Origin of the sequence: Duganella sp. OV510 (assembly GCF_900100205.1) — a bacterium.
GTDB lineage: Bacteria > Pseudomonadota > Gammaproteobacteria > Burkholderiales > Burkholderiaceae_D > Rugamonas.
Genome location: NZ_FNEQ01000002.1, coordinates 1 through 55403, shown reverse-complemented (window position 1 = coordinate 55403; position 55403 = coordinate 1). Strand labels below are relative to the sequence as shown.

Annotated in this window: 60 protein-coding genes (1 of these 60 running past the window's edge); 36 read left to right on the top strand and 24 right to left on the bottom strand. The window is 59.3% G+C overall.

From position 1 onward, the window contains the following. Positions 1-223: the end of an error-prone DNA polymerase gene (locus BLS51_RS07370; RefSeq protein ID WP_090182095.1), read on the top strand. 2945 nt of this gene lie to the left of the window's left edge; only the last 223 of its 3168 coding nucleotides appear in the window; its start codon lies off the left edge, out of view; its stop codon occupies positions 221-223. Positions 224-233: 10 nt separating this feature from the next. Here the strand turns inward: BLS51_RS07370 and BLS51_RS29670 are convergent, their stop codons facing one another. Next, positions 234-410, bottom strand: coding sequence for a hypothetical protein (locus BLS51_RS29670; RefSeq protein ID WP_175472533.1), 177 nt, complete (start codon positions 408-410; stop codon positions 234-236). Next, positions 410-829 (bottom strand): PRC-barrel domain-containing protein, encoded by a 420-nt coding sequence (locus BLS51_RS07365; protein ID WP_090182098.1) that lies wholly within the window; start codon positions 827-829, stop codon positions 410-412. The genes BLS51_RS29670 and BLS51_RS07365 overlap by 1 nt, the downstream gene beginning before the upstream one ends. A gap of 145 nt (positions 830-974) precedes the next feature. On the opposite strand from BLS51_RS07365, the gene BLS51_RS07360 reads away from it, so the two are divergent. From BLS51_RS07360 to BLS51_RS07310, 11 genes are all read left to right on the top strand, one after another. Continuing rightward, positions 975-2645 carry a CTP synthase gene (locus BLS51_RS07360; RefSeq protein WP_090182101.1) on the top strand — a complete coding sequence of 557 codons (1671 nt, stop codon included), beginning with the start codon at positions 975-977 and terminating at the stop codon, positions 2643-2645. Further along, a complete protein-coding gene (gene kdsA, locus BLS51_RS07355) occupies positions 2642-3496 on the top strand; it encodes a 3-deoxy-8-phosphooctulonate synthase (RefSeq protein ID WP_090182104.1) in 855 nt (284 codons plus the stop codon). Before BLS51_RS07360 ends, kdsA begins: the two co-directional genes overlap by 4 nt. 122 nt (positions 3497-3618) lie before the next feature. Beyond that, positions 3619-4902, top strand: a complete 1284-nt coding sequence (gene eno / locus BLS51_RS07350) for a phosphopyruvate hydratase (protein WP_090182105.1) — start codon at positions 3619-3621, stop codon at positions 4900-4902. 41 nt (positions 4903-4943) lie between these two features. After that, positions 4944-5273, top strand: a complete 330-nt coding sequence (gene ftsB, locus BLS51_RS07345) for a cell division protein FtsB (RefSeq protein ID WP_090182108.1) — start codon at positions 4944-4946, stop codon at positions 5271-5273. 8 nt (positions 5274-5281) lie between these two features. Then, positions 5282-6088: a substrate-binding periplasmic protein gene (locus tag BLS51_RS07340; protein WP_090182110.1), complete on the top strand. Its 807-nt coding sequence runs from the start codon at positions 5282-5284 to the stop codon at positions 6086-6088. Then, a complete protein-coding gene (locus BLS51_RS07335; RefSeq protein WP_090182112.1) occupies positions 6088-6468 on the top strand; it encodes a VOC family protein in 381 nt (126 codons plus the stop codon). The genes BLS51_RS07340 and BLS51_RS07335 overlap by 1 nt, the downstream gene beginning before the upstream one ends. Before the next feature lie 31 nt (positions 6469-6499). Then, positions 6500-7465 carry a L,D-transpeptidase family protein gene (locus BLS51_RS07330; RefSeq protein WP_229207520.1) on the top strand — a complete coding sequence of 322 codons (966 nt, stop codon included), beginning with the start codon at positions 6500-6502 and terminating at the stop codon, positions 7463-7465. Positions 7466-7501: 36 nt separating this feature from the next. Further along, positions 7502-8200, top strand: a complete 699-nt coding sequence (locus BLS51_RS07325; protein ID WP_090182117.1) for an aspartate/glutamate racemase family protein — start codon at positions 7502-7504, stop codon at positions 8198-8200. A 43-nt stretch (positions 8201-8243) separates the two neighbouring features. Then, entirely contained in the window at positions 8244-8876 is a 633-nt protein-coding gene (locus BLS51_RS07320; RefSeq protein WP_090182119.1) for a glutathione S-transferase, read from the top strand. Between the two features lie 54 nt (positions 8877-8930). Then, the gene (locus BLS51_RS07315; RefSeq protein WP_090182121.1) at positions 8931-9716 is read left to right on the top strand and encodes a type 2 periplasmic-binding domain-containing protein; all 786 of its coding nucleotides are present in this window, start codon (positions 8931-8933) and stop codon (positions 9714-9716) included. Positions 9717-9726: 10 nt separating this feature from the next. Beyond that, the gene (locus tag BLS51_RS07310; RefSeq protein WP_090182124.1) at positions 9727-10257 is read left to right on the top strand and encodes a gamma carbonic anhydrase family protein; all 531 of its coding nucleotides are present in this window, start codon (positions 9727-9729) and stop codon (positions 10255-10257) included. Here the strand turns inward: BLS51_RS07310 and BLS51_RS07305 are convergent, their stop codons facing one another. Beyond that, positions 10258-10707, bottom strand: coding sequence for a hypothetical protein (locus BLS51_RS07305; RefSeq protein WP_090182126.1), 450 nt, complete (start codon positions 10705-10707; stop codon positions 10258-10260). It lies immediately after the preceding gene. Between the two features lie 138 nt (positions 10708-10845). Here BLS51_RS07305 and BLS51_RS07300 point away from each other — a divergent pair, with 138 nt between their 5' ends. The 4 genes from BLS51_RS07300 to BLS51_RS30615 all read left to right on the top strand — a co-directional run bounded on the left by BLS51_RS07300 (position 10846) and on the right by BLS51_RS30615 (position 14930). Next, positions 10846-13155, top strand: a complete 2310-nt coding sequence (locus BLS51_RS07300) for a TonB-dependent receptor domain-containing protein (RefSeq protein WP_090182128.1) — start codon at positions 10846-10848, stop codon at positions 13153-13155. An 11-nt stretch (positions 13156-13166) separates the two neighbouring features. Continuing rightward, positions 13167-14348, top strand: a complete 1182-nt coding sequence (locus BLS51_RS07295; protein WP_090182131.1) for a hemin-degrading factor — start codon at positions 13167-13169, stop codon at positions 14346-14348. A 61-nt stretch (positions 14349-14409) separates the two neighbouring features. After that, positions 14410-14628, top strand: coding sequence for a hypothetical protein (locus BLS51_RS07290; RefSeq protein WP_090182134.1), 219 nt, complete (start codon positions 14410-14412; stop codon positions 14626-14628). Next, positions 14628-14930 carry a type II toxin-antitoxin system RelE/ParE family toxin gene (locus BLS51_RS30615; RefSeq protein ID WP_090182136.1) on the top strand — a complete coding sequence of 101 codons (303 nt, stop codon included), beginning with the start codon at positions 14628-14630 and terminating at the stop codon, positions 14928-14930. Before BLS51_RS07290 ends, BLS51_RS30615 begins: the two co-directional genes overlap by 1 nt. A gap of 6 nt (positions 14931-14936) precedes the next feature. Here BLS51_RS30615 and BLS51_RS07280 read toward each other — a convergent pair whose 3' ends face one another. Together BLS51_RS07280 and BLS51_RS07275 are read right to left on the bottom strand one after the other, a co-directional pair. Continuing rightward, entirely contained in the window at positions 14937-16124 is a 1188-nt protein-coding gene (locus BLS51_RS07280) for a glycerophosphodiester phosphodiesterase (protein WP_139168670.1), read from the bottom strand. Further along, positions 16124-18505 carry a TonB-dependent receptor gene (locus BLS51_RS07275; RefSeq protein WP_090182141.1) on the bottom strand — a complete coding sequence of 794 codons (2382 nt, stop codon included), beginning with the start codon at positions 18503-18505 and terminating at the stop codon, positions 16124-16126. The genes BLS51_RS07280 and BLS51_RS07275 overlap by 1 nt, the downstream gene beginning before the upstream one ends. A 126-nt stretch (positions 18506-18631) precedes the next feature. Here BLS51_RS07275 and BLS51_RS07270 point away from each other — a divergent pair, with 126 nt between their 5' ends. Next, entirely contained in the window at positions 18632-18928 is a 297-nt protein-coding gene (locus BLS51_RS07270; RefSeq protein ID WP_229208057.1) for a hypothetical protein, read from the top strand. Further along, complete coding sequence (locus BLS51_RS07265; RefSeq protein WP_090182255.1) at positions 18928-19893, top strand: bile acid:sodium symporter family protein; 966 nt, start codon at positions 18928-18930, stop codon at positions 19891-19893. Before BLS51_RS07270 ends, BLS51_RS07265 begins: the two co-directional genes overlap by 1 nt. Here BLS51_RS07265 and hslO read toward each other — a convergent pair. After that, positions 19890-20852, bottom strand: coding sequence for an Hsp33 family molecular chaperone HslO (gene hslO / locus BLS51_RS07260; protein ID WP_090182146.1), 963 nt, complete (start codon positions 20850-20852; stop codon positions 19890-19892). The genes BLS51_RS07265 and hslO overlap by 4 nt on opposite strands. A gap of 4 nt (positions 20853-20856) precedes the next feature. Continuing rightward, positions 20857-21381, bottom strand: a complete 525-nt coding sequence (locus BLS51_RS07255) for a gamma carbonic anhydrase family protein (RefSeq protein WP_090182148.1) — start codon at positions 21379-21381, stop codon at positions 20857-20859. 135 nt (positions 21382-21516) lie between these two features. Between BLS51_RS07255 and BLS51_RS07250 the strand changes: the two genes are divergently transcribed. The 10 genes from BLS51_RS07250 to BLS51_RS29665 all read left to right on the top strand — a co-directional run bounded on the left by BLS51_RS07250 (position 21517) and on the right by BLS51_RS29665 (position 30065). Beyond that, a complete protein-coding gene (locus BLS51_RS07250) occupies positions 21517-22404 on the top strand; it encodes an alpha/beta fold hydrolase (RefSeq protein ID WP_090182151.1) in 888 nt (295 codons plus the stop codon). A 9-nt stretch (positions 22405-22413) separates the two neighbouring features. Continuing rightward, positions 22414-23253 (top strand): 3',5'-nucleoside bisphosphate phosphatase, encoded by an 840-nt coding sequence (locus BLS51_RS07245; protein ID WP_090182153.1) that lies wholly within the window; start codon positions 22414-22416, stop codon positions 23251-23253. Between the two features lie 119 nt (positions 23254-23372). After that, complete coding sequence (htpX, locus tag BLS51_RS07240; protein ID WP_090182156.1) at positions 23373-24257, top strand: protease HtpX; 885 nt, start codon at positions 23373-23375, stop codon at positions 24255-24257. A 3-nt stretch (positions 24258-24260) separates the two neighbouring features. Next, complete coding sequence (locus tag BLS51_RS07235) at positions 24261-24884, top strand: L-threonylcarbamoyladenylate synthase (RefSeq protein ID WP_090182158.1); 624 nt, start codon at positions 24261-24263, stop codon at positions 24882-24884. A gap of 80 nt (positions 24885-24964) precedes the next feature. Then, complete coding sequence (locus BLS51_RS07230; protein ID WP_090182160.1) at positions 24965-25639, top strand: site-2 protease family protein; 675 nt, start codon at positions 24965-24967, stop codon at positions 25637-25639. A gap of 7 nt (positions 25640-25646) precedes the next feature. Beyond that, complete coding sequence (locus tag BLS51_RS07225) at positions 25647-26849, top strand: tryptophan--tRNA ligase (protein ID WP_090182163.1); 1203 nt, start codon at positions 25647-25649, stop codon at positions 26847-26849. Positions 26850-26865: 16 nt separating this feature from the next. Continuing rightward, the gene (locus BLS51_RS07220; protein ID WP_090182165.1) at positions 26866-27414 is read left to right on the top strand and encodes a class I SAM-dependent methyltransferase; all 549 of its coding nucleotides are present in this window, start codon (positions 26866-26868) and stop codon (positions 27412-27414) included. Positions 27415-27498: 84 nt separating this feature from the next. Beyond that, complete coding sequence (dapA, locus tag BLS51_RS07215; protein WP_090182168.1) at positions 27499-28374, top strand: 4-hydroxy-tetrahydrodipicolinate synthase; 876 nt, start codon at positions 27499-27501, stop codon at positions 28372-28374. A gap of 80 nt (positions 28375-28454) precedes the next feature. After that, on the top strand, positions 28455-29648 hold the full coding sequence (gene bamC / locus BLS51_RS07210) for an outer membrane protein assembly factor BamC (protein ID WP_175472532.1): 1194 nt from the start codon (positions 28455-28457) through the stop codon (positions 29646-29648). 60 nt (positions 29649-29708) lie between these two features. Next, positions 29709-30065: a hypothetical protein gene (locus BLS51_RS29665; RefSeq protein ID WP_175472531.1), complete on the top strand. Its 357-nt coding sequence runs from the start codon at positions 29709-29711 to the stop codon at positions 30063-30065. A 267-nt stretch (positions 30066-30332) separates the two neighbouring features. Here the strand turns inward: BLS51_RS29665 and BLS51_RS07200 are convergent, their stop codons facing one another. The 7 genes from BLS51_RS07200 to BLS51_RS07170 form a co-directional block, all read right to left on the bottom strand. Further along, positions 30333-30809, bottom strand: a complete 477-nt coding sequence (locus BLS51_RS07200; RefSeq protein WP_090182172.1) for a DUF7931 domain-containing protein — start codon at positions 30807-30809, stop codon at positions 30333-30335. Positions 30810-30825: 16 nt separating this feature from the next. Beyond that, a complete protein-coding gene (locus BLS51_RS07195; protein ID WP_090182174.1) occupies positions 30826-31947 on the bottom strand; it encodes a cupin domain-containing protein in 1122 nt (373 codons plus the stop codon). Positions 31948-32032: 85 nt separating this feature from the next. Then, positions 32033-32785, bottom strand: a complete 753-nt coding sequence (locus BLS51_RS07190) for an ABC transporter permease (protein WP_090182175.1) — start codon at positions 32783-32785, stop codon at positions 32033-32035. Further along, the gene (locus BLS51_RS07185; protein ID WP_090182176.1) at positions 32785-34014 is read right to left on the bottom strand and encodes an ABC transporter substrate-binding protein; all 1230 of its coding nucleotides are present in this window, start codon (positions 34012-34014) and stop codon (positions 32785-32787) included. Before BLS51_RS07185 ends, BLS51_RS07190 begins: the two co-directional genes overlap by 1 nt. Further along, positions 34011-34961 carry an ABC transporter ATP-binding protein gene (locus BLS51_RS07180; protein ID WP_229207521.1) on the bottom strand — a complete coding sequence of 317 codons (951 nt, stop codon included), beginning with the start codon at positions 34959-34961 and terminating at the stop codon, positions 34011-34013. The genes BLS51_RS07185 and BLS51_RS07180 overlap by 4 nt, the downstream gene beginning before the upstream one ends. Further along, positions 34958-36028: an acyl-CoA dehydrogenase family protein gene (locus BLS51_RS07175; RefSeq protein WP_090182177.1), complete on the bottom strand. Its 1071-nt coding sequence runs from the start codon at positions 36026-36028 to the stop codon at positions 34958-34960. The genes BLS51_RS07180 and BLS51_RS07175 overlap by 4 nt, the downstream gene beginning before the upstream one ends. Positions 36029-36030: 2 nt before the next feature. Next, positions 36031-36585, bottom strand: coding sequence for a carboxymuconolactone decarboxylase family protein (locus BLS51_RS07170; RefSeq protein ID WP_090182178.1), 555 nt, complete (start codon positions 36583-36585; stop codon positions 36031-36033). A gap of 208 nt (positions 36586-36793) precedes the next feature. On the opposite strand from BLS51_RS07170, the gene BLS51_RS07165 reads away from it, so the two are divergent. Further along, positions 36794-37339: an FKBP-type peptidyl-prolyl cis-trans isomerase gene (locus BLS51_RS07165; protein WP_090182263.1), complete on the top strand. Its 546-nt coding sequence runs from the start codon at positions 36794-36796 to the stop codon at positions 37337-37339. Here the strand turns inward: BLS51_RS07165 and BLS51_RS07160 are convergent. Continuing rightward, positions 37336-38313, bottom strand: coding sequence for a hypothetical protein (locus BLS51_RS07160; RefSeq protein ID WP_090182179.1), 978 nt, complete (start codon positions 38311-38313; stop codon positions 37336-37338). The genes BLS51_RS07165 and BLS51_RS07160 overlap by 4 nt on opposite strands. Next, on the bottom strand, positions 38310-40955 hold the full coding sequence (gene mutS / locus BLS51_RS07155; RefSeq protein WP_229207522.1) for a DNA mismatch repair protein MutS: 2646 nt from the start codon (positions 40953-40955) through the stop codon (positions 38310-38312). Before mutS ends, BLS51_RS07160 begins: the two co-directional genes overlap by 4 nt. A gap of 337 nt (positions 40956-41292) precedes the next feature. Here mutS and BLS51_RS07150 point away from each other — a divergent pair, with 337 nt between their 5' ends. The 4 genes from BLS51_RS07150 to BLS51_RS29235 all read left to right on the top strand — a co-directional run bounded on the left by BLS51_RS07150 (position 41293) and on the right by BLS51_RS29235 (position 44331). Next, positions 41293-42840 carry a tyrosine-type recombinase/integrase gene (locus BLS51_RS07150; RefSeq protein WP_090182181.1) on the top strand — a complete coding sequence of 516 codons (1548 nt, stop codon included), beginning with the start codon at positions 41293-41295 and terminating at the stop codon, positions 42838-42840. Positions 42841-42905: 65 nt separating this feature from the next. Further along, on the top strand, positions 42906-43472 hold the full coding sequence (locus tag BLS51_RS07145; protein WP_090182182.1) for a hypothetical protein: 567 nt from the start codon (positions 42906-42908) through the stop codon (positions 43470-43472). A 91-nt stretch (positions 43473-43563) separates the two neighbouring features. After that, positions 43564-44088: a hypothetical protein gene (locus tag BLS51_RS29240; protein WP_139168669.1), complete on the top strand. Its 525-nt coding sequence runs from the start codon at positions 43564-43566 to the stop codon at positions 44086-44088. A gap of 18 nt (positions 44089-44106) precedes the next feature. Next, positions 44107-44331, top strand: a complete 225-nt coding sequence (locus tag BLS51_RS29235; protein WP_139168668.1) for a hypothetical protein — start codon at positions 44107-44109, stop codon at positions 44329-44331. Between the two features lie 167 nt (positions 44332-44498). On the opposite strand, the gene BLS51_RS29230 is transcribed toward BLS51_RS29235, so the two are convergent. Continuing rightward, positions 44499-45842: a hypothetical protein gene (locus BLS51_RS29230; protein WP_139168667.1), complete on the bottom strand. Its 1344-nt coding sequence runs from the start codon at positions 45840-45842 to the stop codon at positions 44499-44501. Between the two features lie 8 nt (positions 45843-45850). Next, positions 45851-46978: a hypothetical protein gene (locus BLS51_RS07130; protein ID WP_090182185.1), complete on the bottom strand. Its 1128-nt coding sequence runs from the start codon at positions 46976-46978 to the stop codon at positions 45851-45853. 123 nt (positions 46979-47101) lie between these two features. Here BLS51_RS07130 and BLS51_RS07125 point away from each other — a divergent pair, with 123 nt between their 5' ends. Beyond that, entirely contained in the window at positions 47102-47842 is a 741-nt protein-coding gene (locus BLS51_RS07125) for a hypothetical protein (protein WP_090182186.1), read from the top strand. Positions 47843-47989: 147 nt separating this feature from the next. Here the strand turns inward: BLS51_RS07125 and BLS51_RS07120 are convergent, their stop codons facing one another. The 4 genes from BLS51_RS07120 to BLS51_RS07105 form a co-directional block, all read right to left on the bottom strand. Further along, the gene (locus BLS51_RS07120) at positions 47990-48346 is read right to left on the bottom strand and encodes a hypothetical protein (RefSeq protein ID WP_090182187.1); all 357 of its coding nucleotides are present in this window, start codon (positions 48344-48346) and stop codon (positions 47990-47992) included. 199 nt (positions 48347-48545) lie between these two features. Then, entirely contained in the window at positions 48546-49529 is a 984-nt protein-coding gene (locus tag BLS51_RS07115) for a hypothetical protein (protein WP_090285690.1), read from the bottom strand. Positions 49530-49604: 75 nt separating this feature from the next. Beyond that, positions 49605-50735 (bottom strand): DUF3800 domain-containing protein, encoded by a 1131-nt coding sequence (locus BLS51_RS07110; protein WP_090182189.1) that lies wholly within the window; start codon positions 50733-50735, stop codon positions 49605-49607. A gap of 13 nt (positions 50736-50748) precedes the next feature. Then, complete coding sequence (locus BLS51_RS07105; RefSeq protein ID WP_139168666.1) at positions 50749-51498, bottom strand: hypothetical protein; 750 nt, start codon at positions 51496-51498, stop codon at positions 50749-50751. A 185-nt stretch (positions 51499-51683) separates the two neighbouring features. On the opposite strand from BLS51_RS07105, the gene BLS51_RS07100 reads away from it, so the two are divergent. Both BLS51_RS07100 and BLS51_RS07095 read left to right on the top strand, forming a co-directional pair. Then, the gene (locus BLS51_RS07100) at positions 51684-52211 is read left to right on the top strand and encodes a hypothetical protein (protein WP_090182191.1); all 528 of its coding nucleotides are present in this window, start codon (positions 51684-51686) and stop codon (positions 52209-52211) included. A gap of 66 nt (positions 52212-52277) precedes the next feature. After that, entirely contained in the window at positions 52278-53306 is a 1029-nt protein-coding gene (locus BLS51_RS07095; protein ID WP_139168665.1) for a hypothetical protein, read from the top strand. A 6-nt stretch (positions 53307-53312) separates the two neighbouring features. On the opposite strand, the gene BLS51_RS07090 is transcribed toward BLS51_RS07095, so the two are convergent. Both BLS51_RS07090 and BLS51_RS07085 read right to left on the bottom strand, forming a co-directional pair. Beyond that, positions 53313-54032: a hypothetical protein gene (locus tag BLS51_RS07090; RefSeq protein WP_090182193.1), complete on the bottom strand. Its 720-nt coding sequence runs from the start codon at positions 54030-54032 to the stop codon at positions 53313-53315. Between the two features lie 40 nt (positions 54033-54072). Beyond that, complete coding sequence (locus BLS51_RS07085; RefSeq protein WP_090182194.1) at positions 54073-55278, bottom strand: ATP-binding domain-containing protein; 1206 nt, start codon at positions 55276-55278, stop codon at positions 54073-54075. Positions 55279-55403 lie beyond the last annotated feature (125 nt).

Below are 55403 nucleotides of genomic sequence, written 5' to 3'. Positions count from 1 at the left end.
CGTGATCTTCATGACACTGGAAGATGAAACCGGCAACGTCAACGTCATCATCTGGCCGGCGCTGCTGGAACAACAGCGGCGCGAAGTACTGAGCGCACCGCTGCTGGGGGTGTATGGGATATGGCAACAGGAAGGCACGGTGCGCCATCTGGTTGCCAAGCGGCTGGTTGACATGTCGCACCTGCTGGGCAGGCTGCCGACCACCAGCCGCGATTTCTGCTGATTTCTGCTGGTTAGCGCGAACGACGTCGCAAATGTACCGCCACCATGGACTCCTGCCCGTCCGCCCAACTGCTGAGCATGACCGGCATGCCATCCCGCAGCCGCGTCGGGCGGCGCAGGTAGTTGCGATACAGCCAGTGGCCCGCCAGACCGGCGATGCCTGAGAGCACCAGGATGGCGGCAAACATCAGCGCGCTCCCGGACGGGTGTCGATGCCGGTGCCGTAGTAGCTGTGCACCTGGCTGGCCCAGGTCTGGTTGGCCATGTCCGGCCAGTCATCCTTGTCGAAGCCAGGCGCTGCTTCGATGCGCTCCTTGTCGAGGTTGAGCGTGAAGCGCTTGTTGACGGTGTCCAGCGTCAGCGCTTCCCATGGCACGGCAAACAGCTTCTCGCCGATGGTCAGCACGCCGCCATAGGCCATCACCGCATAGGCGATTTTGCCAGTGCGCATGTCGAGCATGATCTCCTTGATCTCGCCCAGGTGCTCGTTTTTCAGGTTGTGCACGTGGTCGCCGATCAGGGTGTCGGCGCCCATCAGTTCCGGACCAGGGCCTTTGTGGCCATTGTCCACATACATGCCATATTGATCACGATCTTCGTAGCTCATCATGAATCTCCTTTCATTATTGAGTTATCATTTTGTTCTTTTACGCAAGCCGAGTCTGTACGCTGATGCACATCGAAGATGAAGAATCGGGCGTTTTAGGATATAATTTCAATTTCCCGCATGTGCCGTTCGGCACCACCCCGCAATGACCAAATTTGTCTTCGTCACCGGTGGCGTTGTGTCTTCCCTTGGTAAAGGGATTGCCGCCGCCTCCCTCGCCGCGATCCTCGAATCGCGCGGCCTCAAAGTCACCATGCTCAAGCTGGACCCGTACATCAACGTCGATCCAGGCACCATGTCCCCAATGCAACACGGCGAAGTATTCGTCACCGACGACGGCGCCGAGACCGACCTCGATCTGGGCCACTACGAGCGCTTCATCTCCACCCGCATGAAAAAGGTGAATAACTTCACCACCGGCCAGATCTATGAATCGGTGATCCGCAAGGAACGCCGCGGCGAGTACCTGGGCAAGACCGTGCAGGTGATCCCGCACATCACCAATGAAATCCAGGACTACATCCGTCGCGGCGCCGAAGGCTACGACGTGGCGCTGTGCGAAATCGGCGGCACCGTTGGCGATATCGAATCGCTGCCGTTCCTGGAAGCCGCGCGCCAGCTGGGCCTGCGCGCCGGCCGCAAGAACACCGCCTTCGTGCACCTGACGCTGGTGCCGTACATCGCCTCCGCCGGCGAACTGAAAACCAAGCCGACCCAGCACTCGGTACAGAAACTGCGCGAAATCGGTATCTTCCCGAATGCGCTGCTGTGCCGCGCCGACCGCCGCATTCCGGATGACGAACGCGCCAAGATCTCGCTGTTCTCCAACATCGAAGAGCAGGCCGTGATTTCGGTATGGGACGTCGACACCATCTACAAAGTGCCGCAGATGCTGCACGACCAGGGCCTGGACGCGATCATCTGCGAAGCGCTGGACATCAACCCGGCGCCGGCCGACCTGTCGGTCTGGAGCAAGCTGATCTACACCCAGGAGCATCCGAAGCAGGAAGTCTCGATCGGCATGGTCGGCAAGTATGTCGAACTGACCGAATCGTACAAATCGCTGACCGAGGCGCTGCGCCACGCTGGCATCCACACCGAATCGAAGGTCAATATCGAGTACATCGACTCGGAAGAGATCGAAACCACCGGTTGCGCCAACCTGGCCAAGTACGACGCCATCCTGGTGCCGGGCGGCTTCGGCAAGCGCGGCGTGGAAGGCAAGATCATGGCGGCCCAGTTCGCCCGTGAAAACAAGATTCCTTACCTCGGCATCTGCCTCGGCATGCAGGTGGCGCTGATCGAATACGCGCGCCACAAGGCCGGCCTGACCACGGCCAACTCGACCGAGTTCGACCTGGATACCGCGCAGCCGGTGGTGGCCCTGATCGACGAATGGCAAGGCCAGGACGGCAAGGTTGAAAAACGCGACGAGAACTCCGACCTGGGCGGCACCATGCGCCTGGGCGCGCAGACCTGCGCCATCAAGCCGGGTACGCTGGCCGCGGAAATCTACGGCGCGGTGGTGACCGAGCGTCACCGTCACCGCTACGAAGCCAACAACCACTACCTGCCACGCGTGGAAGCGGCCGGCCTGGTGGTGGCGGCCCGTACGCCAACCGAAGACCTGTGCGAAATCATGGAACTGCCACGCACTGGCGATAATTCGCACCCATGGTATATGGGCGTGCAGTACCACCCTGAATTCAAATCGACCCCGCGTGACGGTCACCCGCTGTTCACGTCCTACATCAAGGCGGCGCTGGCCCACAAGGCGGCCGGCGGCGCCACTGAACTGCAAGGAGAGGCGGCATGAAACTGTGCGGATTCGACGTAGGCCTGGACCAACCATTCTTTCTGATTTCCGGTAACTGTGTCGTCGAATCGCGCCAGATGGCCTTCGACACCGCCGGCGCGCTGAAAGAGATGACCACCGAGCTGGGTATTCCGTTCATCTTCAAGGCGTCGTTCGACAAGGCTAACCGTTCTTCGGGCACCTCCTATCGCGGTCCTGGCCGCGAGCAGGGCCTGCAGATCCTGGCCGATGTCAAGCGCGAGCTGCAAGTGCCGGTGCTGACCGATGTGCACTCGATCGAAGACATCGAAGTCGCTTCGAAAGTGGTCGACGTGCTGCAAACCCCGGCCTTCCTGTGCCGCCAGACCGACTTCATCGTCGCCTGTGCGGAATCGGGCCTGCCGGTCAACATCAAGAAGGGCCAGTTCCTGGCGCCGGGCGACATGAAGCACGTCATCGCCAAGGCGCGCGCGGCGGCTGAAGCCAAGGGCCTGAACGCCGACAACTTCATGGCCTGCGAACGCGGCGCCTCGTTCGGCTACAACAACCTGGTGTCCGACATGCGCTCGCTGGCCATCATGCGCGAAACCGGCGCCCCGGTGGTGTTCGACGCCACCCACTCGGTGCAGCTGCCTGGTGGCAACGGTACTTCGTCGGGCGGCATGCGCGAAATGGTGCCGGTGCTGTCGCGTGCGGCAGTGGCGGTGGGCGTCGACGGCCTGTTCATGGAAACCCACCCGAATCCTGCGGAAGCGCTGTCGGACGGCCCCAACGCCGTGCCGCTGGGCCGCATGAAAGACCTGCTGTCGGTTCTGATCGAACTGGACCGCGTCACCAAGAAAGCTGGCTTCCTGGAGAACAGCTTCAACTAAAGCAGCTTGCCCGGTGTGGAAATTTTATCAATCTTCTCCGCACCGGGTACAATTCCCGTTATCGCTCGCAACGCGCGTAAAGACGCGGCGCGACTTCGTATCGCCTAACTTTGGAGAATGACATGAGTGCTATTGTTGATATTATCGGCCGTGAAGTAATCGATTCGCGCGGCAATCCAACCGTCGAATGCGACGTGCTGCTGGAATCGGGCGTGATGGGCCGCGCAGCAGTGCCGTCGGGCGCCTCGACCGGTTCGCGCGAAGCGATCGAACTGCGCGACGGCGATCCGAAGCGTTACTTCGGCAAGGGCGTGCTGAAAGCCTGCGAAAACATCAACACCGAAATCTCGGAAGCCATCATGGGCCTGGACGCCAATGAACAGGCGTTCCTGGACCGCACTCTGATCGACCTGGACGGTACTGAAAACAAGGCGCGCCTGGGCGCCAACGCCATGCTGGCGGTGTCGATGGCGGTGGCAAAAGCCGCTGCTGAAGAAGCCGGTCTGCCGCTGTACCGCTACTTCGGCGGTTCGGGCGCGATGCAGCTGCCAGTGCCGATGATGAACGTGATCAACGGCGGCGCACACGCCGACAACAACCTGGACATCCAGGAATTCATGATCATTCCAGTGGGCGCACCGTCGTTCAAGGAAGCCGTACGCTACGGCGCGGAAGTGTTCCACACGCTGAAAAAGATCCTGCACAAGAAGGGCCTGAACACCGCTGTCGGCGATGAAGGCGGCTTTGCTCCTTCGCTGGCCAACCACGAAGAAGCGATCAAGCTGATCATCGAAGCCATCGAGCAAGCCGGCTACGAGCCAGGCACCCAGATCGCCATCGGCCTGGATTGCGCGGCGTCGGAATTCTACAAGGACGGCAAATACGAGCTGGAAGGCGAAGGCCTGTCGCTGACCGCGACCGAGTTCACCAACCTGCTGGCGACCTGGTGCGACAAGTACCCGATCATCTCGATCGAAGATGCGATGCACGAAGGCGACTGGGACGGCTGGGCCATCCTGACCAAGGAACTGGGCCAGAAAGTCCAGCTGGTGGGCGACGACCTGTACGTCACCAACACCAAGATCCTGAAAGAAGGCATCCAGAAAGGCATCGCCAACTCGATCCTGATCAAGATCAACCAGATCGGCACGCTGACCGAAACCTTTGCCGCCATCGAAATGGCCAAGCGCGCCGGCTACACCGCCGTGATCTCGCACCGTTCGGGCGAAACCGAAGATTCGACCATCGCCGATATCGCGGTTGGCACCAACGCCCTGCAGATCAAGACCGGCTCGATGTCGCGTTCGGACCGCATGGCCAAATACAACCAGCTGCTGCGCATCGAAGAAGATCTGGGCGATATCGCTTCCTACCCAGGCCGCGATGCGTTCTATAATCTGAAGTAATTAAGCAAGCGCGGCCGGAGTAGTCCGGCCGCATTCACCTCATGCGCCTGATTACGCTCGGACTGGCTTTCCTGCTGTTGCTGATACAGTACCCGCTGTGGCTGGGGAAGGGCGGCTGGCTGCGCGTGGCCGATTTCGAGGCCCAGGTGGAGGTGGCGCACAAGAAGAATACGGAGCTGATCGCCCGCAACGCCAAGCTCGATTCCGAAGTGCGCGACCTCAAGGACGGCACCGGCGCAGTCGAGGAACGGGCGCGCTATGAACTGAGCATGATCAAGCAGAACGAAATCTTCGTTCAGATCGTTGGCAAGGGCCAAGCTGCCGCTCTTGCACCGCTGGCGCCGAAGCCAGCCGAAACACCCCAACACTGAGAATCCCGATGAAGCTGCGCGCTGGCCTCTTGCTGATGTTAGCCGTCATCGCCGCTCCCGTAGTGGCCCGCCCTGAGCAGACCAAGGGATGCATTCCCGTCCGCGTCGGCTATATGGACCAGCACCGTCCGCCTTACTGGCTGGGCGAAGGCGACAAGGTGCCCGATCCGCCTGGCGCCGCTGTCGACCTGATACGCGATGCCGTGCTGGGCGCCGGCTTCGGTTGCACGCCGGTCTGGGTACGCCTGCCGGCCGCGCGACTGAAAGTGGCGCTGGCTGCCGGCGACATCGACCTGGCGCCGATCGGCGAGATGAGTTTCTACCCGGCCGAGATTGCGCTGCCGCGCGACAAGGCCGGCAATATCGAGCTGAACCGCGCCTTGCACAATCAGGTGCTGGTGCTGGTGCGCAGCAAGGACAAGCTGCCGGCCAATACCAATCCGATGCAGTATTTCAAGGGCAAGACGCTGGGCATCCCGATGGGCAACAGCTACGCTGGCCGCCTGCGCGAGGCCGGCCTGACGCTGGACGAAGGCGCACGCGACCTCGACCGCAATATCGAAAAACTCAAGCTGGGCCGGGTCGATGGCGTGGTGGTGGCGGCGGTCTCGCCAGCCCACCTGAAGCAGGCGCTGGACAAGCACCGGGGCAGCATCGAGCAACTGCCGCAACCGCTGTTGAACATCCGCCTGTGGCTGGCTTTCAACGACAGCTTCTATCGCGCTCACCCGCAGCAATGCGAAGCGCTGTGGACCTGGCTGGACACCAATAAGGGCCGGCTCGGCTACGTCATGCAACGTTACAACAAGAACTGATGCTACACCACCTATCTTTTGGCGTGCGCGACCTGGCGCTGGCCGGTGCGTTCTATGACGCCGTGCTGGGCGCCTTGGGTTTTCGCCGCGTATTCGAGGACGATACCGCCATCGGCTATGGTGTCGAGGACGGCAATGATCTGCTTTGCCTGAAATTGCGGCCCAACGCCACACCGCCTGGCGACGGTGCACACCTTGCCTTCGCCGCACCGTCGCGCGCGGCGGTCGATGCCTTCCATGCGGCCGGTCTGGACACTGGCGGCGTCGACAACGGCGCTGCCGGGCTGCGCGAAGACTATGGCGACCACTACTACGCCGCGTTCCTGATTGACCCTGACGGCCACCGTATCGAAGCGGTCATCAACCGTCCCATCGGCTAGAATAAGCTCCCTGTTTTTCTCCGAGTCTGGTTTGAGAGCTTTATTTTTTGCAGTGATGCTGGTGGCGTCCAGCGCGCATGCCGCCGAGCCGGCGCTGTCTGCTGCGGATACGTTGAGTGCCGCGCAGCGCGCGAAGCCGGTGACGCCCAAGTCGAGTGGTCCGCATGTATTGCGCGCGCAAGTGCTGCTGGATCGTGCGCACTTTTCTCCCGGCGAGATGGACGGTGCCTATGGCAGCAATATGCACCACGCCATCCGAGGCTTCCAGAAGCTGCGGCAGTTGCCGGTCAGCGGCAATATCGATGCCACCACCTGGAAGGAACTGGAGCGCGACCAGGCGCCGGTGCTAGATGTCTACACCGTCACCGCCAAGGATGTCGCCGGCCCCTACAAGCCGGTGCCGTCCGACATGGCTGGCAAGGCCAGACTGCCGACGCTGGGCTATGCCAGCCTGGCCGAAGCGCTGGGCGAGCGTTTCCATTGCAGCCCGGAGCTGTTGCGCCGCCTGAATCCAGGCAAGAAGCTGGACAAGGTGGGCGAGCAGTTGCTGGTGCCTGCCATATCATCCATCAAGCCGCTGCCGAAAGCCGCATCGGTGCTGGTCGATGCGAAAGAGGGCACGCTGACGCTGCTGGACGCCGGCGGCATGCCGTTCGCGCAGTTCCCCGCCAGCACCGGCAGCAAGCATGACCCGTTGCCGGAAGGCCGCTGGACCGTGCTGGGCGTGGCCACCAATCCGGAATACCGCTACAACCCGAAACTGTTCTGGGATGCCAAGGCTGGCGACACCAAGGCGCGCATCGCGCCTGGCCCGAACAACCCGGTCGGCCTGGCGTGGATCGAGCTGAGCATTGACCACTACGGCATCCATGGAACGCCCGAGCCAGGCAAGATCGGCAAGACCCAGTCCCACGGCTGCATCCGCCTGACCAACTGGGACGTTTTGCAAGTGGTCCGCTCGCTCGGCCGTGGTGCTGCGGTTTTATTGCAAGCGTAGCCATCGTTTGCCGATAGAATAGGGCACGGAGGTGCCATGAAGATAATCGGATTGATAGGTGGCATGAGCTGGGAATCGACGGTGCCGTACTACCGCCAGATCAACCAGACCATCAAGCAGCAGCTGGGCGGCCTACACTCGGCCAAGGTTGTGCTGTACAGCGTGGATTTTCACGAGGTTGAACGTTTGCAGCACGCCGGTGACTGGGACGCGGCGGGCGCGATGATGGCCGATGCCGCGCGTGCCTTGCAGGCGGCCGGCGCCGATTTCATCGTGCTGTGCACGAACACCATGCACAAGGTGGCGCCGGCAATCGAAGCAGCCGTGCGAATTCCGCTATTCCACATCGCCGATTCGACCGCGCACGAAATCAAACGCGCCGGCCTGCGCAAGGTTGGTTTGCTGGGCACGCGCTTCACCATGGAACAGCCGTTCTACAAGGAGCGCCTGCGCGAGCTGCACGGGCTGGACGTGGTGGTGCCACCGGCGGACGGGCGCGACATCGTGCACCGTATCATCTACGAAGAGCTGTGCCTGGGCCGCATCAGCGCTACATCGCGCGACGCCTATCGCCGCATCATGGCGGACCTGGTGGTGCAGGACGCGCAGGCCATCATCCTGGGCTGCACCGAAATTTCGCTGCTGGTGGGGCAGCAGGACGCGGCGGTGCCGCTGTACGACACCACCGCCATCCATGCCCACGGCGCGGCGCTGTTTGCACTTGAGCAGAAGTGATGCGCCGCTGTATATTCCCGGATCTCTCCCTGAAGGAAATGCTATGAAACTGATCGGTATGCTGGATTCCCCTTATGTCCGCCGCGTGGCGGTGTCGCTGCAGTTGCTGGGGCTGAAGTTCGAGCACCAGTCGCTGTCGGTGTTCAGCACCTACGATCAGTTCCGCCAGATTAATCCGGTGGTCAAGGCGCCCACGCTGGTCGATGAGGAGGGCGCGGCGCTGATGGACTCGACGCTGATCCTGCAATACGCCGAATCGATCGCCCGTCCATCATCGCGCCGCACGCCAACCATGCCGACCGAGCTGTGGCGCTCGCAGCGCCTGCTGGGCCTGGCGCTGGCGGCCTGCGACAAGTCGGTGCAGCTGGTGTACGAGCGCAAGCTGCGGCCGGCGGAAAAACTGCATCAGCCTTGGGCCGACCGCGTGATCCAGCAACTGCGCGCCGCGCTCGATGTGCTGGAAGCCGAACAGGCCAGCCTGCCGCTGGACGTCACCAGCGACACCATAACGCCGCCGGGCGTGATGCAGGCCATCACCTGGCACTTTATCCAGCAAATGCTGCCGGACGTGGTGTCCCCGGCCGATTATCCGGCGCTGGCCGAGTACTCGCGCCGGGCCGAGGCGCTGCCGGAATTCCGCGCCGCGCCGCATAGCGATGGCACTTATCAGGGATGATAGACTTTCAGGCAGCTATAATGAAGGCTTTGTCATAAACAAAGCCTTTTCGTCATGCTGCGCCCCATCCTGTTTGCCCTCTCCCTGCTCACCATTACCAGCACCCACGCCGCCTGCCCGCCGGTGCGCATCGGCTATATGGACCAGGACCGCCCGCCTTACTGGCTGGGCAAAGGCGCCGAGGTGCCGGAGCCAGCCGGCGTGGCGGTCGACTATTTGCGCGCTGCCGCCGCTGCCACCATTCCCTGCCAGGTGCAGTTGGTGCGCCTGCCCGCCCACCGTCTGCGTATCGCCCTGCAGACCGGCGCCATCGACTTCCTGCCGATCGAGGAACGCGCCGAACTGCCGCCCGAAGTGGTGCTGCCGCGCGACCGCAGCGGTGCACTGGACCGCAACCGCGCCATCCGTACCAGCATCATCGTGCTGGTGCGCGCTGCCGACCAGTTGCCGGCCGATACCTTCACGCCGCGCTACTTCCAGGGCCGCGTCATGGGCGTGCCGTATGGCGCGCCGTATGCCGACGCCTTGCGCGAGGCCGGCATCAAGGTGGACGAGGGCGGACGCGACCTGGAAAGCAATGTCGGCAAGCTCAAACTGAAGCGCGTCGATGGCGTGGCGCTGACAGTCGGCGCGGCCGGCGACATGGACCAGTCAGTCGCCGAACGCTATGGCAGCGAAGTGGTACGCTTGCGCGTGCCTTTGTTCAGCGGCAATATCTGGCTGGCCACCAATCCGGCCTACTATGCCGTCCATCGCGAGCAGGTGGAAGCGCTGTGGAACTGGATGAGCACGCATCAAAACGAACTGAGCAACCTGCTGAACAAATATTCCCGCAAATAAGGATTCCCGCATGTCCGTATCTTCCTACCTCAACACTTCGCCGCAACTGGGCGAGGGCTTGTACATGCACCCGTCGGCACAGGTGATCGGCGACGTCACCGTCGGCAAGGATTGCTCGATCTGGTGCAACACGGTGCTGCGCGGCGATGTCAACCGCATCGTCATCGGCGACTGCACCAATGTGCAGGACTTTGCCATGGGCCACGTCTCGCACAAGAACGACAAGAAGCCGGAAGGTTCGCCGCTGATCATCGGCGACTACGTCACCATCGGCCACCAGGCCATGCTGCACGGCTGCCGTATCGGCAACGAATGCCTGATCGGCATGGGCGCCGTCATCATGGACGATGTGGTGGTGCAGGACCGGGTGATGGTGGGCGCAGGCAGCCTGGTGTCGCCGGGCAAGGTGCTGGAAAGCGGCCACCTGTATGTCGGCCGGCCGGCAGTCAAGGTGCGGGCGCTGACGCCGGAAGAGATTGCCTACCTCAAGTATTCCGCCGAGCACTATGTGCGCGTGAAGAACAATTACCTGGCTGGCTGATTACAGCCGGTAAGCCGACAGCCAGTGTGCGGCCGCCTGGCTGGCGGCCTGGCAATCCGCCTCGGATGGCATCGACAGGAACACGGTGGCGCCTTTCTGCGCGCCACGCCCGGTTTCGACCCGCAGGCCGCCCTTGGCGGCGGCCACGCTGATGATTTCGGTCCACTTGTAGCGCAGCACGCGGCCATCCTGGCCCGGCGCATGCACATAGCGCAGGCCATCCTCATCGGCCGAAAAATATTCCACGTGTTGTACCAGCGGCTGCGTGTGTATCAGCCAGGCCAACGCCAGCACCGACCCGAGACTGAGCGACAACGGCCAGATGGCCGGCAACAGCATCGCCAGCGCCAGGTTGCCGAGTGCGCACAGCAAAGCCAGCATCATGCCCACAGCGCGGCCGCGATTATTGCGGGTGACAGGGGCGGGCATCATCAGGGAAACGCGATTCATGCTACGGATTGTAGCGGATTTGCCAATCTTGACGATAATATGACTTGTAAATGAGAATCATTATTGTTAGGATGCGTTCTTTGCCAGCGATCGTTCAATTCCGAGAGCCAGCCGTATAACTCTCTCTCTTGGATAATTATGGTCGCTACCCATACGGGCGCCCGGCAGCAGGCCGCGCCTTTGTCTCTTCACGTCCGCTCCGCGCTGCTGGTCATGCTGGGCGTTATCACGACGCCTGCCTTTGCGCAGGAAACCAAATCCGCCGGCGAGCTGTCGGAAATCCTGGTGCAAGCCAAGCGCGACGACGCCAACTCCACCCGTAATGGCAGCACCACGGTGATCGGCGTGCGCCAGCTGGAACAGAACAGCGCGGTCGACATGGCCAGTATCGCCCGTTATTCGCCGCTGATCAGCGTGCCGGCGGCAGCCAGTGGCGGTGGCAGCGTGTGGGACAGCGCCGCCAATACCGGCTTCAACATCCGTGGTGTCGAAGGCAATCGCGTCAGCCTTGAACTGGATGGCATCTCGCTGCCGGACGCCGCCGGCAAGCCGGACGGTTCGACCAATAACGCCTTCGGCATCGGCCGCGACTATTTCGATCCGGAGACTTTCCGCGAAGTGCGAATCGGTTCCGGCGCCAGCCCGAGCGGCCCTGGTTCGCCAGGCCTGGGCGGCGCGGTATCGTTCATCACCAAGGCGCCGGAAGACTATCTGGACGGCACCCGCAAGCTGTACGCCGACTACAAATTCGGCTACACCTCGGACCGTGCCAGCCGCATGCACGCGGTCACCGCCGCCACCGAGATCAATCCGCACCTGAAGGCGCTGATTGTTGCCGTGCATCGCAGCGGTGAACACTCGGAAAGCCTGAGCACCGTGCCGATGAATCCGGACGACTGGAATTCGGACGCCGTGCTGGCCAAACTGAACTGGACCATCTCCAGGGAACACAAGCTGAACTTCACCGTCGACAGCTACAAGGCCGAACACGACCGCGAATACGACAACAAGACCAGTGCGCTGTATCCAACCGGCGTCACGCAGGAATCGAATACCAGGCGCACCCGCTTCAGCGTCGAGCACCAATGGACGCCAAGCGGCTTCGCGCTGCTGGACACGCTGGACACCAGGCTGTACACGCAAAAAGCCGAAGTGGAAGACCTGACCCATGGCGACTACGTCAGCGGTGGCCAGCGCTATGTGCGCGACATCAACACCGGCTACTACAACGACAGCAAGGGCCTGGCGCTGGACGCCACCAAACAGCTCAGCCCCGGCAATCTTCTGAGCTACGGCGTGCAGTACGAACGCCTGGAAAGCCGCCGTCCGTGGACCGAGGATCGGCTGGTGGTTGCCACCGGCGCGCATCAGTACACGAGCAAGTCGCGCATGGCCGACATGGACACCGACAAGTATGCGGCCTATGTGCGTGGCGAGTTCGGCTTCGCACTGGCCGGCCACCAGGCCACGCTGACGCCGGGCCTGCGCGCCGAACACCGCAAGCTGACGCCGAAGAATCTCGACAAGTACGTGGTTGCCGTGCCGGCCGCCGCCAAGGAAATCAAGGAGGACAGCGATTCCTTCCTGACGCCATCGCTGAACCTGTCGGTGGAGCTGGTGCCCAACTTCAACGCCTACGCGCAATATTCGCGCGGCACCCGTTTGCCATCGGCGGCCGAACGCACCGGCACCTACGATTCCTTCAGCTACACCAGCACCACCGGCTACGCCGTGCTGGGCAATCCGAACCTGGACAAGGAAACCAGCAACGCGTTTGAAGTCGGCCTGAAAGGTGCGCCTGCGCCGGGCGTGGAATTCAGCGTGTCGGCGTTCAATACCCGCTACAGCAACTTCATTGAATATGTGACGCAGCCGATCGACAGGGTCAACTACCCGACCATCGTGCAAGGCCTGTTCCGTCCGGAGAATATTGGCAAGGCCAAGATCTACGGCGTGGAATTCAGTTCGCGCTTCGCGCTCGGCCAGTGGCTGCAGGACATGAAGGGCTACAGCGTCAACGTAGCGGCCGGCGCGTCGAAAGGCACGTCGGAAAACACCGAGACCGGCAACAAAGCCGATCTGCCGTCGGTGCAGCCGTACAAGGCCAACGCCAGTTTCGCCTATGACGATCCGGGCCTGCGTGGTGGCGCCGCGTTCACCGCCAGCACCGCGCGCGGCAAGCGTGCCGAGAGCGATGTGCTGACCGGCAGCACCAACACCATGTTCGCTGTGCCGGGCTATACCGTGTTTGACCTGACAGCGTACTGGAACATCAACAAGCACGTCGTCCTCAGCGGCGGCATTTACAACCTGGGCGACCGGAAATTCTGGGACTACGCCTCGTCGCGCACCCTGGTCGCGGCAACTTCGGCGGCAACGCTGGCCGATATCGAACGTCAGGCGCGCCCAGGCCGCAACTATGCATTCAACCTCAAAGTGATTTACTAAGGAGCTAGCCCATGAAACCCCACCATCGATTTGTCCTGGCGCTGACCGGCGCCTTGCTGATCTCCTCTCTGCCGGCGGGTGCAGCCAGTCTGACCGAACGTTACGAAGCGCTGCGCGCTGCGGAACCGCGTCTGGCGCTGCGCGACGCTGCGGCCAAGCTGAACGTGTCGGAAGCGGAACTGCTGGCCGCCAACGGCATCGGCAAGACAGTGACCCGTTTGCAGGAAGGCGAGACCGTGCCGCGTGAAATCATGCGTCGCGCGCTGGACCTCGGCAAAGTCATGGCACTGACGCGCAATGAAAACGGCGTGCTGGAACGCACCGGCATCGCCACCAAAATGAAACCGCAGGAGCCGGTCACCGGCCTCGACGCGGACAAGGAAAAAGAACGGGAAGCGCGCATGCGCAACATCGCCGGCGGCTACCTGGGCGGCGAAATCGACCTGCGCTTCACCTTCAAGAACTGGAAATACGCGTTTGCGGTGGTCCAGCCTGGCAAGGATGGCGTAGTGTCGCGCAGCCTGCAATTCTTCGACCAGTACGGCAATGCGGCACACAAGGTCTACGTGAAGAGCGATGCCGGCGTGCCGGTGTTCGACAAGATCGTCGCCGACTTCCGCAATCCGGTGCAAAGCGCCGAGCTGAAAGTGGCTGCCGAGCCAGCCAAGCCGGCGCTGAAGCCGGACAGCGCGGTGGACGTGAAGGAATTCCAGCAGGCCTGGAACGAGATCAACGATGTGCACCAGTTCAACCGTCTGCTGAGCGAATTCGGCGTGACGCGTGAGCAGGGCCTGCGTCTGGGCCCGGCTGACAAGGTACAGCGCATTGCGCCGCTGGCAGTGCGCCAGCTGCTGGAGCAGGCAGCCAAGCAGCAAGTGGAAATCATGGCCTTCCTGGGCAATGATGCGACGATCCAGATCTTCAGCGGCAAGATCAACAAAGTGCAGGAAACCGGCGGCTACTTCAATGTGCTGGACCCGGAATTCAACCTGCACCTGCGCGACACCAACTTCGTCAGCGGCTATGTCGTCAAGCGCGCCGGCGTGGTCAACGTCGAATTCTACGACAAGGATGGCCGCGAAGTGGTCAGCTTCTTCGGCGTGCGCAGCCGCGAAAAACCGGTGCCGCAAGCCTGGATCGACCTGACCGCAGCGCTGCCAAAACTGGAAACGCCGCGTCAAGCCAGCAACTAAAACAAAAGGGGCCGCAAGCCCCTTTTTTGACTTCTGGCGCAGATGGGACTACTATTTTTCCATGAAACTCATCACCGGAAAAATCGTGTCTGGCCAGGTTGTCGTCGAGGATATGCCTTTTGACGAAGGGGCTACTGTCATCGTGCTTTCAGGTGAGGAGAGTGAGTTCGAGTTGACGCCGCAACAGGAGGCGGACATGCTGCTTTCCCTGGAGGAGGCAGACCGTGGCGAGACGGTGTCAGCATCCGACTTGCTGAAGAGTTTGCGTTCGCAAGCCTAATGCCCCAATATTCCGTCAGGATTACCTTTCGCGCAGCTGCACAAATACAGCAACTGTCTACGTGGTGGCAGCAGAATCGACTGTCTGCACCGGGAACTGTAGCTACTGAACTGGAGCGCGCGTTTGCGTTGCTCGAAGTAAATCCGAACTTAGGGGCGCGCACTCGCAATGCGAAACTGAGTGCTGTGCGGCGGATTCATCTCCCTAAAATCCACCATCATGTGTATTACCGCATACGCGGCAACGTGGTCGAAGTTGTTGCGCTTTGGCACACCAGCAGAGACGGAGTCCCGCCAGTGTGATCTTGCTTAGCCTAGGGCGGCGCGGCCTAGGGCGGGGTCGTCGGTGAAGAAGCCGTCGATGCCGGTGGCGATGTAGCGCTTTATTTCGGCGATGGAGCCGGCTTCGTTGCGGGCCGTCAGGGCACCGCTGCGGAAGTCGGCGGCGAGGAACTGGTTTTCTGGACGGAAGGTCCAGGGTTCCACGCGCAGGCCGGCTTTGTGCGCATCTTCCACCAGCGAGGAGGGCGCGGCCAGCGTGCCGTCCTTGTTCAGCGGGATGATGGCGCGCGTTGGCGGTGCGACGACGTCAGCGTACTGGGCGATATCGCGCAGGCCGGCCGGCGTGCACATTTGGGCGAAGGTCAGCGTGCCGCCTGCTGCCGCCACATCCATCGGACGCACGTTTTCACCGATGACCAGTTGCATCAGACGCAGATTGGCGCGGCGGCCCAGCTTGCCGCGCAGGTATTTCAGGTTGGCCACTTCAAACGACTGGATCTCGACCGGGTTGCGGCGCGTGTAGTCGTGTGCCGCCAGAATCGACAGGAAGCGGTCTTCCAGCGGCAGGCCGACACTGGCGAAGTAGGTGGAGTGCTTCAGCTCCGGCACGATGCCGATGATGCGGCCGCGCGCCGCCGCTTCGGCCGCCACGAAGTCGATCATTTCTTCAAACGTCACCACTTGGAACATGCCGTTGTACTGCGCGCTGCCCGGACGGTATTGCGGGATGCGCTCCACCGCGCGCAGCGTTTTCAGTTCGGCCAGCGTGAAGTCGTCGACGAACCAGCCTTCGTGCGTTTCGCCGTCGATGGTCTTGCGGGTCTTGCGGCTGGCGAATTCGGGACGCGTGCCGACGTTGGTGGTTTCGCTGAGGAAGGCTTCGTGGCGCGCGACCAGCACGCCGTCCCTGGTGCTGACCAGGTCGGGTTCCACGTAGTCGGCGCCATCGGCGATGGCTTTCGCATACGCGGCCAGCGTGTGCTCGGGACGTAGCGCGCTGGCGCCACGGTGGCCAAATACCAGCGGGCGGCCAGTGCCGGCGCCGACCGGGCCCACGCCCGGCAGGCCGGACTGGTCGCCTGCCACCGGCCCGGCTGCGAACGCCGCCGCCGGCAGCAGCAACGACGAACCTGCTGCCGCAGCGGTTGCCGCCGCCGCCGCTGTCTGGATGAAGCCGCGACGCGATAGTCGCTGCGGTAAATAAAGTTTGGTCATCAGAAGTCCGCCATCAAAGTCAGGAAGCCCTGACGAGGTGCAATCGGGAAGGTATTGTACGTGCCGCTGGCCGCGCCGACTACTACGTTGAGGTCGCCCTTGCGATCGGTCAGGTTGGTGACGTTCAGGCGATAGCGCGCGTTCCTCACCCAGCCGCCATTCAGGAATGGCAGCTTGCCCGACACGCCCAGGTTCATCAGGAAGTAGCTCTTCACCTGCAGGTCGTTGGTGTAGGTGGCGTAGCGCTTGCCGACGTAGTCGCCGCCCAGCTGGAACTCGGTATCGGCCAGGTTCAGCGTGGCGACGAATTTATCCATCCACTCCGGGCTGCCCGGGACTTTCTTGCCGGCGGTCGGCACCACGGCGTTGCCGTTCATGTAGTTGTCGTCGTATTTCGACTGGTTGTACGACAGCGCGTTGTACAGCGAGAAGGTACGGCCGAAGTGCAGCGTGCCGGAGAAGTCGATGCCGTTGGTCTTGACCGCGCCAACGTTGGTCAGCACCGCCAGGTTGCCGCCGATAATCGACGAGATCACCGAGGTCGGGCTGATCTGCAACAGGCGGTCCTTGAAGTTGACGTGGTAGACGTTGATCTGGCCATCAAAGCCGGTCAACACGTCGCCGTTCAGCTGGTGGCTGGTGCGCAGGCCGGCTTCGTAGGTGATCGAAGTCTCAGGCTTTGCAGTCGACTTGAACAGGTCGAACGCGCCCTGGCTGGACAAGCTCCATGGCGATGCGCCGCCACCGCCGTAGGTGACGAACTGGCGCATATTCTTCTGGATGTTGAAGAAAGCCTGGTCTTGTGCCGTGATATCCCAGCGGCCGCCGATCTGCGGCAGGAACCATTTCTTGGTGTCGATCTTGCCGACTGGCAGGGCGGTCGAGTTGGCGATCGCGCCGTTCTTCGGCTGTACCGGGAACTGGCCATCGGCAAATTGCAGGCTCGATTTGAAGCCGGCTTGCAGCGACAGGTCAGGGCGAATGCGCCATTCATCCTGCAGGTGCAGCTGCACCACCTTGTTGTCGATCTCGCTACCGTACTGGGTGATCAGCGGATTGGCCGGACGGTCGTATGGCGAGCTTGGATTGTTGACATCCAGCGCGTACCAGCGGCGATACGCCGACGAACGGTTGTGCTCGAACCACAGGCCGGCTTGCAGATTGTGGTCGCCCAGTTCGGTCTTCAAGGTCGACAGCCAGCCGTTGCGGTTGATTTCGTATTCGGTGGTGCGGGTGGCGTAGCCCGAGTTGCCGAACACCTGTTTCAGGTTCTGGCCGGGGAAGTAGACCGCGAACAGTGCCGGCAGGCCAGCTACGCCGATCGGCCCAGCCACCACGCCGACGCCATCATCGTTGTGGTAGTAGACCTGGTTCGACCAGGTGGTCGCCTCGCCCAGGTTCATGTCGAACTTGGCGTAGGTCAGATAGTCGGTACGCTGCGCGTCGCTGTAGTAGTTGCGGTAGTTGTTGCCTTCCGCAGCCGGCGTAGCGCCGGTGGCCGACAGGTAGCCCAGCGCCTGCTGGAAGTTCGGATACATGAACGGACGGGTGTAAGGCTGATACTTCTCGGTGGCCGAGCGCACGGTGCTGTCTTCGTTCGGCTCGATCTTGTCCGAGTACGCGACGTACAGCGTCAGCTTGCCCAGGCTGCTGTTGTTGATGAACTTGGCATTGATCTGGTCGCCGCCCTGGCGGCCGTCGAAGTCCCAGGCTTTCTGCTCGTGGTGCGTGGCGGAGATGTAGGCGCTGTTGCCGTCGCCGAAGTTGCCGGTGTCGTAGCGCAGGAAGGTGCGCGAGGTCTTGTAGCTGCCGACCGTCTGCTGCGCCGAGAAATTGGCGTTCGGCAGCGGGTTGCTGGAGAAAGTCTCGATGGTGCCGCCCAGGTTGCTGGTGGAAGCGGTGGCCAGATCGCCGGCGCCCGACGACAGGATCACGCGGCCGACGTTTTCGCTGATGACGGCGCGCTGTGGCGACAGGCCGTTGTAGTTGCCGTATTGCTGGTCGCCCAGCGGCACGCCGTCCATGGTGTAGCCCAGTTGCGAGCCGCTGAACCCGTGGATGAACAGCGACAGGTTTTGCTCGTTATTGCCCCACGGGTCGGCGGTCTGGAAGCTGACGCCTGGCAGCGTGTGCAGCGCTTTCAGCGGATTCACGCCCGGCAGTATTTTCTGCATCTCGTTCTTGCCCAGTTCAACCGACGAACGGGTCTTGCGAGTGGCGACTTCAACGCTGGCGATCGGCGCGGCGGCAGCGGCTTCCGTGACTGTTTCAGCGGCGGGCGTGTCGGCCATGTCGGCAACTGCGGCTGCAACGTTGGCGGCCATGGCCAGCATAGGGATGCTCAGTGCGGCAAAACGGACGACGGAGAATTTTTTGTTCATTATTTGCTCAGGTTGATGGATGAATAACGCTGGGCATCATAGGTGTGGAGTGTGACCGGATCATGACGCGCACATGCGTTACACTGCTGTCTGGAAATAAGGAGATCGCAGATGCGGAGATTTTTGTTGGCAGCCTTGCCACTGGTGTTGACAGCCTGCTCAATCGACCAGTCGAAGCTGGGCCACTTCGTCACCCAGACCGTGCAGCCCGGTATGCCGATGGAGCAGGCGCTGGTGCGCATGCAGGCCGAGGGCTTTTACTGCAACGCCGGCAGCGACGTTGGTGTGGTGACGCCGTGTACGCGCACCTACAAGCGTCCGTTCCGCCGTGATTGCCTGGAGCGGGTAGACCTGGTGCGCAGCGCCACCGCTGCTAAAACCGTCGGCGCGATCGACGTGCTGGAAGTGAAGTGCCCCGGATGATGAAGCGCCCCCGTTTTTTGCCGGATAACTTTACGCTGGCCATGATCGTTACCGTGATCGCGGCCAGCCTGTTTCCCTGCCACGGCCAGGGCGCCGTGATCTTCAACAACGTCACGCACGTGGCGGTGTCGCTGCTGTTTTTCCTGCATGGCGCCAAGCTGTCTCGCGAGGCGGTGATTGCCGGCGTCACGCACTGGCGCCTGCACTTGCTGGTGATGCTGTGCACATTTGCCTTGTTCCCGTTGCTGGGCTTGCTGCTGAAGCCGGTACTGACGCCGCTGGTGACGCCGGACCTGTACCTGGGCATCCTGTTCCTGTGCATGCTGCCGTCGACCGTACAGTCGTCGATTGCGTTCACGGCGGCGGCGCGCGGCAATGTACCGGCGGCGATTTGCAGCGCCTCGGCGTCGAACCTGTTCGGCATCTTCATTACACCGGTGCTGGTGGGCTTGCTGACCACGGCGCAGATGTCGGGCGGCTCGCCGCTGGCGTCAGCCTTGCAGATTGCCTTGCAGCTGCTGCTGCCGTTCATCGCTGGCCAGGTGGCGCGGCGCTGGATCGGCGCGTGGGTGGAAAAGCACAAGCCGTTGACGCGCCTGGTCGACCAGGGCTCGATTCTGCTGGTGGTGTACACCGCCTTCAGCGAGGCGGTAGGCGAGGGGCTGTGGCATCAGGTGTCGTGGGGCACGCTGGCCGGCCTGATGTTCATCAATGTGCTGCTGCTGGGATTGGTGATGGCGATTAGCGCGCAGGCGGCGCGGCGCCTGGGCTTCAATCGCGAAGACCGGATTGCGATCGTGTTCTGCGGCTCCAAGAAAAGCCTGGCCAGCGGCGTGCCGATGGCCAAGGTCCTGTTTGCCGGCGGCGCGCTGGGCGCCGTGGTGCTGCCGCTGATGCTGTTCCACCAGTTGCAGCTGATGGTCTGCGCCGTGCTGGCGCAGCGCTACGCCAAAGAAGTGGATTAGTGCTTGGCGTCGCCGGCAGGGATCAGGGTCTCGACTGGCGCATCGCTGGCAAACAGCTGCGCGCAATCGACCTTGTCGTACTCGTAGTGCTGGCCGCAGAAATCGCAGTTGACGCCAACATGGCCTTGCTCCGCGATGACGCTTTCCACTTCCTCACGGCCCAGCATCTTCAGCATATTGCCGACTTTCTCGCGCGTGCAGCTGCAATGGAATTGCGGATGCAGCGGATCGAACACGCGGATGGTCTCTTCCCAGAACAGGCGCTGGATCAGCACGTCGATGCCGGTTTCCAGCAGCTCCTGCTCCTTCAGCGTTGAACCGAGGATGACGGCGCGGTTCCAGGTTTCCAGCGCTTCTTCCTCGTTCAGCGGTGTGGCTTCAGCCTTGCCGCCGTGGTAAGGCAGCTTTTGCAGCAGCAGGCCGCGCGAGACATTATCGTCAGCCGCCAGCCACAGCCTGGTGTCCAGCTGTTCCGAACGCAGCATGTAGTTTTCAATGACGGTCGCCACGTCGTCGCCGTCCAGCGGCACGATGCCCTGGTAGGGCTGCTGGCCCGGCACTTTTTCCAGCGGGTCCAGCGTGATGACGAAGCGGCCCTTGCCGTGCGCGTTCAGCAGCGAGGTCAGCGTGGCGTCGTCGGCCACCGTCTCGCCAGGGCTCAGCTTGGCGGTAGCGCGCAGGCGCAGTTCGGCGTCGCATTCGACCACCAGCAGGCTGACCGGGCCGTCGCCATGAATTTGCATGATGATGGAACCGTTGAACTTCAGGTTGGCCGACAGCAGCGCGGCGGCAGCCGTCATGTGGCCCAGCACTTTCTTGACCGGGGCAGGGTAGTCATGCCGTGCTTGTACTTCACGCCAGGTGGCGGAGATGTCAATCAGCTCGCCACGCACGGCGGCGTTGTCGAAGATGAATTTCTGCAGGGTGTCCTGGCCAGTGGTGGTTGGGGTGATGCTCATTGTTTTATCCGATCTTTTTGAGTTGCGTCTTGAACAGTTGACCGCGTTTGACATAGCTGTCTGCGCTGCCTTGCAGCGCGGCGACTTCTTCCGGCGTCAGTTGGCGCGCGACCTTGGCCGGCGCGCCGATAATCAGCGAGTGGTCCGGGAATGTCTTGCCTTCGGTGACCAAGGCGCCGGCGCCGACCAGGCAGCCATTGCCGATCTTCGCGCCATTCAGGATCACCGCCTGGATGCCGACCAGCGACCCGTCGCCGATGGTGCAGCCATGCAGCATGGCCTGGTGGCCGATGGTCACGTTGCTGCCCACGGTGAGCGGGTAGCCCATGTCCGTGTGCATGACCGTGCCTTCCTGCACATTGCTGTTGGCACCGATGGTGATACGCTCGTTATCGCCGCGCAGCGTCGCGCCGAACCACACCGAGCTGTGCTCGTGCAGGCTGACCTTGCCAATCACAGTGGCAGTATCGGCAACAAATGACGATGCAGCAATCTCGGGCGTGTGATCGCCCAGTTGGTATATTGACATTGGAACCTGGCTGTGTGCGGTGGGATGACGCTATTTTACGCTTGCGCGCATAGCGAACGGTCGTGCTATTATTTTGCTTTACGGCTAGCAAGGTTCCGATATGGCGCCAGCCCACCCATTTTCAAGGTCATAGAAATGAGCCAGCACACTTCTTCCCGTTCCGAATTCCTGACCATCCGCGGCCTGCGCTGCCATGTGCGCCATTGGGGCAAGGAAGGCGCGCCCAAGCTGTTCATGCTGCACGGCTGGATGGATGTTGGCGCCTCGTTCCAGTTCGTGGTGGATGCGCTGAAGGGGGACTGGCACGTCATCGCACCGGACTGGCGCGGTTTCGGCCTGTCGCAGCGCAGCGGGCTGGATACCTATTGGTTCCCGGATTACCTGGCCGACCTGGACGCCATCCTGCGCCATTACTCGCCGGACCAGGCGGTATATCTGCTGGGGCATAGCATGGGCGGCAACATCGTCGGCCTGTACGCCGGCGCACGGCCGGAGCGCATCCGCAAACTGATTAACCTGGAAGGCGCCGGACTGCGTGCCGCCAAGCCGGAGCAGGCGCCGGGCCGCTACGCCAAATGGATGGACAGCCTGCTGGAACAGCCGGAAATGCGCAGCTATCCGACCCAGGCCGCCGTCGCCGCGCGCCTGCAGAAAACCAATCCACGCCTGAGCGACGACAAGGCCGCCTTCCTGGCGCAGCACTGGTCGGCGCAGAATGATGCGGGCGAATGGGAAATTCTCGGCGATCCGGTGCACAAGCAGGCCGGCCCGCTGCCATATCACGTCGATGACGTCATGGCCTGCTGGCAGGCGATCACCGCGCCAGTGCTGTGGGTGGAAGCCGACCAGACCAATATGTGGGACTGGATGGGCGCGAAGCCGGCCGGCCGCGTGGAACTGGAGCGCCGCCTCGGCCACCTGCGCGACGTTACCAAAAAATTGGTCTGCGACGCCGGCCACATGCTGCACCATGACCAGCCTCAAGCACTGGCGCAGATGATAGAGGAATTCCTCGCCAGCTAACCATGTACAATGCCTGATATGAAAGTCGATCTGCATTGTCATTCCAACGTCTCAGATGGCGTCCTTGCTCCTGCTGCCGTGGCGGAAACCGCGCGCAAGGCGGGCGTGGATGTGTGGGCGCTGACTGACCACGATGAGGTCAGCGGCATTCCGGCCGCGCGTGCGGCGGCAAAAGAGCAGGGCATGCGCTTTGTTACCGGCGTCGAAATCTCGATTACCTGGGCGAATGAAACCGTCCACATCGTCGGCCTGCAGTTCGATGAGAACAATCAGGCGCTGGTCGACGGACTGGCCTGCACCCGCTCCGGCCGCGACAACCGTGGCCGCGAGATCGCCAAACAACTGGAGCTGATCGGCATTGAAGGCGCCTATGAAGGCGCGCTGAAGTATGTCGGCAATCCGGACCTGATGTCGCGCACCCACTTTGCGCGCTACCTGGTGGAAATCGGCGCCTGCGCCAACACCGGCGAGGTGTTCAAGAAATACCTGTCTGAAGGCAAGCCGGGCTACGTGCCGCATTGCTGGGCGACGCTGGAACAGGCGGTCAACTGGATACGCAACGCCGGCGGCATTGCCGTCATCGCGCATCCGGGCCGCTACCGCTTCACGCCGCTGGCGCAGGGCGAGCTGTTCGGGCAATTCAAGCAGCTGGGCGGCAGCGCCATCGAGGTGGTGACCGGCAGCCACACGCCGGACCAGTATCCGGAGTATGCGCAGTTGGCCAATTATTACGGCTTCCTGGCGTCGCGCGGCACGGATTTCCATGCGCCGGGCGAATCGCGCGTGGATTTCGCCGCGCTGCCATCGCTGCCCGCGAATGTGACGCCGGTCTGGCACGATTGGTTCTAAGCGCGGGTTCTGAGCGCGGTAATCCGCCCGCTGGATTACCGTCGAGCACCATCTTGATTTTGCGTTAAGCCGGTCTTACCTTATCATCTGGGGCTATTGCCCGTACTGGAGACCCTTACATGAAACGCATAGTCCTGTTTATCGCCACCAATTTGGCCGTGATGCTGGTGCTGTCCATCGTCCTGTCGCTGCTGGGCATCGGCCGTCCAGGCTCAGGCGGCGAGCTGCAACTTGGCAGCCTGCTGGCGTTTTCGCTGGTGGTCGGTTTTACCGGCGCCATTTTCTCGCTGCTGATTTCCAAGCCGATGGCCAAGTGGTCGACCGGCGCGCGCGTGATCGACAATCCGTCCAATTCCACCGAGCTGTGGCTGGTGAATACCGTGCGCACGCTGGCCGAGCGCGCCGGCATCGGCATGCCGGAAGTGGCGGTTTATCCAGGCGAGCCGAACGCCTTTGCCACCGGCGCGTTCAAGAATTCGGCGCTGGTCGCCGTCTCGACCGGCCTGCTGGAAAGCATGAACCGCGACGAAGTCGAGGCCGTACTCGGCCACGAGGTGGCGCACATCGCCAATGGCGACATGGTGACCATGACGCTGATCCAGGGCGTGACCAATACCTTTGTGGTGTTCCTGGCGCGTATCGTCGGCTTCTTTGTCGACAATATGCTGAACAAGGGCAACGAAGAGCGCCGTGGTCCCGGCATCGGCTACATGATCACCGTGTTTGTCTGCGAGATCGTGTTCGGCCTGCTGGCCTCGATCATCGTGGCCTGGTTCTCGCGCCAGCGCGAATTCCGCGCCGACGCCGGCTCGGCCAAGCTGCTGGGCAGCACCGTGCCGATGCAGCATGCGCTGGCGCGCCTGAACGGCGTTGAGCCTGGCACCTTGCCGCAGTCGTTTGCCGCGTCCGGCATCAGCAGCGGCCGTGGCGGCTGGGGCGCGCTGTTCTCGACCCACCCGCCGTTCGAGGAACGCATTGCGGCGCTGCGTAGCGTACAATCGTAAGGTATGAGCCAATTCTTCCAGGTCCACCCGGTCAATCCGCAAGCCCGCCTGATCAAGCAGGCGGCGCAAATCATCCACGGCGGCGGCATCGTCGCCGTGCCGACTGATTCCTGCTACGCGCTGGTCTGCCACCTGGACGACAAGGGCGCGGTCGAGCGCCTGCGCCGCATCCGCCGCATCGATGAGAAACATCACCTGACGCTGCTGTGCCGCGACTTGAGCGAGCTGGGCGTCTACGCCCGCGTCGACAACCGCCAGTTCCGCCTGCTGAAGGCGGCTACGCCAGGGCCGTTCACCTTCATCCTCGAAGCCACCAAGTGCGTGCCGCGCCGGCTCAGCCACCCATCGCGCAAGACCATCGGCCTGCGGGTGCCGGAAAGCCCCATCATCAGTGCGCTGCTGGCCGAGCTGGACCAGCCGCTGCTGGGCAGCACGCTGATCATGCCAGATGAAACCGAGGCGCTGAACGATGCCGACGTCATCTGCGAGCGCCTCGGCAAGCAACTGGAGCTGGTCATCGACGGCGGCGCCTGCAGCATGGAGCCGACCACGGTGATCGACCTGACCGGCGCTGAAGCCGTGCTGGTGCGCCAGGGGCGCGGCGACGCGGCGGCCTTCGGACTCTGAACCATCCCACATCAGGCGAGGGCGCCGGCCTTTGACGGCGCCGCAAGTAGGCAAGCCAGCCTCTGGTAAAATCACGCTCCATGGATATAGATAGCATTATTCAGACCGCTACGGTCTACGCCATTCCTGTTCTTTTTGCAATTTCCCTGCATGAAGCCGCGCATGGTTATGTTGCCCGATATTTCGGCGACCCCACTGCCGCCAATCTTGGCCGGCTCACCGCCAATCCGCTCAAGCATATCGACCTGTTCGGCACCATCATCCTGCCGCTGCTGCTGGCGGTGGCGACGCTGCCGCCGCTCGGCTTTGCCAAGCCGGTGCCGGTCGACTACGGCAACCTGCGCAATCCGAAAAAACAGATGGCCTTCGTGGCCGCTGCCGGGCCGGCTGCCAACTTCGCCATGGGCTTGGGCTGGACCATGTTGTGGGTGGTCCTGACCTATGTGTTCAAGATGGAGCAAAGCGATTTCTTCATCCAGATGACGCGCGCCGGCATCTACGTCAACTCGGCCATGTGCGTGTTCAACCTGCTGCCGATCCCGCCGCTGGATGGGGGCCGCATCGTCACCGGCCTGCTGCCGATGTCGCTGGCCCGTCCTTATGCGCGCATCGAGCGCTACGGCGTGTTTGTCTTCATTGGCCTGGTGCTGATGCTGCAGTTCGGCCTGCTGACCGGCTTCCTGGTGCGCGGCATGCACCTGGTGCAGGGCGCCTGGCATGTGCTGGTCTATCCGCTGATGGCGCTTTTTAGCTGAGCCTGCCATGTACCCCGATCGTGTCGTCTCTGGCATGCGTCCCACCGGCTCCATGCATCTGGGCCACTATCACGGGGCGCTGAAAAACTGGATCAGGCTGCAGACCGAACTGCCGTGCCTGTTCTTTGTGGCCGACTGGCACGCGCTGACCACGCATTACGACGATCCCGGCGTCATCGAGCGCAGCACCTGGGACATGCTGGTCGACTGGCTGGCAGCCGGCATCGACCCGTCGCAATCGACCTTGTTCATCCAGTCGCGCGTGCCGGAGCACGCCGAGCTGCACCTGCTGCTGTCGATGGCCACGCCGCTGGGCTGGCTGGAGCGCGTGCCGACCTACAAGGACCAGATCGACAACCTGTCGAACAAAGACCTGGCCACCTACGGCTTCCTCGGCTATCCGCTGCTGCAGGCGGCGGACGTGCTGATCTACCGCGCCAGCCAGGTGCCGGTGGGCGAGGACCAGTTGCCGCACATTGAAATGATGCGCGAGATCGCGCGCCGGTTTAATCACCTGTACGGCAAGGAAAAAGGTTTCGAGGAGAAGGCGCAGAAAGCGGTGAAAAAGCTGGGCAGCAAGCGCGCCAGACTGTACAACGAACTGCGCACCGAATACCAGCAGGATGGCAAGGACGAGGCGCTGGAGCAGGCCAAGGCCATGCTGGACGACGCCCAGAGCCTGTCGCTGGGCGACCGCGAGCGGCTGTTCGGCTATCTGGAAGGCAGCCGCAAATTGATCCTGGTCGAACCGCAGGCGCGCCTGACCGAAGCCTCGCGCCTGCCGGGGCTGGATGGGCGCAAGATGTCCAAGAGCTATGGCAATGCGATTGCGCTGCGCGAGGACAAGGACTCGGTCAGCAAGAAAATCAAGACCATGCCAACCGACCCGGCGCGCGTGCGCCGCAGCGATGCCGGCGACCCGGCGCGGTGCCCGGTCTGGCAATTCCATCAGGTATATTCCGACAAGCCGACCCAGGAATGGGTAGTCAAGGGCTGTACTTCGGCCGGTATCGGCTGCATTGAATGCAAGCAGCCGGTGATCGACGCCATCATCAAGGAACAGGAGCCCATGCACGAGCGCGCCCAGCCGTATCTGGACGATCCATCGCTGGTGCGCGCCATCGTTGCCGACGGCAATGACGTGGCCCGCAAACTGGCGCTGGAAACCATGCGCGATGTGCGCGAGGCCATGGGCCTGGCCTATACGTAAAAGCAGGTAAAAACATATGAGTGATCAAATCTCTTCGTGGGTGCAACGTTACGCACCGCTGGTCCCCGGCGGCGCCGTGCTGGACCTCGCTTGCGGCAACGGCCGCCATTCGCGTCACATGGCCGCACTGGGGCATGAAGTGGTGGCAGTGGACCGCGATCCGGCTGCGCTGGCCGCCACTTGTGGCCAGGGCATTACCACCAGCGCCATCGACCTGGAAGAAGAAGGCGCCGCCTGGCCGTTTGGCCCGCACCGTTTTGCCGGCATCGTGGTCACAAACTACCTGCATCGCCCGTTATTTTCCGGCATGCTGGCCAGCCTGGCGCCGAACGGCGTGCTGATTTACGAGACCTTCGCCGACGGCAACGGACAGTTCGGCAAGCCTTCGAATCCGGACTTTTTACTGCAGCCGGGCGAGCTGCTGGCGCTGGCCACCGAGCATGGGCTGCGGGTGGTGGCCTTTGAAGACGGCATCATCGATAGCCCAAAAGCTGCCATGGTGCAACGATTGTGTGCCGTCAAGCCCGAATTTCCCCGCGAGGCGGCGCTTTTACCGCCATTTTGAGCGCCGATTTGTCCGCCGGAATGCACCACGCGCGCGACCTATCGACTACAATCGTTGTTTTAATACTTTACGCAGTGATTTCCTATGATTAAGGGCAGCATCGTAGCAATCGTCACCCCGATGCACGCAGACGGCAGTCTGGACTTTGAGGGTTTGCATCAGCTGATCGACTGGCACATTGCCGAAGGTACGGACAGCATCGTCATCGCCGGCACCACCGGTGAATCGGCCACCGTCAGCGTGGAAGAGCATTGCGCCCTGATCAAGGCCACCGTGGCGCACGCCAAGGGCCGCATCCCGATCATTGCCGGCGCTGGCGCCAACTCGACCGCCGAAGCGATCAAGCTGACCCGTTACGCCAAGGAAGCAGGCGCTGACGCCACGCTGCAAGTGGTTCCTTACTACAACCGTCCGACACAGGAAGGCATGTACCAGCACTTCAAGGCCATCGCCGAAGCGGTGGACCTGCCGGTGATCCTGTACAACGTGCCGGGCCGCACCGTGGCCGACATGAGCAACGAGACCATCCTGCGCCTGGCCGAGATCCCGAACATCGTTGGCGTGAAAGATGCGACCGGCAACATCGGCCGCGGCTACGACCTGCTGCGCCTGGCGCCGAAATCGTTTGCCGTCTATTCGGGCGACGATCCAACCGCGATGGCGCTGATGCTGGCCGGCGGCGCCGGTAATATCTCGGTGACTGCCAACGTGGCGCCGCGCGCCATGGCCGACATGTGCCGCGCGGCGATGGCCGGCGACGTCGCCACCGCAGTCGCGCTGAACAATAAAGTTTTCCCGCTGCACCAGAAACTGTTCATTGAACCGAATCCGGTGCCGGTCAAGTGGGCGCTGGCGGCCATGGGCAAGATGCCATCCGGCATCCGCCTGCCGCTGGTCCAACTGGCCGATGGCTACCACGAGGCAGTACGTTCGGCCCTGCGAGAAGCCGGCGTGCTGTAATATCCGTAGCGACAAGCAACTAGCCCCGACCTGGTCGGATCATATTTTGCTGCACCTCAGCTTCTTAAAACAGTAACGACATGACTATTCGCAAGACAGCTTTCATTTCCTCGCAGCGCGCCCTGGTGGCCGGCGCCGTGGTGGCTACCGTGACCAGCCTGACGGGCTGCGGCATGCTTGGTTCGGTGATTGGCAACGACAAGGTGGACTACCGTTCCGCCAAGAAGGCCAGCACGCTGGACGTGCCGCCGGACCTGACGCAACTGCAGAAGGATAACCGCTATTCGCTGCCGGATTCGAACAACGGCGTGGCCACCGCTTCCGGCTACAACGCCTCGAAGGCCGCCCAGTCGGGTGCGCTGAACCAGGTGGTGGTGCCAGGCCAGCCGGCCGCCGGCACCGTGGCGCAGACCGCGCTGAGCGATATCAAGGTCGAGCGCGACGGCAACCAGCGCTGGCTGGTGATCAAGCAGACGCCGGAGCAGCTGTGGCCGCAGCTGAAATCGTTCTGGGAAGATTCGGGCTTCACGCTGTCGCAGGAATTGCCGACGGCAGGCATCATGGAAACTGAGTGGAACGAGAACCGCGCCAAGATTCCGCAGGACTGGATCCGCAACACCATCGGCAAGGTATTTGACTCGGTGTATTCGAGCGGCGAGCGTGACAAGTTCCGTACCCGCATCGAGCGCCGTGCCGACGGTTCGAGCGAGATCTACATCAGCCATCGCGGCGTGCAGGAGGTGTCCGTCGGCGCCGAGAAGGAAAGCACCAAGTGGATGGCGCGTCCTAACGATCCTGGCCTGGAAGCCGAATTCCTGGCGCGCATGATGAACAAGCTGGGCAATGGCGGCGAACAGCTGGCGGATGCCAAGGGTGCTGTCGACAGCGCGATTGTGCAGCCTCAGCACGCTTCGCTGGTGGGCGCTGGCGCCGACCGCGTGGTACAGGTCGACGAGGGCTTCGACCGCGCCTGGCGCCGTGTCGGCCTGGCGCTGGACCGTGCCGGCTTTACCGTCGAGGACCGCGACCGCACCCAAGGTATTTACTTCGTCCGCTATATCAACGATACGGCGGAATCGAAAGGCTTCTTCAGCAAGCTGTTTAGCTGGGGTTCGTCGGACGAGGCGGAGAAAGAAGCGCAGCGTTACCGTATTTCGGTCAAGGCGGCTGAGGGTAATACCAGCGTGGTCAAGGTATTGAGCAATGCCGGCGCGACTGAAACCGGCCCGGTCGGAGAAAAGATTCTGACCCTGCTGCACGAACAGCTGAAATAAGATTCGCCGCTAATGCGGCGAAAAAAACCGCCAGCCTGAACGCGTTCAAGATCGCGCTCTGTGCTGGCGGTTTTTTTATTCGCCCGAGATATTAATCGATCAATCTGCGGACGAAAAAAAACCGGCCTGAAAGGCCGGTTTTTTTCTCAAGCTGATATTACTTCGATGCAGCTGGAGCCGAAGCGGCTGGAGCAGCAGCGTCAGCTGGAGCCGAAGCGGCTGGAGCAGCAGCGTCAGCAGCTGGAGCTACTGGAGCAGCAGCGTCAGCAGCTGGAGCTGGGGCAGGAGCAGCGGCTTCTGGAGCAGCTACTGGAGCTGGAGCAGCAGGAGCTTCTTCTTTTTTCGAGCAAGCAGCCAGAGCCACAGCCAGCAGGGAGGCGATCAGCAGGGATTTTTTCATGGGTTTTCCTTAGTTAATTCAAAAATTAAACACAGTGTTGCGATTAATAATTACCGGTAATTATCGCTCAATTAGGTCGTCTTCGAAGGCTTTCGTACCTTAAAAGGTGCCTGCCAGACAACGGAAACTTCCTAGCCGAATATTATAGCGATTTTTAGTGCATCGCAATAGTTCAACAAGCCTAACACTCAACTATTTTGCGGTATCGCAACATTTCGTTTAGGACCTGCTTGCGGCTAAGTCCATAGAACTACCGTGTTGACAGCATTTTACTCCCAAACTGCTCATAATCCAGTTGAGTTTGCGTACAATCCGGCGCTTGATTCTAACCAAATTGTAAGGAAACGTTCCAGGCTGATTTGCAGGTCTTGAGGCCCGTTAAAAACGGCTTCTCCACGGAAATGATCGGCATGGAAACGGCGGACAATATCGCGCTGATCGGCGATGCAGAAAGAGTCGGTTAACTGGCGTAATTGCGCTGGCGTGCGGCGCACTTCGATCAGGTGGCCATAATCTTTGATCAGGTGCAGAAAGCGTGGCGCGTCGCGTTCGACCGGCTTGCCGTCGTGGGCGACCAGTTGCAGCCGGCCGCCGCCCTGCAAGAAGCGGCGCAACTGGGCATCGGTGGCGCTGCTGCCCAGTTGCCAGATACTGAAATCCGGGTCGAACATTTGCAGCGTCTGTTCGGCGCGCGCCAGGCAAGTGGCCAGGTGCTGCTGGAATTCCACCCGCATGCTGAAGGGAATGACCTGCCTGTCCATCTTGCCTCCGCGTGATTTAGCCCAGTTCGGCCCAGCCGTCCTGATACCAGGTGTACAGCGCTTCCAGCACGTCGTCCGAAGCGGCGGCGAATTCTTCCGGCGCCAGGCGGCGGTTGTTGGCCAGCGCTTCCAGCGTCGCCTTGTCGGCCTTGCCGACGCCGAACGATTCGCCGTTGATGAAGACGTTCTTGCCGCGATAGAGCATCTGCGTCTTGCGCGACAGGACCAGGCCTTTTTTCATCACCGCTTCGCCGAACTTGCCGACGGTGAGCGGCTTGGCCGGGGCGGTGAAGAACACATTGTGCTTCGGTTCGGACAGGTACTCGCCCAAGAAGATGGTGATGTCTTCTTCGGTGAAGCGCACCTTGTTCAGTTCTTCGGCGAGGTCGGTCAGCATCTGGCGCGGGATTTCAGCCGGCTTGTCGGTGGCTTTCAGGTCCGGATCTTCGTAACGGCCCGGCAGGTCGATCGAGTCGGCCATGAACTGCAGGAAGCCTTCGCCCAGTTCCTGGTAGGACGGCAGGCGGAAGCCGATCGAATAGGTCTGGCAGTCGCCGATGGCGATGCCGTCGTGCGCGTATTGCGGCGGCAGGTACAGCATGTCGCCCGGATTCAGCACGAATTCCTCGTCCGGCTCGAAGTTGGCCAGAATCTTCAGCGGCAGGCCTTCGATCAGCGTCAGGTCTTTCTGCTTGCCGATGCGCCAGCGGCGCTGGCCCTGGGCCTGCAGCAGGAACACATCGTAGGAGTCGAAATGCGGACCGACGCCGCCGCCATCGGTGGCAAAGCTGATCATCAGGTCGTCGAGGCGGGCATCCGGCAGGAAGCGGAACTGGCGTAGCAGCGCATCGGCCTTGGCGTCGAACAGGTTGACGCCCTGGACCAGCATGGTCCATTCTTTCTTGTCGCGCGGCGGCAGTGATTCCAGCGGGCCGTGTTGCAGCGACCATGCGCCGTCGAAACCGGTGACCAGGCGCGATTCGGCATGGTTGGTGGAGGCCAGCTTGGCCAGCGCGTCAAGGCTCAGCAGCGGCTTGAAGCCGGGGATGGCGTTGCGGATCAGGAGTGGCTTTTTATGCCAGTAGTCGCGCAGGAACTGCGCAGGCGTGATGTCGCCGAGGAGCGGTAATTTGTTCATACCGCATTATAAACCCCCAAGCGATAGAGGGGTCTGACCCCGTACGGGGTCAGACCCCGCAGCATATCGACGTGCGGGGTGCCAATCAGCGCGTGTGGAGCCACTTTGCATGGGCGGCGCGGGCCAGCCAGTCCAGCGCGAAGCCGAGGATGCCGATCAAAACGATGGCTGCCATCAGTTCGTTGTACGCCAGCCGGTCGCGCGCGTCGAGGATGAAATAACCCAGTCCCGCCGATACGCCCAGCATCTCCGCCGGCACCAGTACAATCCAGATGATGCCGATCGCCAGCCGCACGCCGGTCAGGATGTCGGCCGTGATCCCCGGCAGCACCACCCGCAGCACCGTTTCGGTCCGCGTGGCCGACAGGCTGCGCGCCAGCAGCAGCCAGTTTGGATCGAGCCGGGCGACGCCGGTGGCGGTGTTCAGCAGAATCGGCCACACCGCCGCAAACGCCAGCAGGAAGTACACCGGCGCGTCGCCGACGCCCAGCGTCATCACCGCCAGCGGCATCCACGACAGCGGCGACACCATGCGCAGCAGCTGGAACAGCGGCATGGTGGCTGCCGCAAAGCGCTTCGAGCTGCCCACCAGCACACCGAGCGGAATACCGATCAGCGCCGCCGCCAGCAGGCCGTAGCCCACGCGCCGCAGACTCAGGCCGATATCACGCCAGATGTCCGGGCCTTGCAGCATCTGCAACAGCGCCCGGCCCGCCTCCAGCGGCGCGAAGGCGGCCGCGATCGGCGTGTCCTTCTCCAGCGCGGTCACGCCGGTTTGCCACAACAGCAGCGCCGCCGCAAATCCCAGCAGCGGCAAACCAAAACGACGAAGCAGCATCAGATCGCCAGCGTTTCAGTGCGCAGCAGGTTGGCCGGCAGGCCGAACGCTTGCGGGCCGCCGACTGCGGCAAGCGCCTTGCGCACGAAGCGGTCATCCACCAGATCCTTGGCGACGAAGGCTGGATCGAGTTTTTGCAGGAAGCCGGTGTCGCCTTCCACGCGCACTTTTTGCAGCGCGCGCACCATCTGCTCGGTGTACGAGGCAAACGGGTAAGGCTGGAAGTCGATGCGGCGCTGGTTCCAGTCCTTGTGCACGATGATGCCGCTCTTTTCGTAGTCGGCATAGTCGGTCACGGTCAGTACCTTGGACAGCACTTGCAGCGCGTGCGGCGTGTATTTGTGGCTGTCGCCATTCGACAGCAGGCGCGCGGTGTCGAGCTGGTTGGAGCGCGTCCACAGCTGCGCCTTGACGATCGCGTTGGTGACGCGCTGCGCCCATTCCGGACGGGTGCTGATGTCGCGCTCCGACAGGAAGGTGACGCAGCAGGCGTGATTCTTCCACACGTCGCCGGAGAAGCGCAGCACCTTGCCGACGCCGGTGGTTTCCGCCAGCGCGTTGAACGGCTCGGCGACGATGAAGCCGGCGATCGACTTGCTGGCCAGCGCCGACACCATCTCGGCTGGCGCCAGCACCACCAGGTTGACTTCCTTCGGACCGATATTGCCTTCGCGGCCCTTGCTCACCACCGACAGGCCGTTCTTGGTCAGGATCTGTTGCAGCAGCACGTTGTGGATCGAGTACCAGAATGGAATCGCCACCGTCTTGCCACCCAGGTCGGCGACCGAGTTGATGTCCTTGGCGACGGTCAGCGCCGAACCGTTGATGTGGTTCCACGCCACCACCTTGGCCGGGAACTTGGCGCCGTAGCGCACCGACATGGTGGCGGGCGACAGCAGGTGGATCACGTTGACCTGGCCTGACACGAACGCCTCGATGATCTGCGCCCAGCTGCGGAACAGGCGTGGCGTTTCAGCTTGCAGGCCTTCGGCCTCGAACAGCTTGCGGCCATGCGCCACCAGCAGAGGCGTGGCGTCGGTGATCGGCAGGTAGCCGATCTTCACCGGCTGGTCGTCGCCTTTCGGGCCTTGCTGCGCCATGGCGTCGCCGGCGAATAGCAGCGGCGCGGCCACGCTGGCGGTGCCCAGCGCCGATACGCGCAGGAAGTCGCGGCGGGTCATGCCGCAGTCGCAATCGGAGGAAACGCAGATGTGAGGTGGCTTGGTCATATGGTGCTTTCTGTGGATGTTGATGCGGTGGTGCTGACGCCTTGCAGGGCGGCCAGGATATCGAGGCGCAGCTTGCCGAGGGCATCGCTGTCGGCCAGGCGCGGACGCGGCAGGTCGACCTGCCATTCGCGCACGATGGCGCCGGGACGGCCGCCCATCAGCACGATGCGGTCGGCAACCAGGAGCGCTTCATCAATGTCGTGCGTGACCAGCAGCGCGGCGGTGTGCCAGCGGTGGACCACGTCGACCAGCAGGGTTTGCATGTCGGCGCGGGTGATGGCGTCCAGCGCGGAGAAGGGCTCGTCGGCAAACAGCAGTTCCGGTTGGCGCGCCAGGGCGCGTGCCAGGGCGACCCGTTGCGCCATGCCGCCGGACAGCGCGGCCGGATAGCGCTTCTCGTTGCCCGCCAGGCCCACGGCGGTGATGGCGTCCTGTACGCGCTGTTCGTGCTGCTGGCGCGTGATCTTCGGCTGCCGTGCGAAGTCCAGTCCGAAGCCGACGTTGGCCGTGACGTTCAACCAGGGCAGCAGGCTGGCTTGCTGGAAGACGAGGGCGCTGCGTGGATTCGGCTCGGTCAGCGGCGCACCGAGGAACTGGACGGCGCCGGCGCTGGGTGGCAGCAAGCCTGCCAGCACGCGCAGCAGCGTCGACTTGCCGCAGCCGCTGCCGCCCAGCAGCGCAACGATTTCGCGCGGACGTACGCCAAGCGTGATGTCTGCAAACGTGTTGCTAGCGCCGCCGTAAGCAAAGGACAGGCGTTCGGCATGCAAGGCCCAGCCATCATTCGCCGAGCGTGGCGCCGGCTGTGTGCCGAGACGCGCCGCAGTGCCGCCCTGAATATCGCCGGTGCGGCCGGCTGCCGCAGCGTGGTCCGGTGTATCGCCGGCGCGGCCGGCTGCCGCTGCGCCGGAAGTCGCGGCGTCGCGTGCTGGTTCCGTGGCGCTCATTGCGTCGCTGCGGCGTGTTTGGCCAGCGCCGCTTGCAGTTGCGTGATGCTCGGCGTGATCACCGGAATGAAGGCCGATTCGCGCCAGCGGCGCGCGAAGCCATCTTCCTCCTGCGTCAGGTAGGCGTGGCCGCCCTTGGCTTGCAGCTCCAGCGTGACCGCCTGCTGCACCAGCTCCGCAAGCGCGATGCGCAGCTTGAACATCTGCGGCGCGGCGCTGACGAAGCGGCCATCGGCTACGCCATCCAGCAACTGTTGGGTGACGCCGGCCAGTGCCTGCCGGGCGTTGGCGATGCTGTCGCTCAGCTGTCCGCGGCCATGCGCCGCCACCGCCGCAGCCTTGTCCAGCGCGGCCGTCGCCAGTCCCAGCGACATCCCGCACTGCATGCCAAGGAAGGCCGGACGCACGCGCGCCAGCCACTCCGGCGCCTGCGTGGCGATGATGTAATCAGCCGGCGCCTTCACGTTGTCCAGCTGTATCGCAGCGGTATGGCTGCCACGCAGCGCGATCAGCGGCAGGTTGGTGCTGCGCTGCACGCCGGCGTCGTCACTGGCGAACATCGCCACCAGCGGCGTGGCGCCGTCGACCGGCGCCACTGCCGCCGCCGCGACAAAGCGTTGCGGCCACAGATTGGTGATCCACGCCAGTTTGCCGTTCAGTACCCAGTCATCACCGTCGGCCTTGGCTTGCACCGACAAAGGCTCCATGCCGGACAAGAATTTCATGGCATTCGACAGGCCGGTGGCGCCGGCCAGCGTACCGTCCAGCAGCGACGGCAGCAAGCGGTCGCGCAAGGCGGTGTTAGGGCTCTGCAGCAGGTATTCAATGAAGCTGCGCTGGCCCCAGTAGACAAAGGCCGCCGTCACCGAGTAGCGTGCCACGTCGGCGATGCCGAGGATGGCGTCGCGGACATCGTTATGCACGCCAGGCTCGCCGCCGAGCGCCAGTGGCACGCCTGCGCGGAAGCAGCCATGTGCGGCCAGCGCCGGCATCACCTGGTCATTCAGCGTTTCGGTCTGGTCCAGCGTGTCGGCATTCTGCGCCAGCCAGTCGTGCAGCGCAGCCATGCTTAGACTGCTCCCGGCAGGAACGATTGCAGCTGCGGGTTGACTGGCGTGCCCGCCAGGCTATTGGCGAAGTTGCACAGCGTGGCCAGGCTGATGCCCAGCACCACTTCCAGCGCCTGTTGCTGGTTGTAGCCGGCCGCCAGGAAGGCTTGCAGGTCGGCGTCATCAACGGCGCCACGGCGGGCGATGACGGCGGCGGCAAACGCAGCCACCGCATCCAGTTTGGCGTCGCCGGTCGGCCGGCCTTCATGCAGCGCGCGCACCGCCTCCACCGATTGGCCAGCCTTGCGCAGCCAGATGGCGGTGTGGCCGGCAACGCAGAAATCGCAGCCGTGGATGCGCGCGGCCGTGATCTGCACCACTTCGCGCTCGGCCAGCGACAGGCTGGCGCGCGAGTTGATGCCGGAGACGGTCAGGTAGGTTTCCAGCGCCACCGGCGCGTTGGCCAGCACGCCGATCAGGTTAGGCAGGTAGCCGTTGTTGGCGATGGCTTTTTCGATGTAGGGGCGGCTGTCTTCCGGCGCCGTGTCGAGGGTGTGTAAAGTCAGGCGGGGCATAATCATTCAACTTTTTTCTGAAATGGTGTCGACATAGTATCAGTCTCGGGCAATTTCGCTACTTTAGGGCAGATTGTAGGCGGCGTGGCGTGCTACGGCCAGAACGGAATCGGCATATCCTTATGCGGATGATGCGGCACCCCGGCACCGGAGGCCCATCCGCGATCCAAGGTATAATCGCGGGCTAATTACAGAAAGGATGCACAACATGAAGATTGCCAAGAATACAGTCGTGACTGTGAATTACAAACTGTCCGATGCCCAGGACAATCTGATCGAAGATGGCCGTCAGCCTATGGTTTACCTGCACGGCGGTTACGAGAACACCCTGCCAAAAATCGAAGAAGAACTGGACGGCAAGGAAGTCGGTTACTCGTCCATCATCCAGATTGAACCGGAAGATGCGTTCGGCGACTACGACGCCGCGCTGGTGAAGGTGGAAGAACGCAACCGCCTGCCGGAACCGCTGGAAGTCGGCATGCAGTTCGAAGGCATGCCGGACGGCGAAGCTGGCGCGGAAGAGGCCATGATCTTCACCGTGACCGACATCGCTGACGACAAAGTGGTCCTGGACGGCAATCACCCGCTGGCCGGTATGGCGCTGCGCTTCTCGCTGAGCGTTGCCGATGTGCGTGAAGCCACCGATGAAGAAATCGCCCACGGCCACGTGCACGGCGCCCACGGCCACCACCACGGTGACGAGGACGACGAAGGCGAAGAGGGCGACCACGTCGCCATCCACCCGATCCACTAATCGGAGCTTGCGCTGCCGCCCTTGATGGTGAAAAGGGTGGCGGCGCCCGGCGTTACGCGGACTTCGGCCCAATCGGCGGCCATGTTCACGTGTCCCACATTGCCGCGCCATTGAATGGCCGGTTCAGCATGCTGCGCGCCCGCCTGGGCCGCTTGTGCATCCACCAGCAGCACCTTCCCCTTGTATTTTTCCGCCATCGTGCGTATCTGCTTGCGTACTTCGGCAAAGCCGTCCTGCTTGGTCTGGAACGATGGCAGCAGGGAGAAGGCTTCCTCCGCCGTTACGCCGGGATCGCCGTCCGAGAACAGCACCAGCCCGTACATTTTCTGCCGCTCGGCCAGCGCGAACAGGCGATGCAGCCACGCGCGGTTGGCCACCAGGCGGTCTTCGTACTCGCTGTTGCGGCCCGCCTCCGGGCGATAGTGGTTGTTATTCGCCGGCAGGTTGATGGTGGCGAACAGCACCTTGTTGACTTCCCAATGCGCATTCTCCGCATAGCTGCGGAACTTGGCGGTGGATGACAGCCGCGTCACCTGGATGCGGCGGATGCCCAGCGATTCAGCATCGGCATAGAATACTTCGCGCAGGCGGTTCAGGCGCTCGATGGCGTTCGAGCGGCCGGCGGAGTTGAGGCAGGCGCTCCAGTCGCTGCCGGCCAGCGACACCACCATCGGCGCCGAGGATTCGTTCAGCAGTTCGCGACGCTGCGCGTACAGCTTGTCGCCGCACGTTTCGTTGACGGCCTTGATGCCGGTGGCGACCACGAAGGTCGGATAGTTTTGCGAGGCGTCGACAATCGCGCGCTTGAGCACCGCCTCGTCGCGTCCATGTTGCAGCGGATGGCCGATGACGCCGAACAGGAAAGGCTTTGGCGCTGGCGCGGCTTTGGTAATCGGCGGCATGGCGTGCGCGCCCGCTGCGGCCAGCGCCGCAATAGCGGCCAGCAGCAGGTGAGTGCGCACGACGACGTTCATGCCTGCGCCGACTCCGTCAGGCGCTTCAGCTGATACAGACGGTCCAGCGCTTCACGCGGCGTCAGTGCGTCCGGATCGAGATCGTCCAGCGCATCCAGCAGTTCACGCATGGCAGGGCTGGCGGCGCTTGCCGCTGGCGCTTCGACTTCCTCATCGTTGGCGTCGACCGACGGCGCGGCAAACAGGTCCAGCTGCGGCGTGGCGTCCAGCGCCTGCGCTTCCAGGCGCGCCAGGTGCTTGCGCGCGGCCTTGATGACCGGCTGCGGCACGCCGGCCAACTGTGCCACCTGCAAGCCGTAGCTCTGCGAGGCCGGGCCATCCTGCACCGCGTGCAGGAACACGATGGTGTCCTTGTGCTCCACCGCCGACAGGTGGACGTTGGAAGCAGTCGGGTGGCTGTCCGGCAGTTGCGTCAGCTCGAAGTAATGGGTGGCGAACAGCGAGAAGCTGCGGCTGGTCTCGATCAGGTGGCGGGCGATGGCCCAGGCCAGCGCCAGGCCGTCGAAGGTCGAGGTGCCGCGGCCGATTTCGTCCATCAGCACCAGCGAGTGTTCGGTGGCGCCGTTGAGGATGGCGGCGGCTTCGGTCATCTCCACCATGAAGGTCGAGCGGCCGCCGGCCAGGTCGTCGGTGGCGCCGATGCGGGTGAAGATGCGGTCGATCGGGCCGATGACGGCGCTTTGCGCCGGCACGTAGCTGCCCATGTAGGCCAGCAGCGTAATCAGCGCCACCTGGCGCATGAAGGTCGATTTACCGCCCATGTTAGGACCGGTAATCAGCAGCAGGCGGCGTTCGTCGACAAAGCGGCAATCGTTGGCGATGAAGCGTTCGATCTGGTTCTCGACCACCGGGTGGCGGCCTTCCCTGATGTTGATGCATGGCGTTGCCACCAGCTCCGGCGCGCACCAGCTGTGGCGCAGTGCGTGGTCGGCAAGCGCAGTCAGCGTATCCAGCTGCGCCAGTGCGCGGGCGATGGTTTGCAATGTGCCGATGAATGGCGCCAGGTCGCCCAGCAGCTGGTCGTACAGCATCTTCTCGCGCGCCAGTGCGCGGTCCTGTGCCGACAGCGCCTTATCCTCGAAGGCTTTCAGTTCCGGCGTGATGTAGCGCTCGCAGTTCTTCAGCGTCTGGCGGCGGCGGTAATCGTCCGGCACCTTGGTGGCCTGGCCATTGGTGACTTCGATATAGAAGCCATGCACCTTGTTGTACTCGACGCGCAGGTTGGCGATGCCGGTGCGGGCGCGTTCGCGCGTCTCCAGGTCGACCAGATACTGGCCGGCGTTTTCCGACAGGCCGCGCAGTTCATCCAGTTCTGCGTCGAAGCCGCGTGCGATGACGCCACCGTCGCGCACCATCACCGCCGGTTCCGGCATGACGGCGCGTTGCAGCAGGTCGAGGCAGGCTGCCGGCGTGGCCAGGTCGGCGTGGATGTTGGCCAGCAGGCCGTTGGCGTCGGTCAGCGTGCGCTGCATGCCGTGGCGCAGCGCCGGCAGTTGCGCCAGACCGTCGCGCAGGCTGGCGAGGTCGCGCGGACGCGCCGACAGCAGCGCGATACGGGTGGTGATGCGTTCGATGTCCGGCACCTGCGCCAGCGTGTGCGACAGCGAGCCGGTGGCGTCGGCCTGCGTCAGCGCGGCGATGGCCTGGTGGCGCGAGCGGGCCACGTTCTGGTCGCGGCGCGCGTGGTGCAGCCAGTGGCGCAGCAGGCGCGAACCCATGGCGGTGCGGCAGTGGTCCAGCAGCGAGAACAGCGTCGGCGATTCCTGGCCGCGAATGGTTTCGGTCAGTTCCAGGTTGCGGCGGGTGGCGGCGTCCAGGCCGATGAATTCATTTTCGGTTTCGGTGGTCAGCGTGCGCACGTGTTGCAGACCGCGCCCTTGCGTGGATTGCGCGTAGCGCAGCAGCGCGCCGGCCGCGCCAAAGGCCGCGCCGAGGCCATCGGCGCCGAAACCGGTCAGCGTCGACACGGCCAGCTGGTCCAGCAGCGCCTTGTGGCCGCTGACCACGTCAAAGTGCCACTCCGGCACGCGGTTGACGTGGCAGGCCGTGTATTCCTCAAACAGCTCGCCGTTATCGCCGCGCAGCATCTCGGCTGGCGAGATGCGTTCCAGCTCCTGCTGGATGCGCGTATTAACGGTGTGGCTGTCGCCCGAGAACTCCATCAGGCGCAACGCGCCGCTGGCCAGCGACAGCCACGCCAGGCCGGCGGTCGCCACCTTGCGCTGGCTGATGACGCATAGCGACAGCAGCGGACGTTCCGATTTTTCCGGCAGCAGGTCGGCATCGGTCAGCGTGCCTGGCGTGACCACCCGCATCACCTTGCGCTCGACCGGGCCTTTGCTGGTGGCCGGATCGCCGATCTGTTCGCAGATGGCGCAGGATTCGCCGATCTTGACCAGCTTGGCCAGATAGCCTTCCAGCGAATGGAACGGCACACCGCACATCTTGATCGGCTGGCCGCCCGACGAACCGCGCGCGGTCAGCGTAATGCCGAGGATGCGCGCAGCCTTTTCCGCGTCTTCATGAAACAGCTCGTAGAAATCGCCCATACGGTAGAACACCAGCATGTCCGGATGCTGGTTCTTGATGCCCATATATTGCTGCATCATCGGGGTCAGTTTTTCGACCGGTTTCGTGCTCATTGTGATATCTCGCATTTTTCTGATTTCTCTTTTTTAATCAATGATTTAAGCACGTTGGTCATTCCTTGGTTTGCCACTGAGTCACCCCTGTTTGCCCTAAAGTTCTGCCCCGAAAAAGGGGGCTAAAAGGGAACTGTAGAAAGCAAGTTCAGGCTATAATAATTTCCAGTCCATTTTTTTGATTTATCCTTAGAAAAATCTTTAAAAATCAATGAGTTTCATTGATTTTTACAGTCCCCATTAGGGGGCTGTAAGGGGAGGACGGATTATACGTTAAAGTTGAGACGCAGTCCCCCATGGACTCTCTTGCCTGCTTCAATTCTTCTAAGGAGATGGGATGAAGGTCGAATTGACAATGCCTTTGATTAAGCGGCTAACTTTGGATCAGCGGCCGACCGGTGTGGACGCTCATGGTAATCTGGTTTTTGCGGCCAATCCCAGCAAGAAAGATTACATCGTGTATGACGCCAACCAAGAGGCTCCTCCTGGCTTTGGGGTCAAGATCGCTCGAAAGAAGACCTTCATCATTCGCCGAAAGATTCACGGCAAATCCATTATGCCCACTGTCGGCAATGTGGCTGACTTCATGGCTGATGGGGGCAAGGCTCCGCTAACTCTTGCTCGTAGCAAAGCGGCTGCAATGGCTCTTGAAATGGTTGAGACGGGGCAGAATCCTAACGAGTCGGCTCGTAAGGCTGTCGCTGCGGAAGTGACGCTAGAGGCGGTCTTTAAGGCTTATCGTGAGCACATGCGAACTCGCACAGTAAAACCAGCATCCGCCGAAACCGTTCGCGTAATTGACCGGGCCATCAACAAGTTCAAGCCTTGGGGCTGGCTGACTCGCAAGGTCAAAGAAATTACCGCAGAAGAAGTGAAAGCAAAATTTTTGGTGGGTCGTGACATTTATCCCGTCGCCAATGAACAAGCATTTCGCTGGGCTTCTGCCGCTATCGCCTGGCACATGGGCACTGAGGCTCTTAACGCCGCCGCAGCGAATCGCTCTCCGATGCTGAAAGCGAATCCGTTCACGATCCTAGTGATCGACAAAATGTATCCGACGATGCAGCAGAAGGAGACCATCTACAAAGAAGGGAAGAAGCGTAATCCGCTCTCGCCGAAGAAGACGCTCGGACCGTTCCTTGAGGCGGCGTGGAGCAAAGGGCAGACGAACGATAATCTGACTGGAGTTCACTTCCTTATCGCGATGCTGCTTTGGGGCTGTCGTAAGTCCGAACATGCTCAATGCCAGTGGGGCGAGTTGCTTGATGCCGACCAGAAGAAGGTAACGAGTCATGTCGCTTTTGGCGATGATGAATACGGAGATCACGTTTTCTTTTATGGCACCAAGGGAGGAAAGAATCATCGTTTGCCGATTGGTCCCATGTCAGTGGGCTTGCTGCGGCTGAGGCAAACGGCAGCGAAAGACGAGGCTTTGAAGCGAGGGTTTGCTTCGCATTCTAGGTCTTACGTATTCCCAGCTCGAAATAAGTTCTCGAAGACGGGGCACTACATCAATCCCGATGAACTCCGACATGCGATTATGGAAGAGGCGGGCATCGAGCGATTGACGAATCACGATTTGCGTCGAACCTTCGGAGCTTTGATGACCTCCTTGCAGGTCCCCGAAGTGATTAAGGGCACTTTCTTCAACCACGCTCATGCAACTGTCTCTGATCGCTACACCGAAGCAGAGTGGGACGAGCTCAGAAGCTGGATGACAAAAATCGAGCAAGCGATTCTTCTCACTGCCCCCAACGTCTATAACGCCTTGAAGCCTACCCATTGGCCGCCGATCGCGGCCCCAGAACCGCATGTGTGCAAACCACAGAAGCCTCGCACGGGACGGCCTAAGAAGACTACAGCATCCAGCACAGTGGCCGTCTAAAATATTCTCGTTGCCTCCGTGAATGATGGTATTCTTTCGATAACATCATTCGCGGAGATTGCTGCATGGGTTCGATGGAAAAGATTCTTGCTGAGCTCGACATCTTGGAGCGACTTCATCGCCTTCCTGATACCGCTTCGCTTAGGACCAGTGAAGCTGCCATCTTCCTTCGCTCCTCTGTGAGTGCTCTTGAGTCGCTGCGTGTGAAGGGCAATGGACCTCGATATATTCAGCCAGGAGGTAAAGGAGCTGGTTCTAACCACACCTGTCTGTATCACAAATCTGACCTTCTAGCCTGGCAAGAGGCAAACAAACTCAGCTCCACCATGGAGGCGGCCGTTCGCAGAGGTCAGCTCTTCTTGACACTGCACGACGTAGTGAATGAGGAGGCATTCTGGCTTGATGAGCAGCGGCGTATTGTCGGCATGGTTGAGTCATCTCCAGTGAGGCTGGTTATCGATCGTCTGGGGCTATTCGACATCGTTTGGATGCCGGTAATTGACGCCATTTCGCAAGAGTGGTCAGAGCTTGGCGCTCATAAGGAGCTTGCCTCGCAAGTGACCTCCGTCATGCGTCATCAGTTGGATCGCGTAGCGGCTGGAGTCGAAGCCACGGACATTGCACTCGGATAAAAAGAGCGATAGAGTTTGTGTTAAGTAAACAGTTAAGAGGGCTAGGGTGAGTAAGGGGGAGGGGAGAATTCGGTGGCGGGCTAGATCTTTTGTGCTAGGACGAGGAAAGAATGGTCACGAGCACGCTTATTGTTATTGTAGAAAGAATGTCAAATTTCTTGCTCATCATACCGATGGTAAGCCTGATTTGGTGAGAATTCCGCCAGCTGTTCTGAACCGTTGTAAAAGCATCACGGAGATCGTTTCTTTTCATCATAATCATCCGGGTTTAATGCCTTTAAGTTATGGAGACTTAAAGTTGTTGGGTAATTTTGGTGGAATAAATGAAATTTCAGCTCACACGCTGGCCGGCGGGGTATTTAGGGCTCGCCGCCTTGAGCGATGGAAGACTACATGGCTGAGCAGGCTCGTGAAGCTCAATCAGACGTTTGCTATGCAAACAGCTTATGGGGCACCTGCTGGATTTGATGGAGCCTTGGAGACCCATGTTTTTTGTTTGTTGCTCGATCGAGCTCGACTTATCCAATACGACTACGTCCTTGACAAGAATCTCAAGAGGAGGTATATTGTTAATAAGGACTACTGCGACTTGGTTGTTGATTATATTTATCTGTGAATTGCGAAGGAGGCAAACATGGTTCTACTCGAAAGCCCAGCTGTAAGTGATGGCGTTGCTGCTTGGCAAGCATGGCTCGATAGGCTAAATACGTTGTCGCCTAAGTTCTCGCGGGATAGATCAGTAGCGGAGGAGAAGGAACGAGCTGAAAAGATGATTCGGATGTTTACTCTCTTTCCTAATGGGGTAGATGTTAAAAATCCTCGAGAATTTAAAGCTGCAATGAAGCAAGTCTTCGGTTAAGATTGGAAATCAAGCAAAAAGGTCGGCATCTGCCGACCTTTTTCATTTATGGATGGCTTGAATACTATCCAGGGAACTGAATAAGTTGTAAACAGGCGGGGCATACCCCGAGCCCACCTTCATACTGTGCGTTAGACATGTCTGTTTCTAAGATCATTAGAACAACACTATCGAGTAGCCGGCTGTCTCCAAGCGGGCTCATTATGCATTATTCCATCTTCAGTGCCGCCAAGGACACGAGGATTATCCAGAAAAGGGCCGTTTGCACGGCTGCATGGTTCTACCGTTTCATCGATAATCCAGCCCGTTACTTCAGATGTCCGAGGAAGGAAATAATGAAGATCCACCTCCATGAGTTGTGAGTCTGGATGGTAGCTGGAAGCCGTGACGAGGTTTCGTTCTCGCCTCAGATCGGCGGTTTTCGTGTCTCGCTCAACATCCATTCCAATGTGAGCAATTGCCAAGGGAGCATGCTCCACTTGCCGATCAATATCGGCAAGTTTAGTTCTAATGTAGCGGGCACGTGCATCAACCGATTCCTCAGCCAGGCATCGCCAGAACACGACTGTGCCATATTCGATTTGATCAATGAAGCGGGGATCTCCAGCGTGAGGAGTGCCCCCACATATCAAATGAAAATGTTCTTCCAGCCGCTCACCACCAGCCAACAGGCGTGCAAGCTTGCTGCCGACGATAAGGAAGGTGTCAGCAACATCTCGCTCGACGGCAGCGGTATCAGCAGCTTTGACAATTCCTTCGCCAAATTCGTCTTTCCATGGGTAGCTCCCTGGCACGAGAACCTTCGAGTTCGTAATGGCATCTATCCTTCTGAGCAGATAATCGGCTGGGACTTCTCTTAGCTCTGAAGTGAATGTAACGTCAACGCAAACGCTGATCTTGTTTTCGTGAACAAAATTATTTATACCGTTTAGAATCTCCTGAGCCTTCTGCTCCTCAGTTTTTTCATATTCGCTTGGCCGTAGCCGCTTGCATTCGACATGTATTTCCTTGATGACTTCCTCAAGCGGATCATCGTCGGCAGGCCGAATCAGAAAGTCAGCCATTCGGCGGTTTTGCTCTGGGATGAACTCAACGAGAAGCTCATCCTCTCTGGCATAGCGTAAGGCAACGACGAGCTCGAAAATTCCGCCATCAGGATGTTGTTCTCTCGGTCGGAGCATACGCCTGGCCCGTTCTGTGGCCCCAGGGATGTGACGGAGCAGATCAAGGTGAGCACCGATCATTTTTAGAAAGGGTAGGGCCTCAGCAGCCAGGTAGAGATCGCGTGTTCTGATGTCTCTTAGGTCTCCAACCGCCTGAGCTAGGATGACCGCCATACGATCGTCAAAACCTTCGAAGGGATCACGGCTAGCCCAGCGGCCATCTGCGAAATTTGTCTGATCCCGATAGTAAGACCGTGCTGCTTCAATGCGTTCAGCAAGCTCCAAGGGGTTGTCGCAGATCTCGAAAAACCAACGTAGTGCGGCCTCTATTTCGTCTGATTCATTCATGGGATGGCTCACAGTCTCGTGATGGGGGTGATGGTTGACGATGACAACATGCACGACTTGAAATGGCTAGCAAGCTTGCGAGCTTCGTCTGTCGGCTCTGGATGAAAGAGGCTTGCCTCGTGTCCTGCAACAATGGATGCCACGGAGAGCCCGTTGAGCAAAACTATCAGGCGATAAAAATTAGTCTCCGTGTTGTAGTCGGATAGAAGGCCGTGAACAATGCCATGCCGATTGAGTTGGCTTGACCTGTCGTAGTCGGCGGTGTGCTTATACATCGCATGCTCTACAAATACACGGATGCTCTCGACCATCTGGAGGAGCTCATGGAATTGATCGAAGAGAGCGACGGTCTCCAATTCGCTCGGCACCCAAGCGATCCCTCGGAGTGCTACGCTCTTGATGTAGTGCTTTTGCACTCGGCCCAGCACGTCAAGAAAACTCGGAGCATCGATTCTGTCTCGGATATTGCGGCCGACCTTTTCTGCGAGGTTGCGGATGACGCCTTCGATGCAGGGTATTAGTGTGAGCACTGACGCTCTTCGAAGTCCCAGGAAATGAGCTTTGATGGCCTCTACAATATTGTCGTAGAACGGAGCGATACAGGGATTAAGTTTGTAGCTGACGCAGAGGTCGGCCAAGTTAAGCGGCTCGCCGTAGAGTTCTTTAAGCATCTCAGCGATCAAGCTCTCCTGTTCCTCTCGGCTGGAGGATTTCTCGATGAGGGCCGCGTAACGGGAAAGGTATCCCATACCCACATAAGGAGGTATCACAACGTCGACCTCTAAAAAATTCTTTCTCATGCGAGCGACCAGCGTGTTCTTCTTGGCTTCACTGATTTCGACCGTGCAAGGGAAGAAAGCCACAGTGTCACCTCGTTGGATGCGATATCCCTCTAAGTTGAGGAAGGCGAGCATTTTTACGGCTTCGACTGATGTAGCCACGCCCATTTTCTCGGCCTCTGCTTGAATAGCTGCCGCTCCTTGCTTCAGCAGGCCAGACTTGAGACACCTCTTGTAAAGATCGGGGAAAAATCTGTCTTGTGACACTTCAAAGCTTTCTGATAAATGATCCCTCAGCATACACTCAACTCCCCGACGAGGCATGATATTGGTCTTTTCGGTCGCGTAATTTGACATGCTATTCTTTTCCATTTATCGGGGCAGGAAATGAGCAGTTTGCGAAGAAAGAAGAGGCGAGTATTTGTATTTTTATCGCGTGGAGCACGGCGAGCAAGAGCATCACTGTATAGACATTTTTTTGTGAACACCGATGGTTATTCAGCGGTTCTGAACTGGGCCTCTCTCATCAGTCTTGGCCTGCTTTTCTTTGCATTGAGTAGCGATAGTCTTGGTCTTTTGCAGCCAAGCCATCTGCTCGCATTATTCTTCGGGATGACGTTTTTGGGCCTCTACGTATTTGTCTCGTTTGTTGAGAAGGTCTTTGCCAAGCATTTTATCGACTTCAAATCGACGCAGCTATTCTGGTTGGGGGTGATCGCGTTCTTGACCTTCATCGCTCACGGGCAAGCGGGCGACGAAGTGAATGCAATATTCAGTCAAGACGCCTCTACGTTCCCCTATGCCACGACAGCTACAGCCGCAATGATCATGGCGTCTTGGACGCTGTGGCCCTCTGTCCTAGTTGGCGCAGCTAGTTTTCTGTATGGCGTCTATAGCGTGTTTAGATCGCGGTGGGGGATGGTGTTGATTGCATTGACAGTCGGCCTTCAACTCTTCACTTTTTCTATCTTCGTGGAATACCAAATGGGGACCGAGCCAGTCAGAAAAAATAACATCTATCAGATCGCTTTGGCGATGGACTTCAATGGTCACTTCAGATGCGAGAAGGCGATGCTCGGAAAAGACAGCGTGGCATTCATTGGACTTTCACAAGATTCGGCACTGGTTGCACCGCCTGTCATCGTAAAGCAGCACAATGGAAAATCGATTTTCAGGCAGGTGGAAGTGCCGAAATCGTTCAGACGAGTAAGCTGCACGTGATCGCGAGTGCTGTTTTCTGCTGATAGTCGATCATGCCTTTTAAGGGATACACCTGACGCACCTAGATGCGGTGTCAACGCGGTGCGTCAGGTGTCCCGTTTAGTTTTTCCTCAAGCTGACAGCATTAAGGCTTCTTCACGATGTCAATCACTCCATCTCATCAAGAGGGCCGGCATACTTCTTTGGGATCTTCGATTTCAGAGTTAGCTGCCTACTTTTCTTACTGACTTTGCGAAGTGGGAATTGGCGAGTGACAGTGATCTCAATATTGCGAGGAAAGGCCTGCGTCTCGACAAAATCTCTGGCAGCCACTGCGTGTCCACCTTTGAATCCGTGCTTGACCCAGTCCATAGCAACCTCTTCCAACATCTCCTTAAGCTTTTCCCGCAGTTTTTTGCGGAGCTTGCCACTTTTTTCTATCTTCTCGCCAGCTAGTATTGACTCGATTTCGCTGATCGTCTTGTTCAGTGAAGCACTGGCTCCACGCATAAACTCTTTGCTCATTGTATTTCCTTTCAGTGTGATGAAAATGCCGTAGGATGCAGAGTAGCGAAATGCTTTTTCTGTTCGTGGCAACTCGTATTTACTAGATCAGATTTCGAAGTCTAGAATTTTTTTTGAGCTGCGGTGGAACGCAGAAATATCTCAAGTTAAGACGCCTTGTATGTGTGCCTAAGATGAATGACTGTCCGGCAGTCATGCCTCATGGCCCCGCTAAAAAATCGATCCCGGAAATTCGGAAGGTTACGTTGTCACCTTGGACCGAAATGTAGTCCGCTTCACTGGAAATGGTGAATTCTTTTTTTCGACGACCGCCTTTGATGGTCCCGTATGCCGTTCTAAACGCCATGCCTTCTGAGATGGAGTAGCTGTAGCTTGTCAGTCCCGTGTTATAGAGACCGTCTTTTCCCTTCGGATAGTTTGGGTAAAGCTCACGGTTGTATCGCGGCTTCAGCAGACTGACCACCGCTTTCTCAGCATCGGCGACGAGCCGCTTAGGATCGTAAGAAAAATCTACATCGTCATTTTCTATTTCAGTCTCCTCCGTAAAGACTCGCATCAACAGAGGCTCGACCTTGAAGGCAAAAAGATAGATCTCATCACTGACTCTGGCCCCTGGAAAACGCTGAGGCTCGTCTGAGAGGATCTGAGTCCTAGCCTTGTGAGCACTCGCGAAAAGACGATCGTAGGTGTCCCCGACCTTTGCGATGCCGACGTAGAGTAGGTCGTAGGTGGCGAGGTCAAGAAAATTGTCAAATCCTAGAATGAGTTCGTCTTTGCGGCCACGACGCATCAAAACATCATCAGGTATGAAGGCTTGGATGATTTTGGCTTTGTCATTATCGCTCTCCTGCACAAAGACTCCGATCTGCGAGCTCTCAGGTCGAATCGAATATTTCCAACCTGCCTGCACACCTTTGAGTCTGAAGAACTCAGGAATGTCGATGGCCCCTCTATCGCTCTTTCCTCCTGCTACCTCAATCGTGAAGCTCAGGAGCCCTGAATCGTTGTCGAAGTCAAAGTCTTTAAACGACGCCTGTGCTCGGCCAGCGATCATGTAAAAGTCGCTCTCTCGCAAAATGGCTTCGGCCTGTTTATTACCTGTGATGTGCGAAACCAGGCTGTTTGCCAGCGGTGTGCAGACGAGGTCAAGTGTTGCAGCGTAAGCGTTTGTTTTTGATGGCATGAGTGCTTAGGGCGGAAAACAGTTAATTGTATGCTGGTATGGGTGACACGATACTCACTTTAAGACCAAAAAAAATTAGAGCTTACGGTGGGCTGCTGGGAGGTCGTGCATGAACGTGTCATTTCGCCACTGGCTATCTTCTGTCGTGGATCGGAAAATCAAAGCGTTACTCTCGGCGTGAGCTCGGTCAATCAGCTCGCGGAGCATCTGGAAATTAGCCATCTGCTCCGCACTCCAGTTGGCTTTTCGCTCAAGAAGTTCTGGGAGCGAATGCTCCTCCACAAAGCTCTGATACTTTCCTATGAGTCCAGTGACCACATCCGCCACTTGGATACCAGACTGCTGCCTGGAATCAGAGAAGCTAAAGTCCACAAAGCCATCATCTTTTTTGAAGCGAGTGCCGGCGAGTCCTTTTTCGATCTGTAGCTCGTGGTCGAAGATGTGAACGGAATTTTGAAATAGCATGACCGGGCGAGTGTAAAAAATCTCGAAGTCAGCGATGAGCACATTTTTCTCATTGCCAGTGAGGGCCGCCAGCTCGGAGAGCGTTGACGCCTCCTTCATCATGTCCCGAAGAACGAGCATGGGCAAGTCATCGTCTTCTGATCCATGTGCATCTAAGAGGGCACAGATGTCGCTTAGGAAGCTGCCCGTTTGATCACGCTGTATGTCAGGATAACCGTAGTGCTTCATCAATGCTAAGAAGCGCCGCTTATCCCTGCTGACGACTCGGTAGAGCTCATTTTTCAGCACTCGCTGATAGGGACCATAGTGCTGGAATCGATCTTCCATCAGAACGGAATCAATGATGTCGGAAAGCGACCAGCTAATGATGTTTACACTGGAGTAGTGAATGAGGACGTTGTGCTCGATGAGCCAGGAAAGAGCGATGCCTAATTTTTTGGAGGCGAGGACCTGTTCGAAGTCCCCCTTTGCAACATGGGAAAATTTGATTTCAGGGGCGTTTTCCTGCATCCGCATTTTCGTTCGCAGATCATCGATGTCGGGAAGCTGTTGACCCTCTCGAAGTGCGATTCCACCGATGACAAAATTTTTGTGCTCGGATACATTCGTTCCATCATCAGTGAGATAGAACTTACGGATGTTGTTCGTCTCGTCGTAGAAGAAGGTAAACCGCTTGTCTACGTGCTGCAAACCAAAGGCTTGGATCATGAATTGCCTTTGTCTGTTCAGATCGATATCCATGTGCCTCCTTGATTCAAGACTGATCTATAGCCAGCTGCTCCGCACTCGGTAAGGGGGATACCTCGAGAAAAATCTTCTCAATGATGGGGAAGATTTCGATGAAATAATTCCATTGACGAATCAAGTCTATCTGAGGCGTTTCATCCAAGGAGTGCATTGTGAACGACCACTTCCGAAGCGAACCAGTTCCGTGGGCCTCAGGCGTGCGAAATGTATTGTCGAATGCTGTCAATCGTTGCGCAAAATCTGCAAGAAATCCTGGTGTCACAAAATGATGGTCTTGCCATATCTTGCCAAAGGCTTTTTTGCGGCTTTGACTGCTAACAAAGCTGTCATATCGATCTGGGTAAAAATACAGAACCAGCAGCCCCATCAGTTTGTCCCACATTGCACGATACCGAAAAATGAAGGCGGTGTTGTGCCGATGAATGTCCATTTTTTTCTCAAAGTTGATGGTTGACTTCAAGACTGGGATGCCATTGTTTTTTGCCTTTGAAAAGTTCTCGTTCCAGGTTCCGCCTGCATCGATGATTTCTCTATACATGAGAGCACAATTGATGTGGATGTCGAATACCGCCGAAAATAGCTTTCCTCCATGATCTAAGTTTTGGCAATATTTAAAGGCGTTTTCTAGAAACGAATACGGAAGAGACATGCCAGTTTTCCGCTTTGTGTAGTTCTTTAGACGCTGCTCAAAGTTCTTTACGTCGTCGAGAGTTTCGAGGGTGAAAGGCGTTGCTGTAGTGTCTTTTTTAAAGCTCATCAGTATCATCTCAAGATGGGTTGAAAATTTTCCTTTTGATAAGTATAAAGGAGATTTTTAAGAACTGTTTGCTTGTCAGCAATGAGGAGGTAGGACTTGCTGGAGACCTTCTTGCGTGAGCCCATTGTCCCGCTACACTTGCGTCAAAGCGAATGGTCGCTTTGAGTTTTGAAAGACTATCTGAGATGAAAAACAGCAAGATCTATCGAAAAATAAAACCATACTGCAACCGTCGTCTCTTTCCCATCTTGCTGCTGTGGGCTTGCAGTTTACTGGTGTATAGAGGTCTATTTTTGGGCGCCGGCTATCTATCAGCGGCAGAGCACTCCAATTTTCATCTCGTTGATCTATCAACGTTCGGTGATGGGCGAGTCGTTCTTCTTCTCACGCTCTCCGTGCTAACTGTGATGGGAATCAGCTCGCTCGTAAAAGCCAATGTCAATCGCAAGTCAATCAACTTAGGACGAATTGAAGCCGTCACGCGGCACTTATGGGATGAAGTATCATCCGCATCCACGCACGCGGCGGCGGCACTTTTCGCTTCTATTTACTGGCAAGACATCGTGCAGTTATCTCCTTCGCAGATTACCGAAAGAATGATGATCGTCCTAGGTTTAGCACTATTCGGATTTGCCTGCTACGACATCGAAGAACCTGAGTCGATGCCGATCAACGATAGCCAGGCGGTTACTACTGGTCGCAGTGTAAGATAAGCTTTGAGAGTGATTGATCTCTCGAAAAGCCCTCACTTTATTTTCCATCTCAACGAACATACCCCCATGAGTTTAGAGCACGAAGATACGAATTTGCCGATGCCTGCGGAAGACGCGATGGCACCAGAGCCAGAAAGTCTCCCAGAGAAGGAAGGCCATCCACCTGAATCATTGACGGGGGCGTTTCGTAAATTACTGGGAAGTGACTCTTCCAAAATGGATTTGGGGCTTGCTGCAAGTTGCGTAACCATGCTTGTTCAAGATATGGACCCGACGTTAGATCTTAGGCGACTGCTGCGGTGGGAGGTTTCTGAGGACATCTACAAAGCCGCAGCTCGGATCTCTACGGAATTGGGTCGAGAAGTGACGCTTACAAAGACTGAAAATAGCGTGTCTGGAGGCCGCACCATTGAGACCAACGAAGGCGTTATTATTTTGGTGCCTGCATCAACGATGAGGAGCTTGGTGGATGGGCCAGACGGTGTAGCACAGTATGCCCTCAATTTATTGCATCATGAGCTTTGTCACGTTCATGACTATGCTGTGCGAAAAGCTATGCCGGGGTGGAAAGATCAGATGTCAGGACTACCATTGACCAACCGGATGATCGGCATAATGATCTTGTTATGGGACGAATACTCCGCCAATCGAAGATCAGTAAGCACCTCTCAAAAATTAGTCGAGCAAGCACAGCTAGAGCTGGTAGTTAATGAGTATCCAAGAGTAAATGAGGAAATCGTTTCGTCTATCGAGGCATGGCGGAACCATAGAGATATGCGTCAGCTTTTCACTGAGCTAGCGGACTCTTTTGGGCACTTGTTCAAGCTGCTGGGATATGTTCTTGGGAGCTTATCTGGAAGGGGAATCAGCCTGCAGGAGTTCGATCAAGCCTCTTATGATTTCCTTCGTCAAACATGGCTTGCCAGTCTGTTAGAAGCTGAGAGCATAGAGCAGCTAAACACATTATATGAGTCCTTCGGGAGCTGGTCTGGTATTGAAGTGTTTGACGACTTTGCTGAGACGTGCCGGCTAGTCTACTGGGATGCGGGCATCCAAATCTATGCGACCCCACATGGTTTGACGGCAGATATCTGAGGATGTTCAAGCCCGTAAGATAAGTAATGGAGACCCTAGTCCTGTATCGGTAGCCTCATGAACCGTGATGTGCCATTCGTTTTTCTCGTTCTGTTTGCATTTGAAATAAAGCGACTGCATGCTGGTGAGCTGTGAAAAAATACCGGGCTGCTGAGGGAGAAGAACTTGAACTAGTTGCTGCTTTCCCTTGATCGCATTGCAGGTGTTTGCGGCGATTAGTCGTTCAGTCAGGAGCTCCAACTGCATACGATTTTTTTCCAATCGCTTTATGCCTCGCCACTGTGCTTTCACAACAAAGCTTGTTAGCGTTGATTGGACAGCCTCACGATCCAACCATGATCTGAGCGACAAATTGGATGCTCTCGGAACGTCGGGGCCAGGCCGCTGACCAATCCCGAGATCCGCATTCGCGACAGTGGTGATGGTCGTTTTGAGCTCATGGATCTGCTGAGCCATCACCGTCAACAGTTCCTCAGTGCGGTGTGTATGTGAAGCCTGAGCCACAATAAGATCCTGAATCTTTGCGATCTCTGCGGAGGAGTTGTCGGAGTCATGATCCTCCTTTGTGCTCCTGGCCAAGTTGATCGCCAGATCGAGTGCTGCCGTCGGGGATAGCTGCTCATCATCACACAGTATCTTCAATTCATTGACTCGCTTGACCGAGAGTCTAAACGTCACTGCCGATCGATCCCATCCCTTTGCCTTTGCGTTTTCTGATGTGCTCATCATGTCTCCTCATTGTTGTTATTGTTTAGAAGGTTTTGATCTACCGCCCTAGCTCTAGCCACTGGTCCTGAGTGGGCGGCACATCCAGCTCCGCAACCATCTCTAAAGCTGTCTCTTGGACTCTCGACCTTGGTGATATCGCTTGCAGAAATCGTCTTGCGATTCGAAGGCTTATCGGGACTGGAGTGGTGCGGAGCTCTGCATGCGGTTCGATCGCGGTGTCGTAATCTAGAGTGGTCCCTTTGGCACGGCTGCGGGACATACGCAGTGCCAGGGCATCGATCATAGCGGTGCGGCTGTCACCTTCTTTCTTTGCATCGTGTTCGCGGTGCGATTCGATATCGACCGTTTGAAGATCAGCTCGATTTGCATAGATCGTCGTGGCGTATCGAGATCGGCTTGCTGCGACATAGATCCACTCACGATCACACATCGATGGATTCGCAAGCGTGTAAGCTGCATCGAAGGTGCGGCCCTGGCTCTTATGATTCGTCAGACAGTAGGCGTAATCAAAGTAGCTGAATGAAGCGGGCACCATCACAACGCTTTCGCCTCGCTCGTTCAACTCATCAAGCTGCACGCGTAGAAGTGAAGTGAATCGAGCCTGCTCGATGCCTTGAATGGTTCCAGTGATGCCATTCGCTACACCCAACACCTTATCGTTCTTAGAAAAGACGATACGATCGCCAGGTGCAAAACGCTTAGTCTCTCGCGACTCGTCGCGGTGCGTGATCTCCAGATCCAGCCCCATGCGATCAATCACCACACCTTGATCGATCAAAAGAGATCTGGCTTTAGCATTCAATGCTGCAACCTCAAGCCGAGTGGCGGCGATCATGGTCTTGCGATCAATCGGTGTTCTATCTTGAGCCCAGTCAGAGATCAGTGCATCAACAGTGGCGGTGTGGCCCGAGATGATTTGCAGCCGCCCGCGTTCATCCAGTGTTTGCAAAGCGTCCTTCGCTTTACCGCTTGCGAACAGTTCCACCACTTCACGCAGCCAAGAATAATCGAATCGCTTCTGCCAGCGATCAAAGGCTCGCTGAAGCTTCTCATCTTGCGTGCATAGGCTCTCCAAGGCCTGAACCCGGATATTTTCGGGAAGCGTTTTCAAAACGTCAGCCTTCTGCTTGGAGAGACTTCCTCGTTTGCAAAGCCAATTCAGGAGCGGTGCAAAGTCGGTTTTCTGCCGCTGAATGTTGGAGAGCTCCGCTTTGCCGTGCCTTTGAGTGAGCGATTTAAACATGCCACCCGCATCGATGGGCTGAAGCTGTTTTGTAGTGGTTTAATGTACCCGGACACCAATTTAGGCGAGAATGCTCGCCATGGAGAGGTGTTTGATGAGCAAGCAAAGACGTACATTTTCCCCTG

Coding starts and splice junctions, on each gene's coding strand:
- BLS51_RS07320 (WP_090182119.1), top strand. CDS start 8,244: ATGAAACTGATCGGTATGCTGGATTCCCCTTATGTCCGCCGCGTGGCG.
- BLS51_RS07180 (WP_229207521.1), bottom strand. CDS start 34,961: ATGAGCGCCACGGAACCAGCACGCGACGCCGCGACTTCCGGCGCAGCG.
- BLS51_RS07340 (WP_090182110.1), top strand. CDS start 5,282: ATGAAGCTGCGCGCTGGCCTCTTGCTGATGTTAGCCGTCATCGCCGCT.
- BLS51_RS07230 (WP_090182160.1), top strand. CDS start 24,965: ATGGATATAGATAGCATTATTCAGACCGCTACGGTCTACGCCATTCCT.
- BLS51_RS07085 (WP_090182194.1), bottom strand. CDS start 55,278: ATGTTTAAATCGCTCACTCAAAGGCACGGCAAAGCGGAGCTCTCCAAC.
- BLS51_RS29230 (WP_139168667.1), bottom strand. CDS start 45,842: ATGAATGAATCAGACGAAATAGAGGCCGCACTACGTTGGTTTTTCGAG.
- BLS51_RS07090 (WP_090182193.1), bottom strand. CDS start 54,032: ATGAGCACATCAGAAAACGCAAAGGCAAAGGGATGGGATCGATCGGCA.
- BLS51_RS07255 (WP_090182148.1), bottom strand. CDS start 21,381: ATGTCAATATACCAACTGGGCGATCACACGCCCGAGATTGCTGCATCG.
- BLS51_RS07130 (WP_090182185.1), bottom strand. CDS start 46,978: ATGTCAAATTACGCGACCGAAAAGACCAATATCATGCCTCGTCGGGGA.
- bamC (WP_175472532.1), top strand. CDS start 28,455: ATGACTATTCGCAAGACAGCTTTCATTTCCTCGCAGCGCGCCCTGGTG.
- BLS51_RS07335 (WP_090182112.1), top strand. CDS start 6,088: ATGCTACACCACCTATCTTTTGGCGTGCGCGACCTGGCGCTGGCCGGT.
- BLS51_RS07220 (WP_090182165.1), top strand. CDS start 26,866: ATGAGTGATCAAATCTCTTCGTGGGTGCAACGTTACGCACCGCTGGTC.
- BLS51_RS07200 (WP_090182172.1), bottom strand. CDS start 30,809: ATGGACAGGCAGGTCATTCCCTTCAGCATGCGGGTGGAATTCCAGCAG.
- BLS51_RS07310 (WP_090182124.1), top strand. CDS start 9,727: ATGTCCGTATCTTCCTACCTCAACACTTCGCCGCAACTGGGCGAGGGC.
- BLS51_RS07235 (WP_090182158.1), top strand. CDS start 24,261: ATGAGCCAATTCTTCCAGGTCCACCCGGTCAATCCGCAAGCCCGCCTG.
- BLS51_RS07250 (WP_090182151.1), top strand. CDS start 21,517: ATGAGCCAGCACACTTCTTCCCGTTCCGAATTCCTGACCATCCGCGGC.
- dapA (WP_090182168.1), top strand. CDS start 27,499: ATGATTAAGGGCAGCATCGTAGCAATCGTCACCCCGATGCACGCAGAC.
- BLS51_RS07160 (WP_090182179.1), bottom strand. CDS start 38,313: ATGAACGTCGTCGTGCGCACTCACCTGCTGCTGGCCGCTATTGCGGCG.
- htpX (WP_090182156.1), top strand. CDS start 23,373: ATGAAACGCATAGTCCTGTTTATCGCCACCAATTTGGCCGTGATGCTG.
- BLS51_RS07315 (WP_090182121.1), top strand. CDS start 8,931: ATGCTGCGCCCCATCCTGTTTGCCCTCTCCCTGCTCACCATTACCAGC.
- BLS51_RS07305 (WP_090182126.1), bottom strand. CDS start 10,707: ATGAATCGCGTTTCCCTGATGATGCCCGCCCCTGTCACCCGCAATAAT.
- BLS51_RS07185 (WP_090182176.1), bottom strand. CDS start 34,014: ATGACCAAGCCACCTCACATCTGCGTTTCCTCCGATTGCGACTGCGGC.
- BLS51_RS07120 (WP_090182187.1), bottom strand. CDS start 48,346: ATGAGCAAAGAGTTTATGCGTGGAGCCAGTGCTTCACTGAACAAGACG.
- BLS51_RS07195 (WP_090182174.1), bottom strand. CDS start 31,947: ATGAACAAATTACCGCTCCTCGGCGACATCACGCCTGCGCAGTTCCTG.
- BLS51_RS07100 (WP_090182191.1), top strand. CDS start 51,684: ATGAAAAACAGCAAGATCTATCGAAAAATAAAACCATACTGCAACCGT.
- BLS51_RS07190 (WP_090182175.1), bottom strand. CDS start 32,785: ATGCTGCTTCGTCGTTTTGGTTTGCCGCTGCTGGGATTTGCGGCGGCG.
- BLS51_RS29235 (WP_139168668.1), top strand. CDS start 44,107: ATGGTTCTACTCGAAAGCCCAGCTGTAAGTGATGGCGTTGCTGCTTGG.
- BLS51_RS07365 (WP_090182098.1), bottom strand. CDS start 829: ATGAGCTACGAAGATCGTGATCAATATGGCATGTATGTGGACAATGGC.
- kdsA (WP_090182104.1), top strand. CDS start 2,642: ATGAAACTGTGCGGATTCGACGTAGGCCTGGACCAACCATTCTTTCTG.
- BLS51_RS07265 (WP_090182255.1), top strand. CDS start 18,928: ATGAAGCGCCCCCGTTTTTTGCCGGATAACTTTACGCTGGCCATGATC.
- BLS51_RS07300 (WP_090182128.1), top strand. CDS start 10,846: ATGGTCGCTACCCATACGGGCGCCCGGCAGCAGGCCGCGCCTTTGTCT.
- BLS51_RS07110 (WP_090182189.1), bottom strand. CDS start 50,735: ATGGATATCGATCTGAACAGACAAAGGCAATTCATGATCCAAGCCTTT.
- BLS51_RS07290 (WP_090182134.1), top strand. CDS start 14,410: ATGAAACTCATCACCGGAAAAATCGTGTCTGGCCAGGTTGTCGTCGAG.
- BLS51_RS07280 (WP_139168670.1), bottom strand. CDS start 16,124: ATGACCAAACTTTATTTACCGCAGCGACTATCGCGTCGCGGCTTCATC.
- BLS51_RS07275 (WP_090182141.1), bottom strand. CDS start 18,505: ATGAACAAAAAATTCTCCGTCGTCCGTTTTGCCGCACTGAGCATCCCT.
- BLS51_RS07095 (WP_139168665.1), top strand. CDS start 52,278: ATGAGTTTAGAGCACGAAGATACGAATTTGCCGATGCCTGCGGAAGAC.
- BLS51_RS29670 (WP_175472533.1), bottom strand. CDS start 410: ATGTTTGCCGCCATCCTGGTGCTCTCAGGCATCGCCGGTCTGGCGGGC.
- hslO (WP_090182146.1), bottom strand. CDS start 20,852: ATGAGCATCACCCCAACCACCACTGGCCAGGACACCCTGCAGAAATTC.
- BLS51_RS07360 (WP_090182101.1), top strand. CDS start 975: ATGACCAAATTTGTCTTCGTCACCGGTGGCGTTGTGTCTTCCCTTGGT.
- mutS (WP_229207522.1), bottom strand. CDS start 40,955: ATGAGCACGAAACCGGTCGAAAAACTGACCCCGATGATGCAGCAATAT.
- BLS51_RS07145 (WP_090182182.1), top strand. CDS start 42,906: ATGGGTTCGATGGAAAAGATTCTTGCTGAGCTCGACATCTTGGAGCGA.
- eno (WP_090182105.1), top strand. CDS start 3,619: ATGAGTGCTATTGTTGATATTATCGGCCGTGAAGTAATCGATTCGCGC.
- BLS51_RS07105 (WP_139168666.1), bottom strand. CDS start 51,498: ATGAGCTTTAAAAAAGACACTACAGCAACGCCTTTCACCCTCGAAACT.
- BLS51_RS07115 (WP_090285690.1), bottom strand. CDS start 49,529: ATGCCATCAAAAACAAACGCTTACGCTGCAACACTTGACCTCGTCTGC.
- BLS51_RS30615 (WP_090182136.1), top strand. CDS start 14,628: ATGCCCCAATATTCCGTCAGGATTACCTTTCGCGCAGCTGCACAAATA.
- BLS51_RS07295 (WP_090182131.1), top strand. CDS start 13,167: ATGAAACCCCACCATCGATTTGTCCTGGCGCTGACCGGCGCCTTGCTG.
- BLS51_RS07165 (WP_090182263.1), top strand. CDS start 36,794: ATGAAGATTGCCAAGAATACAGTCGTGACTGTGAATTACAAACTGTCC.
- BLS51_RS07325 (WP_090182117.1), top strand. CDS start 7,502: ATGAAGATAATCGGATTGATAGGTGGCATGAGCTGGGAATCGACGGTG.
- BLS51_RS07175 (WP_090182177.1), bottom strand. CDS start 36,028: ATGGCTGCGCTGCACGACTGGCTGGCGCAGAATGCCGACACGCTGGAC.
- ftsB (WP_090182108.1), top strand. CDS start 4,944: ATGCGCCTGATTACGCTCGGACTGGCTTTCCTGCTGTTGCTGATACAG.
- BLS51_RS07245 (WP_090182153.1), top strand. CDS start 22,414: ATGCCTGATATGAAAGTCGATCTGCATTGTCATTCCAACGTCTCAGAT.
- BLS51_RS07170 (WP_090182178.1), bottom strand. CDS start 36,585: ATGCCCCGCCTGACTTTACACACCCTCGACACGGCGCCGGAAGACAGC.
- BLS51_RS07225 (WP_090182163.1), top strand. CDS start 25,647: ATGTACCCCGATCGTGTCGTCTCTGGCATGCGTCCCACCGGCTCCATG.
- BLS51_RS07150 (WP_090182181.1), top strand. CDS start 41,293: ATGAAGGTCGAATTGACAATGCCTTTGATTAAGCGGCTAACTTTGGAT.